56 protein-coding genes and 1 tRNA gene (2 of these 57 only partly in view) are annotated in these 54,200 nt (G+C 71.0%); 34 read left to right on the top strand and 23 right to left on the bottom strand.

Features of this window, described 5'->3' with window-relative positions:
• From fliP to KTR66_RS01370, 3 genes are all read left to right on the top strand, one after another.
• A protein-coding gene (gene fliP / locus KTR66_RS01380) for a flagellar type III secretion system pore protein FliP (protein WP_213609581.1) crosses the window boundary here: on the top strand, positions 1-677 show its 3' portion. Its footprint begins 46 nt before the window's first position; the window shows 677 of its 723 coding nt (coding positions 47-723); the start codon falls outside the window, past its left edge; it ends in the stop codon at positions 675-677.
• A 92-nt stretch (positions 678-769) separates the two neighbouring features.
• Positions 770-1,123 carry a hypothetical protein gene (locus KTR66_RS01375; RefSeq protein WP_213609579.1) on the top strand — a complete coding sequence of 118 codons (354 nt, stop codon included), beginning with the start codon at positions 770-772 and terminating at the stop codon, positions 1,121-1,123.
• A 34-nt stretch (positions 1,124-1,157) separates the two neighbouring features.
• Positions 1,158-1,589 (top strand): hypothetical protein, encoded by a 432-nt coding sequence (locus KTR66_RS01370; RefSeq protein WP_213609577.1) that lies wholly within the window; start codon positions 1,158-1,160, stop codon positions 1,587-1,589.
• Positions 1,590-1,689: 100 nt separating this feature from the next.
• Here the strand turns inward: KTR66_RS01370 and KTR66_RS01365 are convergent, their stop codons facing one another.
• The 4 genes from KTR66_RS01365 to KTR66_RS01350 all read right to left on the bottom strand — a co-directional run bounded on the left by KTR66_RS01365 (position 1,690) and on the right by KTR66_RS01350 (position 5,208).
• Positions 1,690-2,145, bottom strand: a complete 456-nt coding sequence (locus KTR66_RS01365) for a hypothetical protein (protein ID WP_213609575.1) — start codon at positions 2,143-2,145, stop codon at positions 1,690-1,692.
• Positions 2,142-3,614, bottom strand: a complete 1,473-nt coding sequence (locus tag KTR66_RS01360; RefSeq protein WP_213609573.1) for a patatin-like phospholipase family protein — start codon at positions 3,612-3,614, stop codon at positions 2,142-2,144. The genes KTR66_RS01365 and KTR66_RS01360 overlap by 4 nt, the downstream gene beginning before the upstream one ends.
• Positions 3,614-4,105: a hypothetical protein gene (locus KTR66_RS01355; protein WP_213609571.1), complete on the bottom strand. Its 492-nt coding sequence runs from the start codon at positions 4,103-4,105 to the stop codon at positions 3,614-3,616. The genes KTR66_RS01360 and KTR66_RS01355 overlap by 1 nt, the downstream gene beginning before the upstream one ends.
• An 86-nt stretch (positions 4,106-4,191) precedes the next feature.
• The gene (locus KTR66_RS01350) at positions 4,192-5,208 is read right to left on the bottom strand and encodes a substrate-binding domain-containing protein (protein WP_213609569.1); all 1,017 of its coding nucleotides are present in this window, start codon (positions 5,206-5,208) and stop codon (positions 4,192-4,194) included.
• 132 nt (positions 5,209-5,340) lie between these two features.
• Between KTR66_RS01350 and KTR66_RS01345 the strand changes: the two genes are divergently transcribed.
• The 11 genes from KTR66_RS01345 (at position 5,341) to KTR66_RS01295 (ending at position 17,437) form a co-directional block, all read left to right on the top strand.
• The gene (locus KTR66_RS01345) at positions 5,341-6,141 is read left to right on the top strand and encodes an ABC transporter permease (protein WP_213609567.1); all 801 of its coding nucleotides are present in this window, start codon (positions 5,341-5,343) and stop codon (positions 6,139-6,141) included.
• Positions 6,141-6,953 carry an ABC transporter permease gene (locus KTR66_RS01340; RefSeq protein ID WP_213609565.1) on the top strand — a complete coding sequence of 271 codons (813 nt, stop codon included), beginning with the start codon at positions 6,141-6,143 and terminating at the stop codon, positions 6,951-6,953. The genes KTR66_RS01345 and KTR66_RS01340 overlap by 1 nt, the downstream gene beginning before the upstream one ends.
• A gap of 10 nt (positions 6,954-6,963) precedes the next feature.
• Positions 6,964-7,764, top strand: a complete 801-nt coding sequence (locus tag KTR66_RS01335) for an ABC transporter ATP-binding protein (protein WP_213609563.1) — start codon at positions 6,964-6,966, stop codon at positions 7,762-7,764.
• A gap of 25 nt (positions 7,765-7,789) precedes the next feature.
• Positions 7,790-8,836 carry an ABC transporter substrate-binding protein gene (locus KTR66_RS01330; protein ID WP_213609561.1) on the top strand — a complete coding sequence of 349 codons (1,047 nt, stop codon included), beginning with the start codon at positions 7,790-7,792 and terminating at the stop codon, positions 8,834-8,836.
• 50 nt (positions 8,837-8,886) lie between these two features.
• A complete protein-coding gene (hisD, locus tag KTR66_RS01325; RefSeq protein ID WP_213609559.1) occupies positions 8,887-10,200 on the top strand; it encodes a histidinol dehydrogenase in 1,314 nt (437 codons plus the stop codon).
• Positions 10,200-11,396, top strand: coding sequence for a DegT/DnrJ/EryC1/StrS aminotransferase family protein (locus KTR66_RS01320; protein WP_213609557.1), 1,197 nt, complete (start codon positions 10,200-10,202; stop codon positions 11,394-11,396). The genes hisD and KTR66_RS01320 overlap by 1 nt, the downstream gene beginning before the upstream one ends.
• A 2-nt stretch (positions 11,397-11,398) precedes the next feature.
• Complete coding sequence (locus KTR66_RS01315) at positions 11,399-12,988, top strand: amidohydrolase family protein (RefSeq protein WP_213609555.1); 1,590 nt, start codon at positions 11,399-11,401, stop codon at positions 12,986-12,988.
• Positions 12,989-12,991: 3 nt separating this feature from the next.
• Positions 12,992-14,566, top strand: a complete 1,575-nt coding sequence (locus KTR66_RS01310; RefSeq protein ID WP_213609553.1) for an ABC transporter substrate-binding protein — start codon at positions 12,992-12,994, stop codon at positions 14,564-14,566.
• Positions 14,563-15,309, top strand: coding sequence for an SDR family oxidoreductase (locus tag KTR66_RS01305; RefSeq protein ID WP_213609551.1), 747 nt, complete (start codon positions 14,563-14,565; stop codon positions 15,307-15,309). The genes KTR66_RS01310 and KTR66_RS01305 overlap by 4 nt, the downstream gene beginning before the upstream one ends.
• Positions 15,306-16,295 carry a zinc-binding dehydrogenase gene (locus KTR66_RS01300; RefSeq protein ID WP_213609549.1) on the top strand — a complete coding sequence of 330 codons (990 nt, stop codon included), beginning with the start codon at positions 15,306-15,308 and terminating at the stop codon, positions 16,293-16,295. Before KTR66_RS01305 ends, KTR66_RS01300 begins: the two co-directional genes overlap by 4 nt.
• Positions 16,296-16,360: 65 nt before the next feature.
• Positions 16,361-17,437 carry a sulfatase-like hydrolase/transferase gene (locus KTR66_RS01295; RefSeq protein ID WP_213609910.1) on the top strand — a complete coding sequence of 359 codons (1,077 nt, stop codon included), beginning with the start codon at positions 16,361-16,363 and terminating at the stop codon, positions 17,435-17,437.
• Positions 17,438-17,445: 8 nt separating this feature from the next.
• On the opposite strand, the gene KTR66_RS01290 is transcribed toward KTR66_RS01295, so the two are convergent.
• The gene (locus tag KTR66_RS01290; protein WP_213609547.1) at positions 17,446-19,539 is read right to left on the bottom strand and encodes a ComEC/Rec2 family competence protein; all 2,094 of its coding nucleotides are present in this window, start codon (positions 19,537-19,539) and stop codon (positions 17,446-17,448) included.
• A 121-nt stretch (positions 19,540-19,660) separates the two neighbouring features.
• Between KTR66_RS01290 and gltX the strand changes: the two genes are divergently transcribed.
• Both gltX and KTR66_RS01280 read left to right on the top strand, forming a co-directional pair.
• Positions 19,661-21,055 carry a glutamate--tRNA ligase gene (gene gltX / locus KTR66_RS01285; protein WP_213609545.1) on the top strand — a complete coding sequence of 465 codons (1,395 nt, stop codon included), beginning with the start codon at positions 19,661-19,663 and terminating at the stop codon, positions 21,053-21,055.
• Positions 21,056-21,187: 132 nt separating this feature from the next.
• Positions 21,188-21,463 carry a hypothetical protein gene (locus KTR66_RS01280; protein WP_213609543.1) on the top strand — a complete coding sequence of 92 codons (276 nt, stop codon included), beginning with the start codon at positions 21,188-21,190 and terminating at the stop codon, positions 21,461-21,463.
• Positions 21,464-21,566: 103 nt separating this feature from the next.
• On the opposite strand, the gene KTR66_RS01275 is transcribed toward KTR66_RS01280, so the two are convergent.
• On the bottom strand, positions 21,567-22,553 hold the full coding sequence (locus tag KTR66_RS01275) for an MBL fold metallo-hydrolase (RefSeq protein WP_213609541.1): 987 nt from the start codon (positions 22,551-22,553) through the stop codon (positions 21,567-21,569).
• A 169-nt stretch (positions 22,554-22,722) separates the two neighbouring features.
• Here KTR66_RS01275 and infA point away from each other — a divergent pair, with 169 nt between their 5' ends.
• The 7 genes from infA (at position 22,723) to KTR66_RS01240 (ending at position 26,409) form a co-directional block, all read left to right on the top strand.
• The gene (gene infA, locus KTR66_RS01270) at positions 22,723-22,941 is read left to right on the top strand and encodes a translation initiation factor IF-1 (protein ID WP_007003972.1); all 219 of its coding nucleotides are present in this window, start codon (positions 22,723-22,725) and stop codon (positions 22,939-22,941) included.
• Complete coding sequence (locus tag KTR66_RS01265) at positions 22,901-23,542, top strand: nucleoside triphosphate pyrophosphatase (protein WP_213609539.1); 642 nt, start codon at positions 22,901-22,903, stop codon at positions 23,540-23,542. The genes infA and KTR66_RS01265 overlap by 41 nt, the downstream gene beginning before the upstream one ends.
• Positions 23,539-24,612, top strand: a complete 1,074-nt coding sequence (locus tag KTR66_RS01260) for a ribonuclease E/G (RefSeq protein WP_213609537.1) — start codon at positions 23,539-23,541, stop codon at positions 24,610-24,612. Before KTR66_RS01265 ends, KTR66_RS01260 begins: the two co-directional genes overlap by 4 nt.
• A complete protein-coding gene (locus tag KTR66_RS01255) occupies positions 24,605-24,781 on the top strand; it encodes a DNA gyrase inhibitor YacG (RefSeq protein WP_213609535.1) in 177 nt (58 codons plus the stop codon). Before KTR66_RS01260 ends, KTR66_RS01255 begins: the two co-directional genes overlap by 8 nt.
• A 51-nt stretch (positions 24,782-24,832) precedes the next feature.
• A tRNA-Phe gene (locus KTR66_RS01250) sits at positions 24,833-24,908 on the top strand.
• 41 nt (positions 24,909-24,949) lie between these two features.
• Complete coding sequence (locus KTR66_RS01245; protein ID WP_213609533.1) at positions 24,950-25,741, top strand: transporter substrate-binding domain-containing protein; 792 nt, start codon at positions 24,950-24,952, stop codon at positions 25,739-25,741.
• A 95-nt stretch (positions 25,742-25,836) separates the two neighbouring features.
• Positions 25,837-26,409, top strand: a complete 573-nt coding sequence (locus KTR66_RS01240; RefSeq protein ID WP_213609531.1) for a hypothetical protein — start codon at positions 25,837-25,839, stop codon at positions 26,407-26,409.
• A gap of 6 nt (positions 26,410-26,415) precedes the next feature.
• Here the strand turns inward: KTR66_RS01240 and KTR66_RS01235 are convergent, their stop codons facing one another.
• The 5 genes from KTR66_RS01235 to KTR66_RS01215 form a co-directional block, all read right to left on the bottom strand.
• On the bottom strand, positions 26,416-27,714 hold the full coding sequence (locus tag KTR66_RS01235) for a TRAP transporter large permease (protein ID WP_213609529.1): 1,299 nt from the start codon (positions 27,712-27,714) through the stop codon (positions 26,416-26,418).
• 5 nt (positions 27,715-27,719) lie between these two features.
• Positions 27,720-28,259 carry a TRAP transporter small permease gene (locus KTR66_RS01230; protein WP_213609527.1) on the bottom strand — a complete coding sequence of 180 codons (540 nt, stop codon included), beginning with the start codon at positions 28,257-28,259 and terminating at the stop codon, positions 27,720-27,722.
• Entirely contained in the window at positions 28,256-29,239 is a 984-nt protein-coding gene (locus KTR66_RS01225; RefSeq protein ID WP_213609525.1) for a TRAP transporter substrate-binding protein, read from the bottom strand. Before KTR66_RS01225 ends, KTR66_RS01230 begins: the two co-directional genes overlap by 4 nt.
• A gap of 81 nt (positions 29,240-29,320) precedes the next feature.
• On the bottom strand, positions 29,321-30,019 hold the full coding sequence (locus KTR66_RS01220) for a GntR family transcriptional regulator (RefSeq protein WP_213609523.1): 699 nt from the start codon (positions 30,017-30,019) through the stop codon (positions 29,321-29,323).
• Between the two features lie 38 nt (positions 30,020-30,057).
• Complete coding sequence (locus KTR66_RS01215) at positions 30,058-30,669, bottom strand: histidine phosphatase family protein (RefSeq protein WP_213609521.1); 612 nt, start codon at positions 30,667-30,669, stop codon at positions 30,058-30,060.
• A 122-nt stretch (positions 30,670-30,791) separates the two neighbouring features.
• Here KTR66_RS01215 and KTR66_RS01210 point away from each other — a divergent pair, with 122 nt between their 5' ends.
• The 4 genes from KTR66_RS01210 to KTR66_RS01195 all read left to right on the top strand — a co-directional run bounded on the left by KTR66_RS01210 (position 30,792) and on the right by KTR66_RS01195 (position 34,756).
• A complete protein-coding gene (locus tag KTR66_RS01210) occupies positions 30,792-31,751 on the top strand; it encodes a tripartite tricarboxylate transporter substrate binding protein (protein WP_249731756.1) in 960 nt (319 codons plus the stop codon).
• 41 nt (positions 31,752-31,792) lie between these two features.
• Positions 31,793-32,758 (top strand): tripartite tricarboxylate transporter substrate binding protein, encoded by a 966-nt coding sequence (locus tag KTR66_RS01205; RefSeq protein ID WP_213609517.1) that lies wholly within the window; start codon positions 31,793-31,795, stop codon positions 32,756-32,758.
• 81 nt (positions 32,759-32,839) lie between these two features.
• Positions 32,840-33,814 (top strand): tripartite tricarboxylate transporter substrate binding protein, encoded by a 975-nt coding sequence (locus tag KTR66_RS01200; protein ID WP_213609515.1) that lies wholly within the window; start codon positions 32,840-32,842, stop codon positions 33,812-33,814.
• 18 nt (positions 33,815-33,832) lie between these two features.
• Positions 33,833-34,756 carry an isoaspartyl peptidase/L-asparaginase family protein gene (locus KTR66_RS01195; protein WP_213609513.1) on the top strand — a complete coding sequence of 308 codons (924 nt, stop codon included), beginning with the start codon at positions 33,833-33,835 and terminating at the stop codon, positions 34,754-34,756.
• A 96-nt stretch (positions 34,757-34,852) separates the two neighbouring features.
• On the opposite strand, the gene KTR66_RS01190 is transcribed toward KTR66_RS01195, so the two are convergent.
• The gene (locus KTR66_RS01190) at positions 34,853-35,293 is read right to left on the bottom strand and encodes a nucleoside deaminase (protein ID WP_213609511.1); all 441 of its coding nucleotides are present in this window, start codon (positions 35,291-35,293) and stop codon (positions 34,853-34,855) included.
• Between the two features lie 80 nt (positions 35,294-35,373).
• Between KTR66_RS01190 and KTR66_RS01185 the strand changes: the two genes are divergently transcribed.
• The 5 genes from KTR66_RS01185 to KTR66_RS01165 all read left to right on the top strand — a co-directional run bounded on the left by KTR66_RS01185 (position 35,374) and on the right by KTR66_RS01165 (position 39,411).
• Positions 35,374-36,087, top strand: coding sequence for a gamma-glutamyl-gamma-aminobutyrate hydrolase family protein (locus KTR66_RS01185; RefSeq protein ID WP_213609509.1), 714 nt, complete (start codon positions 35,374-35,376; stop codon positions 36,085-36,087).
• 149 nt (positions 36,088-36,236) lie between these two features.
• Entirely contained in the window at positions 36,237-37,010 is a 774-nt protein-coding gene (locus tag KTR66_RS01180) for a pseudouridine synthase (protein WP_249731778.1), read from the top strand.
• A gap of 154 nt (positions 37,011-37,164) precedes the next feature.
• Positions 37,165-37,710 carry a 16S rRNA (guanine(966)-N(2))-methyltransferase RsmD gene (gene rsmD, locus KTR66_RS01175; protein WP_213609505.1) on the top strand — a complete coding sequence of 182 codons (546 nt, stop codon included), beginning with the start codon at positions 37,165-37,167 and terminating at the stop codon, positions 37,708-37,710.
• 7 nt (positions 37,711-37,717) lie between these two features.
• Complete coding sequence (locus KTR66_RS01170; RefSeq protein ID WP_213609503.1) at positions 37,718-38,794, top strand: glycosyltransferase family 4 protein; 1,077 nt, start codon at positions 37,718-37,720, stop codon at positions 38,792-38,794.
• Entirely contained in the window at positions 38,785-39,411 is a 627-nt protein-coding gene (locus tag KTR66_RS01165) for a hypothetical protein (protein WP_213609501.1), read from the top strand. The genes KTR66_RS01170 and KTR66_RS01165 overlap by 10 nt, the downstream gene beginning before the upstream one ends.
• Here the strand turns inward: KTR66_RS01165 and mutL are convergent.
• From mutL to ileS, 7 genes are all read right to left on the bottom strand, one after another.
• Positions 39,360-41,102 (bottom strand): DNA mismatch repair endonuclease MutL, encoded by a 1,743-nt coding sequence (gene mutL, locus KTR66_RS01160; RefSeq protein ID WP_213609499.1) that lies wholly within the window; start codon positions 41,100-41,102, stop codon positions 39,360-39,362. The genes KTR66_RS01165 and mutL overlap by 52 nt on opposite strands.
• Before the next feature lie 13 nt (positions 41,103-41,115).
• Complete coding sequence (gene pgi, locus KTR66_RS01155) at positions 41,116-42,741, bottom strand: glucose-6-phosphate isomerase (RefSeq protein ID WP_213609497.1); 1,626 nt, start codon at positions 42,739-42,741, stop codon at positions 41,116-41,118.
• A gap of 30 nt (positions 42,742-42,771) precedes the next feature.
• A complete protein-coding gene (locus tag KTR66_RS25160) occupies positions 42,772-44,052 on the bottom strand; it encodes a pitrilysin family protein (RefSeq protein WP_213609495.1) in 1,281 nt (426 codons plus the stop codon).
• A complete protein-coding gene (locus KTR66_RS01145) occupies positions 44,049-45,434 on the bottom strand; it encodes a pitrilysin family protein (protein ID WP_213609493.1) in 1,386 nt (461 codons plus the stop codon). Before KTR66_RS01145 ends, KTR66_RS25160 begins: the two co-directional genes overlap by 4 nt.
• 94 nt (positions 45,435-45,528) lie before the next feature.
• Positions 45,529-46,089, bottom strand: coding sequence for a DUF3035 domain-containing protein (locus tag KTR66_RS01140; protein ID WP_213609491.1), 561 nt, complete (start codon positions 46,087-46,089; stop codon positions 45,529-45,531).
• A complete protein-coding gene (lspA, locus tag KTR66_RS01135) occupies positions 46,086-46,589 on the bottom strand; it encodes a signal peptidase II (RefSeq protein ID WP_213609489.1) in 504 nt (167 codons plus the stop codon). The genes KTR66_RS01140 and lspA overlap by 4 nt, the downstream gene beginning before the upstream one ends.
• Positions 46,589-49,432, bottom strand: coding sequence for an isoleucine--tRNA ligase (gene ileS, locus KTR66_RS01130; protein ID WP_213609487.1), 2,844 nt, complete (start codon positions 49,430-49,432; stop codon positions 46,589-46,591). The genes lspA and ileS overlap by 1 nt, the downstream gene beginning before the upstream one ends.
• A 236-nt stretch (positions 49,433-49,668) precedes the next feature.
• On the opposite strand from ileS, the gene KTR66_RS01125 reads away from it, so the two are divergent.
• Complete coding sequence (locus tag KTR66_RS01125; RefSeq protein WP_213609485.1) at positions 49,669-50,604, top strand: SMP-30/gluconolactonase/LRE family protein; 936 nt, start codon at positions 49,669-49,671, stop codon at positions 50,602-50,604.
• Positions 50,605-50,816: 212 nt separating this feature from the next.
• Here the strand turns inward: KTR66_RS01125 and ribF are convergent, their stop codons facing one another.
• The 4 genes from ribF to KTR66_RS01105 form a co-directional block, all read right to left on the bottom strand.
• Positions 50,817-51,749, bottom strand: coding sequence for a riboflavin biosynthesis protein RibF (gene ribF, locus KTR66_RS01120; RefSeq protein ID WP_213609483.1), 933 nt, complete (start codon positions 51,747-51,749; stop codon positions 50,817-50,819).
• A complete protein-coding gene (locus KTR66_RS01115; protein WP_371818966.1) occupies positions 51,746-52,354 on the bottom strand; it encodes a TIGR00730 family Rossman fold protein in 609 nt (202 codons plus the stop codon). The genes ribF and KTR66_RS01115 overlap by 4 nt, the downstream gene beginning before the upstream one ends.
• Positions 52,347-52,766, bottom strand: coding sequence for a MaoC family dehydratase (locus tag KTR66_RS01110; RefSeq protein ID WP_213609481.1), 420 nt, complete (start codon positions 52,764-52,766; stop codon positions 52,347-52,349). The genes KTR66_RS01115 and KTR66_RS01110 overlap by 8 nt, the downstream gene beginning before the upstream one ends.
• Before the next feature lie 84 nt (positions 52,767-52,850).
• Positions 52,851-53,327: a hypothetical protein gene (locus tag KTR66_RS01105; RefSeq protein ID WP_213609480.1), complete on the bottom strand. Its 477-nt coding sequence runs from the start codon at positions 53,325-53,327 to the stop codon at positions 52,851-52,853.
• A 69-nt stretch (positions 53,328-53,396) separates the two neighbouring features.
• Between KTR66_RS01105 and KTR66_RS01100 the strand changes: the two genes are divergently transcribed.
• Positions 53,397-54,200: the 5' portion of a hypothetical protein gene (locus KTR66_RS01100; RefSeq protein ID WP_249731755.1), read on the top strand. Its footprint extends 501 nt past the window's final position; 804 of the gene's 1,305 nt are visible here — the first part of the coding sequence; its start codon is at positions 53,397-53,399; the stop codon falls past the right edge of the window.

Here is a 54,200-nt window from a genome sequence, read left to right as displayed (position 1 = left end):
CGCTGGCGCAATCCGTCTCGCTCGACCTCGGCGGCGGCCAGCCCGGCGCCACCGCGCGCCTCGTCCAGCTCACCGCGCTGATCGGGCTGCTCTCGCTCGCCCCCTCCATCCTGGTGATGGCGACCGCCTTCACGCGCATCGTGATCGTGCTGGCCCTGCTGCGCACCGCCATCGGCGCGCAGGGCGTACCGCCCAACCCGGTGCTGATCGGCCTCGCCCTCTTCCTTTCCTTCTTCGTCATGCAGCCGGTGCTGGACCAGGCCTGGACCCAGGGCGTGGTGCCGATGAACGAAGGGCGCCTCACGGAGCTCGAGGGGCTGGCCGCCATGGCGGAACCCTTCCGCAAGTTCATGGCCGCCAATGTGCGCGAAAGCGATCTGAACCTCTTCACGCAGCTCGCCCGCCTGCCCGCGACCACGCCGGACGCGGCGCCCTTCCGCACGCTGATGCCGGCCTTCCTGGTCACCGAACTCAAGCGCGCCTTCGAGATCGGCTTCCTGCTGTTTCTTCCCTTCCTGGTCATCGACATGGTGATCGCCTCCATCCTCATGTCCCTCGGCATGATGATGCTGCCGCCCTCGGTGGTGGCGCTGCCCTTCAAGCTGATCTTCTTCGTGCTCGTGGATGGCTGGGCGCTGCTCTCTTCCAGCCTGGTGCAGGGCTTCGTGCTGCCTTGAGCAATCGTCATGCGGATGCCGCTTGCAGGGCACGAAGCGCATGACCTAGCCTTGAAGCAAGATTTGCACACCAAGGTTGAGGAGATCACTCGGTGAAGATTCTGGGCATGGCGTTGTCGGCGTTGTTGGTGGCCTCCATCAGTGGGGGCGCGATGGCGCAGACATCCCCGCCGCTGACCGAGCAGAGCCTGGAGCGCGGCTTGGTCAATCTCGGCCTGATGGCCGGCCATGCCTTCCAATGCATGCCCGAGGCCGAGCGCCCCGCCGCCCAGTCGGCGCTGCTCGCCTTCAACAGCATCCTGATCGCACAGATGGGATCGAACGCCGCCTTCCGCTTCGCCACCTCCTTCGGCGCCGGCTCCTCGCATGAGGTGGACCGCGCCTTCTGCGAGCGCAGCCTGGCGGATTGGCGCCGGCATGTGCAGGAACACCGGCTCGACCGCTGAGCCCCGACGGTCACCCATCACCCGGAGAATCCCGATGCGAATCATCCCCTTCGCGGCCGGTGCCCTGGCACTCGGCATGATCTCCCTGCCGGCCGATGCGGGGCCGCGGCGCGGCCCGCACGTGGCCACGACCGGCCCGCTGCCAGGGCTTGAGCTCGTCTATTGGCGCGCGGGCGGCGTCACGCCCGGCGGCACCGCCTGGCACGCCGGCGGCGCCGGGGGCTATCGCTGGGGCGGTGCCTATCATTATGGCGGTGGCTATCACGGCTATGTCGCGGGGTATCACCCCTATCCGGCCGCGGCCTGGCGCGCGCCGGTGCCCGTCGCGCCCTATTACGCGCATCCCGTGGGCGGCTTCGCAGCGGGGGCGCTGGTGGGTGCGGCCGCCGGTGCCGCCGTCGGCACGGCCGCAGCCAGTGTGGCGAACTACAGCCAGCCGCCGACCGTCATCAACAACTACTACTGAAGCTCGGTCGCCGCGCCGCGTGAAGCTCGGTCGCCGCGCCGCGTGAAGCTCGGTCGCCGCGCCGCGGCAGGGGGCCACTTCCCCCGCCGCGGCCGCGGCCTCAGTCGCCGGCCCTGGGCCAGGCACGCTGGATCATGCCGAAGAGGAAGGCACCTGAAAGGGTGAACATCATGATCCCGTTCAAAGCCTCCAGCGCGCCCAGCACCTGCCAATGTTCCGGCAGGGAGATCTGCGTATGGCCGAAGGAGGTCAGCGCGTTCAGCGAATAGAGGATCGCCTCGCGCGAATCCGTCAGCGCCCCGAGCCAGAGATAGGCCAGCGCCCAGACGATCGCCTGCACGACATGCAGGGTGGTGATCAGCGTGACCGTCAGCCCCATGAAGGTGGCGAAGCCCAGGAGACGCGCCGGCGCCTGGGCCGGCCCCAACTCGTAGAAATCGCCCAGCAACAGCCGGATGAGGCCGAGCCCCAGCACATGGATCACCACCGTGACGGCGATGAGCGGCACGCCCCAGACCCAGGCATGCTCGAAGAAGCCGACCTCGTTCAGGTTCATCCGCCGCGCGCCCGCCGCGCCACCGGACGCGCCGCCGGCGGCGCCGCGCCGCCCGCCGCCGCCGCGATGGCGAGGATCGCCGGATGCTGGCGCACCAGTTGCTCGCCGTACTGCACCAGCGCGTCCACATCGGCGTCCGGGATGGTGAGGCCGGTGGGGATGGATTCCAGCCGCGCGCGCCAGACCGGATCGTCGATGCCCGAAAGCGCCACATGCACGAACTGGCCCTGCACGTCGCCGCAGGGCCGGCCCGCGATCGTGGGCGCCGCTTGGCAGCGAACCTCGCGGAAGGCAGCGGCGAGGTGTTGGGACATCTCGGCGGCAAGGCCCAGCGTCTCGAAGTTGTAGGCGTCGATCTGCGTGCCGGAGACGGCGTTCAGCACCTGCCCGATGCCGCTGACCACGCGCTGCCGGCTGAGCGAGCGATCAGGCGCGGCCTCGCCATCCACGGAGAGGATCAGGATACGCCGCGTGCGCAGCGCGATCTCGCGGAAGACGGGGCTGTTCTGCGTGGTGACGGTGATGGAATCGAGCAGGCCGCGCAGCGCCAGATTGTCCGCGATGCCGCCATCCATCAGGTGGATCCAGCGCGTCTGTTCCGCATTGGCGTAACGATCCGCCTCGCGCGCGATGGCGGCGCGGCGAGAGGCGACGGAGGCGGGCTCGGCCCAGGCATGGGGCGGCGTATTGGGCGGGCGCTGGCCGCCGCAGCGCGCCGCGTGGTTCTGCAGCGTGATCGGGCTGAACAGGATGGGAAAGCCGTTGCTCGCCGCCACCGCGCGGGCGACGGGAAAGCTGTTCAGATCCGAGCAGAGCAGGCCGAAGGTGCCGTTGGTGAAGGGAAAGGTCGTCTCATTCACCACATCGGTCGCGTTGATGGAGACCATGGGCGCGCCCTGGCGCTGCAGGTCGGCGAAGGTGGCGCCGCGGAACATCAACTGGTCGTAGACGCGCGCCATGTAGTCATTGGTGCCGACCAGCGGGTTCACCAGCCAGTCCCAGTTCCAGGGCAGCAGATAGGTGCCCCAGATGTAGCTGTTGATGTCCTGCGTCAGGAAATCCTGGCGGAAGGTCTCGAAATGCCGGGCGCGGTAGAGGCCGTAATGCGCGGCCGGGAAGCTCCCGCCCGAGACGCCGGCGAGGTAGTCCACGTCATCCAGCAGGGTCCAGCCGGCCTCGCCGGGCGGGCGCACGGGAATGGCGCGCAGGCCGCGCAGCGCGCCATGCCCGAAGGCGGAGGACCGCTTGCCGCCACCCGAGAAGGTGACGAAGACCAGGAGGTCGCTCCGCGCCGCGGGGCGCGCCGCCGTCGGCTCCTGCGTGAGCGTGCCCGCCAGGCCGTAATTGGCCGCGTAGTCGGGCTCGCCCGCGGCGTTCATCGGCAGCGGCTGGTTCATCGGCACGGTCAGGCTTTCGCAGCCCGCGAGAAGTCCGAGGCCGAGCAGCAGCCCCGCGAGGCGCCGGCGCATCAGCGGCCGAGCCGCGCGACCATGCCGCCCTGGGCCACGCTCAGCACCATGCCCTCGCGCGGGGGCTGCAGGAGGATGAGCACGAGGTTGTCGTTGCCGAGGCTGAGCCCGCCGGTCAGCGCGGCGGAGGCGCCACCGGCATCCACGATGTTGTAGGTGCCCGGGAAGTCGGGGCCGCCGCGCGGCAGTCCATAGACCTGCCCGCGCAGATCCACCCGCGCGCCGCCGCCCTGCACGGAGAGGCCCGTGACCGTCACCGGCAGGTTCTGGCCGTTGGTGGCGAGGATGCCGGTGGCGCTGGGTTGGCCGCGGCGCAGCGTCAGACGCAGGTTGCCGTCCACCGGCGTGCCGGGCGAGAGCGTGAAGAGAGAGCCGGGCGCGGCCACCATGTCGGGCGCCGGGGCGGGCTGCGGCGGCGGGCCGGCGCAGGCGGCGAGGGCGAGTGCCGGCAGCAGCCCAGCCAGGGCGCGGCGGGGGGCGCGAAAGGTCATGGGATTCTTCCTCAACGAGACGATGATGCGTGATGCATCCTGGGCGGCCGGCCCGTCGCTGTAAATCACCGCGGGATGAATGTGCCTCAGCCGGCGGCGTCCGCCGGCGGGGCGGAGGAGCGGCGGGTCACGAGTTCGACCGGGAGTTCCACGCGCGTCGGATACGACTGCCGCCGCAGCCGTGCCAGCACCAGCGCCGCCGCCTCGGCGCCGATGCGCGCGGTGGGAACATGCACGGTGGTGAGCGGCGGCGAGAGATGCGCCGCCATCTCCAGGTTGTCGATGCCGACGACGGAGAGTTGCTCGGGTACCGCGATGCCGCGCGACTGCGCCTCGACCAGGCAACCCACGGCCAGCTGGTCGATGCCGCAGATGACGGCGGTCGGCGGCTCGGCCAGGGAGAGCAGCGCGGCGCAGCCGGTGCGCCCGCCGGCCAGGCTGAACTCCTGCTCGACCACGCGCCATTCGGGCAGCTCAAGCCCATGCGCGGCCACGGCATCGCGCACGCCCTGAAGGCGCAGGCGCTGGCGGTCATTGTGCCGCGTGAGGCCACAGACCACGCCAAGCCGCTTATGGCCCAGTCCGATGAGATGCTCGGCGGCGATGCGCCCGGCCTCGTGATTGTCCACCACCACCGCGTCGAAGCCCGGCGCCTCGCACCAGGTGAGGACGACGGGGATCTCCGCCGCCTCCAGCAACTCCCACGCCTCGGGCGCGCGCTGGGCGCCGACCAGGATCACGCCATCCACCCCGCGCGCGAGAAGGCCGCGCAGCACGGCGAGCTCCGTCTCGGGCTGGTAGTCGGAGGAGGCCACGAGAAGATGATGCCCCGCGCCGTTCAACACGCCCTGCATGGCCTGCAACGCGCGGGAGAAGATCGGGTTGTCGAGCGTGGGGACGATGGCAGCGACACCGCTGCCGCTCGCGCCACGTGGCGCGTCGAGCGCACGCGCGCCGCCCAGCCGGAGGATCGCGGCGCGCACGCGGGCCAGCGTCTCAGGGGCCACGATGTCGGGCTGCGCCAGGCTGCGCGAGGCGGTGGCGAGCGAGACGCCGGCCTCGGCCGCGATGTCCAGCAGGCGCGGTCGGGGGCGCGGCTTCATGCGTTGATCCTGACGTTTCTGAAAAAATTTTCAAGCACGAAATGGGTGGCGAAAGTCCTATTTCGTTTGACTCACGCGAAAGCGGGTGAAAGCATCCTGAAAATTCTTTCGTGCAACCACGAGAGCTGGAGGATGTCCTTGGCCGCAGGCAATGCCTTGCTGCGCCCGTCCCGTGCCGTCCTCGTCGGGACGGCCACGGTGCTCGCCGTGCTCGGCCTGTGGTGGCTCGCCACCTCGGGGCTGCGCCTGCTCAATCCGCTGCGCCTGCCCGCGCCCTCCGAGGTCTGGGCCGCCTTCCAGCAGATCAATGGCCGCGGCTATGCGGGTGCGACCCTCATCGAGCACGCGCTGCACAGCCTGGGCCTCGTGGCCCGCGGCTTCGCGGTGGCCGTCATCACCGGCGTGCCGCTCGGCCTGCTGATGGGCTGGAGCCGCCGGGCCGAGGCGTTGGTCAACCCGATCTTCCTGCTGCTGCGCCCCATCCCGGCGCTGGCCTGGATTCCGCTCGCCATCGTCTGGTTCGGCCTGGGCGATACGGGCAAGGTCTTCGTCATCTGGCTGACGGCCTTCGTGCCCTCCGTCATCAACGCCTTCACCGGCGTGCGCCAGGTGGACACCATCCTGATCGCGGCCGCGCGCACCCAGGGCGCCTCCACCGCGCAGGTGCTGCGGCATGTGGTGATCCCGGGTGCGATGCCGATGATCTTCACCGGGCTGCGCCTCTCGCTCCAGGCCTCCTGGACCACGCTGGTCGCGGCCGAGCTGGTGGGTGCCTTCTTCGGCCTGGGCCGCGTGCTGAACATCGCGGGGCAGGACATCTATCCAGGCATGATCCTGGTGGGCATGGCGGCCGTCGCCGTCTGCGGCGCGGGCACCACCTGGCTGCTCGGCCTGCTGGAACGCCGCGTCCTCAACTGGCGGCCCGCGGTCTGATGGCAAAGCGCAATTTCCTGGGGCCGCATGGCACCGTGCTCAGCCTTGGCGAGTTCTGGCTGCTCACCATCGCGGGCTTCGCGCTCTTCTTCGGCGCCTGGAGCCTGCTCGCCTGGTCGGGCTGGCTGCCGCCCAACCTGCTGCCCTCGCCGCGCGCCGTCTGGGCCACGCTGGTCCGGCTCTGGGACAACCCCTTCGCGGGCCATGTCTATGCCGACCATATGCTGGCGAGCCTCGGCCGCTTCCTGATGGGCTGGGCCATCGCGGTCGCCATCGGCATCCCGCTCGGCCTGCTGATGGGCTGGTACCGGCTGCTGGATGAGATCGTGACCCCCCTCTTCGACAGCATCCGCTTCGTGGCGCCGCTGGCCTGGGTCCCGCTCGCGGCGCTCTGGTTCGGCACCGGCATCGGCGGCCCGCTGCTCATCATCTTCGTCGGCTCCTTCGCGCCCTGCGTCATCAGCGCCTATCGCGGCGCGCGGCTGGTGGAACCCCGCCTCGTCGAGGCCGCGCAGACGCTGGGCGCCAGCGGCCGGCAGGTGATCCAGCATGTGCTGGTGCCGGGTGCGATGCCCTCCATCATCTCGGGCCTGCGCGTCTCGGCCGGGCTCGGCTGGCAGTCGCTGGTGGGCTCCGAGCTGATCGTGGTGGGCGCCGGCCTCGGCTACCTCATGGTGCAGGGCCAGGGGAACCTCGCCACCGATGTGGTGATCGCGGGGATGATCGGGATCGGGGTGGTGGGCTTCGCCATCGATGTCGCGCTGCGTGGCGTCGAGGCGTGGTTCCGCAGGCGTTGGGGCCAGACGGCATGAGTGATCCGGCATGAGTGAGATCGTCTTCAAGGCGGTGACCAAGACCTTCCGCCTGCCGCGCGGCGGCGAGTTCCTGGCGATCGACACCACCGATCTGCGCATCGAGGAAAAGGAATTCGTCGCCATCGTGGGCCCCTCGGGCTGCGGCAAGACGACGCTGATGCGCATGGCGGCGGGGCTGGAATTCCCCTCCTCCGGCAGTGTCGAGGTCGGCGGCAAGAGGGTCGTGGGGCCGGGGCCGGAGCGCGCCGTGGTCTTCCAGCAATTCGCGCTGATGCCCTGGAAGACGGTGCGCGAAAACATCGGCTTCGGCCTGATGTGCCGCGGCGCCCCCAAGGCCGAGGCCGATGCCGCGATCGGCCGCTATATCGAGCTGATGGGCCTCTCCGGCCATGAGGACAGCTTCCCGCACCAGCTCTCGGGCGGCATGCAGCAGCGCGTGGCCATCGCCCGCGCCTATGTGATGAACCCCGCCGCCCTGCTCATGGACGAGCCCTTCGGCGCGCTGGACGCACAGACGCGCATCGTCATGCAGGAGGAGCTGGTGCGGCTCGCCCGCCGCAACCCGCGCACCGTCATCTTCATCACCCATGCCGTGGATGAGGCGATCTACCTGGCCGACCGCGTGGTGGTGATGGGCCGCAAGCCGGGCCGCATCATCGAGACGATCGACATCAAGCCGCTGCGCGCCGAGGGCGGCTGGGAGGAGATGCCGATCGAGGAGGTGATGGACACGCCGGCCTTCACCCACATGCGCAGCCGGATCTGGAAGCTGCTCAAGGCGCGCGAACAGGCCGCCGCCGATCACTGAACCCAACCAGCAGGAGGAGACCCATATGCTTCGCAGGACATTCACCGGCGGCCTTCTCGCGGCCGGGCTCGCCTTGGGCGCGATGCCGGCCACGGCGCAACAGACGACGCGGCTGAACATCTCGATGCAGCCCGCGCTCTATTCGATGGTACCGCTGCACCTCGCCACCGAGCAGGGCTGGTGGCGGCAGATGGGCATCGAGCCCAATTTCTCCTCCTTCCCCGCCGGCCCGCCGCAGATCGCGGCCGCCGCGGCCGGCACCTGGGATGTGGGCATCACCGGCTCGGCGCCGGGCGTGCTGGGCGCCGCGCGCTTCAACATCCGCACCATCGCCATCTCGAATGATGAGAGTGCCACCAATGTGCTGATGGCGCGCCGCGACCAGGTGGAGGCGATCCGCGCCAACCCGGCCAGCCTGCGCGGCCAGCGCGTGCTGATCACGGTGAACACCACGGTGGATTATGTGCTGCAGAACTGCCTGCGGCGCTGGAACATCCCGCGCGACGCGCTGCAGGTGGTGAACCTGAACCAGGCGCAGATCCTCTCCGCCTTCTCCACCGGCGAGGGTCGCCTCGCGGGCCTCTGGGCGCCCAATATCTACACGGCGGAGGAGCGGATGAACGCCGTGCCGCTGTGCAGCGGCAGCGATGCGGATGCCATCGTGCCCGGCAACATCATCGTCCGCGACGAGTTCCTGACCCGCAACCCGGACATGGTGGCGCGCTACCTGGCCGTCATCCTGCGCGGGATCGCCTGGATGAAGGCCAACCCGGACCAGACCATCCAGGTGATGAACCGCTTCTACACGGCCGGCGGCGTGACCGTGACGGAAGCCGCACTCCGCGCCGAGGTGGCGCGGCGGCCGATCTTCGGGCTGGAGGAGCAGCTGCGCCTGATGTCCCGCGCCAATGGGCCGTCGCAGGCGGATCGCTGGTACCAGGGCCTGGGCGAGTTCCTGCAGCAGGTGGGGACCGTGCCGCAGGCGCCGCCCACCTCCGCCTACCTCACCGATGCCGTGCTGCGCCGCATCGCCGAGAACCCGCAGCTGCGCGCCTTCGCGCTCAACCAGTAACCAACCGGCGCGGGCTTCGGCCCGCGCCCCCCATTTCCAGGACAGCATCCATGGCCATCACCCATCTCAAGCGCGCGAGCCGCACGCCGGAGGACACGACCTCCGAGGCGCGCGGCGTGGTCGAGGCCATGCTGGCCGATATCGCGGCCGGCGGCGAAGCCGCGGTGCGCGCCCATGCCGCGCGGCTGGATGGCTGGACCGGCGAGATCATCGTGACCGGCGAGGAGATTGATCGCCGCCTGGCGAACATCCCCGCCGGCATCCGCGAGGATATCGACTTCGCGGTGGATCGCGTCCGCCGCTTCGCCCTCGCCCAGCGCGCGAGCGTGCAGGATTTCTCGGTCGAGCTCTCGCCCGGCGTGGTCGTGGGGCAGAAGCTCGTGCCGATGCAGGTGGCGGGCTGCTATGTGCCGGCGGGGCGCTACGCCCACATCGCCTCGGCCTATATGTCCGTTGCCACGGCCAAGGCGGCGGGCGTGCCGACCGTCATCGCCTGTTCCGGCCCGCGCGGGGCCGAGGGCGTGCATCCCCTCGTGCTCTATGCGCTGCGCGCGGCGGGTGCGGATATCGTGATGACGCTGGGTGGCGTGCAGGCCATCGCGGCCCTTGCGCATGGCCTCTTCACCGGCAAGCCGGCCGATATCGTGGTGGGACCGGGCAACAAATTCGTGGCGGAGGCCAAGCGCCAGCTCTACGGCAAGGTCGGCATCGATGTCTTCGCCGGGCCTTCCGAGGTCGCGGTCATCGCGGATGACACGGCGGACCCCGAGATCGTTGCCGTGGATCTGGTGGCGCAGATGGAGCACGGGCATGAAAGCCCGGGCTGGCTGATCTCGACCGACCGCGCGTTGGCGGAAGCCGTCATGGCGCATATCCCGCACCTGATCGAGGCGCTGCCCCCCACCGCGCGCGACGCAGCGGGTGCGGCCTGGCGCGATTTCGGCGAGGTGGTGGTCTGCGACACGCGGGAGGAGGCGGTGCAGGTCTCCGACGCCTATTGCTGCGAGCATCTCCAGGTGCAGGCGCGTGACCTCGACTGGTGGCGCGAGAATCTCTGCAATTACGGCTCGCTCTTCCTGGGGGAGGAAACCACGGTGGCCTACGGGGATAAGGCGAGCGGCCCCAACCACATCCTGCCCACCAAGGCCGCCGGGCGCTATTCGGCGGGCCTTTCGGTGCACAAATTCCTCAAGCCGCTCTCCTGGCAGAAGATGACGCGCGAAGGCTCGCGCGAGGTGGCGCTGGCCACCGCCCGCATCTCCCGCGCCGAGGGGATGGAGGCGCATGCGCGCTCGGCCGATGTGCGCCTCGCGCGCTATTTTCCCGGCGCCAACTTCGATCTGGGCGAGCCGGTGAAAAGCTGATGTTGCGCCTGGACCGCGACCTCTCCTCGCCGCCCGCCATCCCCGAAGCGGGCATCGCGGCCGCGCTCGGCGTGCTGCGCGCGGGCTGGCTGCATCGCTATGGCGAGACCATGGGCGATGCCTCCGAGGCCTCGCTGCTGGAAGCCGAATTCGCAGCCCTGCTCGGCACGAGATACGCGGTGGCGGTGAATTCCTGCGGCAGTTCGATGTTCCTGGCACTCCGCTGCACCGGCGTGCAGCCGGGCGACCCTGTGCTGATGAATGCCTTCACCCTCGCCCCCGTCCCCGGCGCCGTGGCGCATGCGGGGGCGGAGCCGGTGCTCGTCGAGATCACGCCCGATCTGGTGATCGACCTTGACGATCTGGCGCGCAAGGCAGAGGCCTCGGGCGCACGTCACCTGCTGCTCTCGCACATGCGCGGCCACATCGCCGACATGCCGCGCCTGATGGCGCTCTGTGACCGGATGGGCGTCACCGTCATCGAGGATTGCGCCCACACCATGGGGGCGAATTGGGCCGGCAAGCCCACCGGCACCTTCGGCCGCGTCGGCTGTTTCAGCCTGCAGGCCTACAAGCACGTCAATGGCGGCGAGGGCGGGTTGCTCGCGACGGATGACGAAGACGTCGCCGCGCGCGCCATCCTGCATTCGGGCAGCTACATGCTCTATGGCCAGCACCGCGCGCGGCCCGATGAGGCGGTGTTTGCCCGCTGGCGGGATGTCACGCCCAATTTCTCGCTGCGCATGTCCAACCTCGTCGCCGCCGCCGCGCGGCCGCAGCTCGCCCTGCTGGCCGAGCGGGCGCGGGTCTGGAACGACCGCTACGGCCGCCTCGCCGCCGCCCTGGCGAAGCTGCCCGGCCTGCGCCTGCCCCATCGCCCGCAGGAAGAGGAATTCGTGCAATCCTCCATCCAATTCGCGGTCACCGGGCTGGATGACGCGGGCTTCGAGGGCTTCCTCGCCGGGTGCAAGGCACGCGGCGTGTTCCTGAAGTGGTTCGGCGCACGCGAGGCGCAGGGCTATACCAGCGTCTCCGCCCAGTGGCGCTACCTGCGCGACCCGCACACCCCGCCCGAGACCGCCCGCGTGCTGGAACGCCTCTGCGACATGCGCATCCCGCTGACGCTCACCGAAGCGGAATGCAGCGTGATCGTCACCATCATCGGCGAGGAACTCGCCGCAGCCAGGAAAGCCTGACCATGTTCGACGTGCTGATCACAGGGGGCGAAATCCTGGACGGCACGGGTGCGGCCGCCTACCGCGCCGATCTCGGCGTGAAGGACGGCCGGATCGCCGCCATCGGGCTCGATCTCGGCGCGGCGGCCGAGGTGCTGGATGCCACGGGCTGCATGGTCGCACCGGGCTTCATCGACATCCACACCCATAGCGATTTCGTGCTGCTGGTGGATGGCAGCGCGGACAGCCAGGTCTGCCAGGGCGTGACACTCGAGGTGATCGGCCAATGCGGCTTCTCCTGCGCGCCCTTCACCGGCGAGATGAAGCCGAGCCAGCTCATCGGCTTCCATGATGCGGGCATCGAGGTCACCTGGCGCAGCTTCGGCGATTACCTGGACCGGCTGGACGCGCAGCCCCTCGGCGTGAATGTCGCAGCCATGGTCGGCCATGGCGCGATCCGCCAGGCCATCAAATGCGACAGCGTCTCCCCCACCACGCCGGATGAGATGAAGGCGATGGTGCGCCTGGCCGAACAGGCCTTCGAGGCGGGGGCGATCGGCTTTTCCACCGGCCTCGAATACTTCCCCGGCAATATCGCGCCGATGGAGGAGGTGGTGGAGCTCTGCCAGTGCTGCGCCCGGCACAACCGCCTCTACGCCACCCATGTCCGCAACCGCGATGTGCATTACGACCTGGGCTTCACCGAAGCTGTCGCGACCGCCCGCCAATCCGGCGCGCGCCTGCAGATCTCCCATATCCAGCCGAAATACGGCGCGCCGCGCCGCGCCATGGCGCATACGCTGGAGCTGCTGGACCGCGCCCGGCGGGAGGATGTGGACGTCGCCTTCGACATCATCCCGCATGACTGGAACCACACCTCCGTCGTCTCCTCCCTGCCCGCCTGGGCGCGGGATGGCGGGCCGCAGGGCGTGCTCCAGCGCCTGCGGGACCCCGCGCAGCGCGAGGCGATGAAGCACAACCCGCGCCCCATGTGGCGCCTCGTCGCCGAACGCCGCTTCGACGAGATCCGCCTGCTGCGCTCCGAGGCGCATCCCGAGCTGGTGGGCATGTCCTTCAGCGAGATCGGCCGCCGCCGCAACACCGAGCCGATGGACGCGGCGCTCGACCTGCTGGAGGCCGAGGGCGAGGGGCTGAACAATGTGATGTGGACCTCGCGCGGCTTCGACGACGCCGATGTGCGCCTCTGCCTCGAACAGGCCGAATGCGCCGTGATGTCCGACACCAAGGCGCTGACGCCGCGCGGCCCGCTGGCCGAGACCATCGGCTCGCTCAGCGGCTATGGCTGGGTGGCGCGGCTGCTCGGCCATTATGTGCGGGACGAGCGCGTGATCCCCCTGCCCGAGGCGGTCCGCCGCATCACCTCGCTCCCCGCCGAGCGCCTGGGCCTGCGGGACCGTGGCCGGCTGCATGGCGGCGCCATCGCCGACATCGTGGTCTTCGACCCCGCCCGCGTGCGGGATGCCAGCAGCGTGCGCGAGCCGCGCCGCCACCCCGAAGGATTCCAGCATGTCCTGCTCGGCGGCGTCGCCACGCTGCGCGACGGGCAGCGCACAGCGGCCAATCCCGGCCAGGTCATTCGCAGTGGAGGCTAGATCATGTCCCTCACCCGCCGCACGGCGCTGCTCGCCGCCGCCGCCACACCGGCTCTGGCGCAGGCCCCGGCTGGCCCCACGCTCACCATCGGCATTGGCGCGCCCGTCACCTCGATCGACCCGCACTTCTTCAACGCCTCCTTCAACAGCGCCATCGCGTCGCACATCTTCGACCGGCTGACCGAGCGCACGGCGGATGCGCGCCTCGTCCCCGGCCTCGCGGAGAGCTGGCGCCTCGTCGCCCCCACAATCTGGGAATTCAAGCTGCGCGCCGGCGTGCAATGGCATGATGGCCGGCCCTTCACCGCGGAGGACGTGGCCTTCACCATCGAGCGCGCGCCCAATGTGCCCAGCGCCCCGGGCGGCTTCGCCCTCTATCTGCGCTCCATCCAGCGCGTCGAGATCCTCGATCCGCTGACGCTGCGGCTGCACACCGAACGCCCGCACCCGACCATGCCGAGCGACATGAGCTTCATCGCCATCATCGCCCGCCACGCGGCGAGCGGTGCCGCGACCGAGGATTTCAACAGCGGAAAGGCCGCCATCGGCACCGGCCCCTATCGCTTCGTCTCCTTCCGCGCGGGCGACCGCATCGAGCTCGTGCGCAACGACGCCTATTGGCGCGGGCCGCAACCCTGGGCGCGCGTCAGCACGCGCATGATCACCAATGACAGCGCGCGCCTCGCCGCGCTGCTGGCGGGCGATGTGGACGTGATCGACCAGGTCCCCTCGGCCGATCTCAGCCGCCTGCGCCGGGATGCGCGCGTCACCATCGCCGAGGCGCCGAGCCTGCGGCTGATCTTCCTGGCGCCGGATTTCTCGCGCCGCGAGAATCCGGTCTTCGTCGCCGACAATGAAGGCCGCCCGCTGCCGACCAACCCCTTGCAGGATGTGCGGGTGCGCCGCGCGCTCTCCATCGCGATCGACCGCGAGGGGCTGGCCACGCGCGTCATGGAGGGCACGGCGCGCCCGGCCGGCCAATGGCTGCCGCCGGGCATCTTCTCCTACAACCCCGAGGTGCCGCCGCCGGCCCATGACCCCGAGGCCGCGCGCCGCCTGCTGGCCGAGGCGGGCTTCCCGCAGGGCTTCCGCCTGACCCTGCACACCCCCAATGACCGCTATCCGAATGACAGCCGCACCTGCCAGGCCGTGGCGCAGATGTGGACGCGCGTGGGCATCCGCACCGAGGTGGTGGCCTTGCCCTGGGCCGCCTTCCCCGCCCGCGCGGCGCGGCAGGAATTCGCCATGCATCTGATCGGCTGGGGTTCCTCGGCCGCGGATTCCTTCGGCGCCCTGATGGGTGTCGTCGGCACCTTCAGCCGCGAACGGCGCCTGGGCACCTTCAACCACCACCGCTACAGCAACCCCGCCATGGATGCGCTGGTCGAGCGCGCGCTGACCACGACGGATGACGCCCAGCGCGAGGCGATGCTGCGCGAGGCGGTACGCATGGCGGCGGATGATGTGGCGGTGATCCCGCTCTACAACCTGGTCAATGTCTGGGCCATCAAGCCAGGGCTTCGCATCGACGCGCGGATGGATGAACGCACGCTGGCGATGGGCGTGCGCCCCGCGTGAGCCGCCTCGCCCCCCTCTTCGCGCTGGAAGGCCGCACGGCCTTCGTGACTGGCGGCAATTCCGGCATCGGCCTCGCCATCGCCCGCGCGCTGGGCCTCGCTGGCGCGCGGCTCATCCTCTCCGCGCGGCGTGAGGCGGAGCTGGCGCTGGCCGTCGCCGAACTCACCGCCGAGGGCATCGCGGCCGAGGCGCTGCCGCTCGACCTCACCGCCACCGATTTCAGCGCGGTGACGGCCTCGCCCGACATCCTGGTGAACGCGGCCGGCGTGAACCTGCGCCAGCCCTTCCAGCAGGTGACGGCCGAGGCCTTCGACCTGCACATGGCACTCCACCTGCGCGCGCCCTTCCTGCTCACGCAGCGCTTTGCGCCCAGCATGGCCGCGCGCGGCTGGGGGCGCATCCTGAACATCGGCTCGCTGCAATCCTTCCGCGCCTTTCCCGACAGCGCGCCCTATGGCGCGGGCAAGGGCGGCGTCGCGCAGCTCACCCGCGCCATCGCCGAGGCCTGGTCCCGCCAGGGCATCACCTGCAACGCCATCGCGCCCGGCTTCTTCCCGACGCCGCTCACGGCACCCGTCTTCAACGACACGGCGCGCGCGGCATCGCTCGCCGAGCGCACCTGCATCGGCCGCAACGGGCGGCTTGAGGATCTGCACGGCACCGCCGTCTTCCTCTGCTCCGACGCCAGCGCCTATGTCACCGGCCAGGTTTTGGCGGTGGATGGAGGATTCCTCGCCAAATGAAAGCACTCGTCCAGACCGCCCCCAACACGCTCGTCTATCGTGAGGAGCCGCAGCCCGAGCCCCGCGCGGGCGAGGCGCTGGTGCGCGTGGAGGCGGTGGGCATCTGCGGCTCCGACATGCACGCCATCCATGGGCATGATTCGCGCCGCCCCACGCCCATCATCCTGGGCCATGAGGCCGCCGGCCGCGTGCTGGACGGGCCGCTGGCGGGCCAGCGCGTCGCCGTGAATCCGCTCTGGGTGCCCGCGGATTGCGCCTTCGCGCGGGAAGGCCGCCCGCATCTCTCGCCGCGGCGCGAGATCCTCTCCATGCCGCCGCGCCCCGGCGCCTTCGCCGAATGGGTGCGCGCGCCGGTCGAAAACCTCTGCGTGATCCCCGAGGAGATGCCGGCCCAGCACGCGGCGCTGGCCGAACCCATCGCGGTGGCCTACCACGCCGTGCATCACGGCGCGCGGCTGCTGGGCCGGCCATTGCCGGGCGCGCGCTGCCTGGTGCTGGGCGGGGGCGCCATCGGGCTCGCCTGCGCGCTGGTGCTGCGCCAGGCCGGCGCCGGCGAGGTCTGGCTCATCGAGCCCAACCCCGCGCGGCGCGAGACGGCGTTGCGCGCGGGCATCACACTGGCCCGCGCGCCCGAGGACGGCCCCGAGGATGGCAGCGCGGACCTCATCCTCGATGCGGTGGGCCATGCCACGACCCGCGCCGCCGCCAGCCGGATCGCGCGGCCGGGCGGCGTCATCGTGCATGCGGGCCTGCTGCCGGGGACCGATGGCCTGGATGTGCGGCGGATCACGCTGCAGGAGATCACGCTGACCGGCACCTATTGCTACACGCCGGCCGAATTCCGCAGCGTGGTCGCGCTGCTCATCGGCGGCCGCTTCGGCGCGCTGGACTGGCTGGAGATGCGCCCGCTCGCCGAAGGGGCGCAGGCCGTGGCCGATATCGATGCGGGCCGGGTCGCCGCCGCGAAACTGGTCCTCATCCCATGACGGAGCGTCCCATGCGCAAGCCCAACATCGTCCTCGTCATGGCCGATTAGCTCACCGCCGGCGCGCTGCCGGCCTATGGCAGTACCGTCGCCAAGACGCCGCACATCAATGCGCTGGCCGCGCGCGGCACGGTCTTCGGCAACACCTATTGCAACTTCCCGACCTGCGCGCCCTCGCGCGCCTCCATGCTGACGGGCCAGCGCGCCACCAGCATCGGCGCCTTCGACAATGGCGCGGATTTCCCCTCCTCCACGCCCACGCTCATGCATCACCTGCGCATGGAGGGGTATCGCACCATCCTCGCCGGCAAGATGCATTTCGTGGGGCCGGACCAGCTGCATGGCTATGAGGAGCGCATCACCACCGACATCTATCCGTCAGACTTCACCTGGACGCCCGACTGGTCCTCCAACCCGCCCGTCTCCGGCGCGCGGATGAGCCTGCTGGGCGTCGTGGAGGCGGGGCTCTGCACGCGCAGCCTGCAGCTCGACCATGACGAGGAGGTGGCCTTCGCCGCCAACCGCAAGCTGTTCGACCTGGCGCGGGACGAGGACAAGCGTCCCTTCTTCCTCACCGTCTCCTTCACGCACCCGCACAATCCCTTCGTGACCACGCAGGAACACTGGGACCGCTACGACCCGTCCGAGATCGACATGCCGGCCGTGGGCCCGATCCCCTATGAGGAACAGGATGGCCGCAGCCAGCGCCACTACCTGCTGACGCGCTGCGACGAGCACGACATCACGCAGGACCGGCTGCGCGATGCCCGCCACGCCTATGACGCGATGACGAGCTACATCGACGACAAGCTCGGCCAGCTCATGGCGACGCTGAAGGCGGCCGGCCTCGATGAGAACACCATCGTGATCTTCACGGCCGATCACGGCGAGATGCTGGGCGAGCGCGGCATGTGGTTCAAGATGTGCCTCTTCGAGGGCTCGGTCCGCGTGCCCGCGCCGACCCTCGCCCAACTCAGCACCGCACTGGTGGAGGTGACATCACGCCCCGCGCTGCGCACCGCCCTCGCCGAGCAGGGAGTGGAGGTACAGGCCACCGGGCCCGCGACGCTGGCCCGGCTGATGCAGTGCGACACGGAGCGCTGGGGCGCGCTGGCCCGCGCGGTGGGTGCGAAGCTGGACTGAGGGGCGGCTCACTCCGTCTCGGCCAGCGGCTCCTGCCCCACGCCGCGTGGGCGGGGGCGCGGCGGCACCCAGCGGCGATCGCCGCGCCATTCGCGGTCCGAGATCAGGCGCGGCGGGTCGAGCCAGACCGCATGCGCGCCATCCCGCCAGACCGAGAAGCGATCCACCACCAGACTCCCCGGGCATTCGCCGCGGATCGGCTCGGGCGAGAGGATCACGGGCGCCGTGCCACAGGCCGGGTGCGGGCCGCGCCGGAAATCGGGCGCCGGGCGCTGGCCGCGCGGTGGCGGCGCGGGGCGCAGCAGCAGCACGGCCGGCGCGCCCGACGCATCGCGCAGCAGGCAGGACGACGCCGTGCAGCCGATGCGCCCATCGGCCAGTTCGCCCTCCGGCGGCAGGGGCGTGCCCGCCTCATCCCCGAAGCCGCGCAGCCAGGCCTCGCCGGTGAATCGTGCCGCGCCGGGGCGCCGCTCCATGAAGACCTCGCCGCCTGCCTGGAAGGCGAAGAGGCGCCCATCGGCAGAAGCGAGCGCCGCGGGCAGGCTCGCGAAGCCCCAGCCGGCGAAGCCCAGCGCCATCGGCACCAGGCCCAGCAACCGCCACCGCTGGCGCCAGAGGCAGAGCCAGCAGAAGCCCAGGGCGATGATGGTGAGCGAGGCCGCCGGCAAGGGCGCCAGCGCCAAGGCGGCCCCCGGCCAGGCCGCCACCGCCCGCGCCACCGCGAGAATGCCCGCGATGCCCCAGCCCATGAGGGCCAGCGCCGGCGCCTCGCCGCCGAAGGGCATCAGCAGCAGCGCCAGCATGCCGGCCGGCATCACCAGGAAGCTCGTCAGCGGCACCGCCAGCGCATTGGCCGCGACGCCATAGACCTGCACCCGGCCGAAATGGTGCAGGCCGAAGGGCGTGGTGGCCAGGCCGGCCAGCACCGAGGTCAGCAGCGTGCCGGCCAGCAGCAGCCCGGCGCGCTGCCAGAGCGGCCGCGGCGCCGTGCCGCCCATCAGCCAGGGCCGCGCCGCCTCGAAACCCGCGATCAGCGCCAGCACGGCGGCGAAGCTCATCTGGAAGGAGGGGCCGAGGATTGCCGCCGGCTGCACCAGCAGCACCGCCAGCGCCGCGAAGGCCAGGACGCGCGGGCTGAGCGCGCGCCGGCCAGCCAGCAGGGCCAGCGTCACCAGCGCCGCCATGGCGAAGCTGCGCTGCATGGGCACCTGGCTGCCGGTCAGCACCATGTAGAAGCCGCCCGCCGCCAGCGCCGCCAAAGCCGCCCAGGGCTTGGTGCCGAAGCGCAGCGCGAAGCCCGGCCAGAGCGCCAGCCCGCCCCGCACCACGGCAAACACGAGGCCCATCACGATCGCGATATGCAGCCCCGAGACCGAGAGCAGATGCGCGAGCCCCGAATCCCGCATGGCCTGCATCGCCTCGGGCGGGATGCCGCTCTGCCCGCCCGTCAGCAGCGCGGCCGCCACCGCGCCGCCCGGCCCGGGCAGCGCCGCCATCACCCGCGCCTCGATCCGCGCGCGCAAGCCGGCCAGCGGCGGCGCGGTGCCACCTTGCGCGGTGATCTCCAACGGCCCGAGCGCAAAGCCGGAACCCCCCAGCCCCTCGAAGAAGGCCGCCCGCTGGAAATCCCAGGCGCCCGGATAGGCGGGCGGCGCGGGCGGGCGCAGCAGGGCGCGCAGGCTCACCGCATCGCCCGGCTCCGGCCGCGCCGGGTCATTGCCGCGGAGCCGCACGCGGATCAGGCGCGCCGTGGGCGCCATCCCCTCGGCCCAGCGCGCGCCCCCCAGGGTCAGGCGCAGGCCGCCCGGCAGCGGGTCCACCTCCACCACCGTGCCGGTGAGCTGCACCGCGCCCCTCGGCATCTCCAGCACCGGCGCGGCGCGCCCCGCATGCCAGGCCGCCAGCGCGAAGCCCGCCGCCACCGCCGCCAGCAACGCGAGCCCCCAGGCCAGGAGCGGCCGCGAGGCCCGGAGCCAAAGCGCCAACGCCCCGGGCCCCACCCCCGCCAGCCCCCACCAGAGCGGCGGCTCGAAACGGGGCGCGAAATACAGCAGCACCCCCGCGCCGAGGGCCACCGGCAACCAGAGCGCGAGCCGACCCACCTCGCCTTCCAGCCGGCGGATTACCCAGAATCGGGTCGCGGCGGGTTGAGTCGCGGCATCCATGCACAACCAGGGGAACACCACCCCTCACCCGCCGTCCAGCGCCGTGATATGAGGGCGCATGACCGTTCGCACCCGCTTCGCCCCCTCGCCCACCGGCTATCTGCATATCGGTGGCGCCCGCACCGCGCTGTTCAACGCGCTTTTCGCCCGCCGGCATGGCGGCGCCTATCTGCTGCGCATCGAGGACACGGACCGCGCCCGCAGCACGCAGGAGGCGGTGGACCAGATCCTGGAATCGCTCGCCTGGCTCGGCCTCTCCCCGGATGAGCCGCCCGTCTTCCAGTCCCAGCGCGAGGCCCGCCACGCCGAGGTGGCGCATGAACTCCTCGCCGCCGGCAAGGCCTACCGCGCCTACGAAACCCCCGAGGAACTGGTCGCGATGCGCGAGCGCGCCATCGCCGAAAAGCGCCCGCCCCGCTATGACGGCACCTGGCGCGACCGCGAGCCCGGGCCCAACGAGGCCGGCAAGCCCTTCGCCATCCGCCTCAAGGCGCCGCGCGACGGCGAGACGGTGGTGGAGGACGAGGTGCAGGGCCGCGTCACCGTCGCCAATACCGAGCTGGATGACATGATCATCCTCCGCTCCGACGGCACGCCCACCTACCTGCATGCCGTGGTGGTGGACGACCATGACATGGGCATCACCCACGTCATCCGCGGCGATGACCACCTGACCAACACCTTCCGCCAATGCATGGTCTATGACGCGATGGGCTGGCACCGCCCGCGCTTCGGCCACATCCCGCTGATCCATGGCGCGGATGGCGCCAAGCTCAGCAAGCGGCACGGCGCCGTCTCCGTGCTCGATTTCCGCGACCAGGGCCTGCTGCCGGAGGCCGTCTGCAACTACCTGCTGCGCCTGGGCTGGGGCCATGGCGATGAGGAGATCATCCCCCGCGCCCGCGCCGAGCAGATCTTCGACCTGAAGGATGTCGGCCGCGCCGCCTCCCGCATGGACTACAAGAAGCTCGAACATGTGAACGGCGTCTATCTGCGCCAGGCCGACCCCGCTTCGCTGCTGCCCGATGTGCTGCACCGGCTGCAGGTGAAGGGCGAACTCTTCGGCACGGAGAAGATCGCGCGGCTCCAGGTGCTGCTGCCGGCACTTCAGGAGCGCGCGAAGAACCTGGCCGAACTCGCCGCCTCCGCCGCCTTCGCCGTCACCGACGGCGCGCCGGAGGCCGATGCGAAATCCGCGGCCCTGCTGACGCCGGACGCCAAGGCGCGCCTGGCCGACCTCGCCGAATTCCTCTCGGCCGCGCCCTGGGAAAAGGCCGACCTGGAACACTGGCTGCGCGACTATGCCGAGGTGAAGGGCATCAAGCTGAAGGATGTGGCCCAACCGCTGCGCGTGGCGCTGACCGGCAGCACCATGTCGCCGCCCATCGACCTGACGCTCTTCGCGCTGGGGCGGGATGAGGCGCTGGCGCGGATTCTGAGCGCGGCCGCCTAAGGGGCTCCGCCCCTTAGCAACCCCGGCAAGAACCTCAGGTTCTTGCATCTCCGATGTTTTAGGAAAATTATCTTCCTTACTGCCTTACCATCTTGCTATCTTTCCGATGCCCCCAACGGAGCTTTCGGACAAATGGCCCATATCACCGTCAAGGTCACATCCAAGAACCAGCTCACACTCCCCAAGCGCATCATGGAACAGCTGGACTACCCCAGCCACTTCAAGCTCAACGTGGTGAAAGGCGCGCTCTGGCTCTTCCCCGCCCGGCTGGTCTCGTTGGAATTGCAGGCGAAGACCGCGGGAATCCCGCTCGATGTCCTCCGCCTCGCGCAGCGTCTGGTCGCGGAAGGCAAGGGGGCCGAACCCACCCCGACCGAAGCGACGACACCGCCTCAACCGGGTGGGTAAAGCCGTATTGGTCGCATATTCCTAGGATCAAAGTCAAGAAGTCTGGGGCGCCGCCCCAGGCCCCGCCGGGGAGCCACGGGCTCCCCGGACCCCTGCGGCACCTTCACATCCCCGCCTCCAACGTAAACAGCTTCCCCACCGCCGCCGGCACCACGCGCGCGCCCATCTCCCGCTCCAGCGCATTCACCGCCCGCCAGCCCGTGCAATGCGCCGGGATCACCAGCGGCAAATCGAAGCCCGCGATATCGGCCACCGTCTCCGGGATGATCTTCTCGTTCTCGCCCGAGAGGTGAAACCCGCCCATCACGGCAAACAGCTTCTCCCCCGGAAAGGCCGCACGCGCCGCATGCAGCACGTTCACCACGCCCGCATGCGAGCAGGCCGAGAACACCACGATGCCCTTGTCAGCCAGCCGCACCGCCAGGAAGCGCTCATCCATCAGCGCCTCATCCGGGACCCAAGGGCTGCCCTCCGCATCGCGCGCCACCTGGCCCGGCAGGCCACGCTCATAGGGGGTCACGCGCGGGATTTCGGCACTGACGTAGAACAGGTCATCCAGCAGGGTCCGGGCCTCGGCCGTCACCACCGGCTCCGCCCCCATCTCCGCCCATCCTGCGGGGGTGGGGATGTAGTCCATCGGCAGCACGCCCCCATCGCCCTGGCGCATCCCCCGCTCGCGGAACATGCCCGGATGCAGATAGAGCGGCACGCGCCGGCCCGGCGTCGCGGCCTGGATCATGGCCAACGCCTGCGGCAGCCCGCCCGCATGGTCCCAATGGCCATGGCTCAGCATCACCGCCTCGATCGCCGCGAAATCCACGCCAAGCCGCACGGCATTCCGCTCGAAGGTCATGTCCACCGGCCCGCCATCGAACAGCATGGTCCTGGCACCCTTCGGCCCATGCGCGGTCACCAGCAGCGAAAGCCCATGGCTCGCGCAGCACAGCGCGCCGCCCGTGGTCCGCTTCATCCCCCGCCGCAGCAATTGCTGCGTCTCCCGCGTCACGAAGCGCGGCGTGCTGGAGAGCATGTCCAGCACATTGTCCACCAGCACCTGGATCTCGATCCGCTCGGCCGCCACCAGCGCCATGGCGCGTTCCCCCCTTGTTTGCGCCAGCTTGAACCGGGCGCGCCGCGCGCGTCCATCCCGCCAAAGCTTGACGTTGCTTCATTCCGGGCGCATTCAGCGGCCACCAGCGCCGGGGTTTGCCCGCGGCGCACGCGCATGCGCCCCGGACCAAGCCCACCAAAGGAATCGAATGTCGAAAGAGGATATGATCGAGTTCAGCGGCCAGGTCGTTGAACTCCTGCCCAACGCGATGTTCCGCGTGAAGCTGGACAATGAGCACATGGTGCTCGCCCACACCTCGGGGAAGATGCGCAAGAACCGCATCCGCGTCCTCGCGGGAGACCGGGTGAATGTCGAGATGACGCCCTATGACCTCACCAAGGGCCGCATCACCTTCCGCTTCAAGTAAGCCGGACCTCCTCGTGACAGTCCCAGGCGAGCGGCCACCGCTGGTCCTCGCTTCCGCCAGCCCGCGCCGGATCGAGCTGCTGGCGCGCATCGGCATCGTGCCCGACCGCGTGGCCCCCACCGACATTGACGAGGAGCCCAAGCGCGCGGAACTGCCCCGCCAGCTCGCGCTCCGCCTCGCCCGCGCCAAGGCGGAGGCGGCGGACGCCCCCGGCGCGCTGGTCCTCGCCGCCGATACGGTGGTGGGTGTCGGCCGCCGCATCCTGGGCAAGCCGGCCGACGCCGCCGAGGCACGGCGCTTCCTCGAACTCCTCTCGGGCCGTCGGCACCAGGTGCACACCGGCGTCGCACTCCGCCACCCCGATGGCCGCGTGACGCATCGCCTCGTCACCACCATCCTCGCCTTCCAGCGCCTGACGGACCAGCAGATGGCGGCCTATGTCGAGGGGGCCGAATGGCAGGGCAAGGCGGGCGGCTATGCCATCCAGGGTGCGGCCGAGATGTTCGTCCGCTTCCTCTCCGGCAGCCATTCCAACGTCGTGGGCCTGCCCCTCTTCGAGACGGCGCAGTTGCTCCGCGGCTGCGGCTGGCTGCGCCCATGAGGCAGATCCGCCTCTCCCGCTCGCCCGGCGAGCGGCGGGTGGCGCTGCTCAATGACGGCGCCCTCATCGCCTATCGCTGCGAACGCCCCGCGCGGCCCGATGGCGTGGGCGACATCCTGCGCGGACGGATCACCGCCGCCATGCCGGCGCTGGCCGGCGCCTTCGTGGCGCTGCCCCCCCCTTGGGGTGATGGCGAGACCGGCTTCCTCCCCGAAAGCGAGTGCGAGGGCCGGAAACTCCCGCCCGAGGGCACCATCCTCACGCTGCGCGTGACGCGCGCCGGCCAGGGCGGCAAGGGCCCGCGCCTTTCCGCCCGCACGCCGCAATCGCCCGGCGGGCTGGCCCTCATCGCCCGCGGCCCCGACGCCGCGCTGCGCTGGGCCACCACCCACCCCGAGGCGCGCATCGTCACCGACGACCCGGCCGAGGCGGCGCGCCTCAGGGCCGCGCTCGGCCACGCCCGCGTGCTGCTCCAGCCCGAGGCCTTCGATTCCGAACTGGAAGAGGAGGTCGCCCGCCTCGCCGAACCCGTCTGGGAGCTGGCCGGCGGCGGCCGGCTGATCATCTCGCCCTTGCCCGCGCTCACCGCCGTGGATGTGGATTCCGGCGGCGCCGACCCGCGCGAGGTGAATGCCCGCGCCATCGCCGAATTCGCCCGCCAGCTTCGCCTCCGGGACCTGGCCGGCCCCATCCTGCTCGACCTCGCCGGCCTCTCGGTGAAGCAGCGCGCGGCGCTGGAGCCGGAATTGCGCAGCGCCTGCGGGCCCGATGGGCTGACACAGCTGCTGGGCCTCGGCCCGCTCGGGCTGTTCGAGCTTCGGCGCGCCCGCATCCACCCGCCGCTGCACGAGGTGCTGGCCGATCGCGCGCTGGCTGAGAGCCTCGCCTTGCTGCGCCAGGCCATGCGCGAATCGGCCGCCAGCCCCAGCCGGCGCCTCGCACTCGAAGCGCCACCCCGCGTCATCCTCGCCCTGAACGCCCTGCCTGAGGCGTTGGCCGAGTTCACCGCGCGCGCCGGCCACCCCCTCACGCTCCGCCCCGCCGCCAGCCCCGCGATCACCGATGCCTGAGCCCCGCTGCCCCATCTGCCGCCGCCTCCTGCCGCCGCGCGAGCCCGGCCAACGCCATGCCCGGCCCTTCTGCTCCGAGCGCTGCCGGCAGGTGGATCTCGGCCGCTGGCTGACGGAGAGCTACAGCGTCCCCGCCGTGGACCCCGAGGACCAGGAAGAAGAACGCTGACCCCGGCTGGACAGGCCCCGCCCGCTTCGCTATCACCCGCCCACCAAGCGCGCCCGGGTAGCTCAGTTGGTAGAGCATGCGACTGAAAATCGCAGTGTCGGTGGTTCGATTCCGCCCCCGGGCACCATTGCCCCCCAGCATCGCTCCACGCTCGCCGGAAGGGTCGGCATGATCTCCCGCCGCGCCACGCTCGTCCTGCCCGCCTTGCTCGCCCTGCCCGCCCATGCGCAGGACACGGTGGCCATCGCCCGGCAGATCGCGCCCACCGGCACGCTGCGCGCGGTGATCAACCTCGGCAATCCGCTTCTGGCCAGCCGCCGCCCGCGCGAGACCGAGGCGCATGGCGTCTCGGTGGACATCGTGCGCGAGCTCGCCCGTCGCCTCGCCTTGCCGCTGGAGGTGATCCCGGTCCCCTCGGCCAACCGCAGCGTGGAGCTGCTCCGCGGCGGGGATGGCGATATCGGCTTCTTCGCCGTGGATGCGAGCCGCGGCCAGGGCATGGACCTCACGCCGCCCTTCCTCGAGGTGGAGGGCGTCTTCCTGGTGCGCGAGCATTCGCCGATCATCGAGAATGAACAGGTGGATGAACGCGGCATCCGCATCGCGGTCGGCTTCAACAGCGTCTATGACATCTATCTGCGCCGCGAGATCCGCGACGCGACGCTGGTGCGCGTGGCCACCTCGCCCCGTGTGGTGGAGGAGTTCCTGCGGCAGAACATCGACGTGGCCGCCGGCGTACGCCAGCAGCTGGAGGCGGACGCGGCGCGCTTCGGCGGCCTGCGCGTGCTGCCGGGGCGCTTCCACGCCGTACAATACGCCATGGGCCTGGCCGACGGGCGCAATCCGGCGGCGGTGGCCTTTCTCGCGGCCTTCCTGGCGGAGCTCACGCGCTCGGGCTTCGTCGCGCAGTCCATGGCACGCCACGGCGTGCGCCTCGCCTCGGTCGTCATGCCGGATTGAGCATGGCCGGATCGGGCGCGCCTTGCGCCAAATCATAACGCGAGACCGCCACGCCACGCGATATCCTGCCCTCCGGACCACCAGGAGGAACCACCATGTCCGAAAGCATTCTCGCAAGCCGCCGCGCCGGGTTGGAGGAGGCCTTCTTCGCCCGCCACAATGAGGAGCTGCGCCAGCGCATGCTCCAGGCCGATGCCGAGAAGTTCCGCAAGGACGCATTGACCGCCGCCACCGGCATCGTGGATGACGCGGTGCTCGCGCGCCTCATGGCGCTGCAGATCGGCACCGGCACACTGGCGGCCCTCACCCTCGTCCCCATGGTGCTGGTCGCCTGGGCCGATGGCAGCATCTCCGCCGAGGAACGCCGCGCGATCCTGGCCGGGGCGCAGCAGGCGGGGCTGCAGCAGGGCGGCCCGGCGCTGGAACTGCTGGAGGCCTGGCTGCACACCCGCCCCGCCCCCGCCCTCTTCCAGGCCTGGAAGGACTACGTCGCGGCCCTCACCCACACCCTGACCTCGCCCGAGCGGCAGTCGCTCGAAGCCAGCGTCCTGGCCCAGGCGCACAAGGTGGCGTCCGCCACCGGCAGCTTCCTCGGCCTCACCTCCCCCATCTCGGAGACCGAGAACAAGCTGCTGCGCGAATTGGCGCACAGCTTCCACACGGCCTGACGCGGCTCAGCCGCCATATCCCAGCAGCAGCCGCGGCAAGGTGAGGGACACCGCGGGCCAATAGGTGGTGAGCGCCAGCGCCACCAGGATGGCGCCCCAGAAGGGCCAGATGGTCCGCATCACCTCCTCGATGCGGATCTGGCCTATGGCGCAGCCGACAAACAGCACCGCCCCCACGGGCGGTGTGGTGAGGCCGAGGCCCAGGTTCATCATCATCACCATGCCGAACTGCACCGGGTCCATCCCGATGGCGACGACGACGGGCAGGAAGATCGGCGTGGTGATGAGGATCAGCGCCGCCATGTCCATCACGCAGCCCATCAGCAGCAGGCAGAGGTTGATCAGCAGCAGGATGACGATCGGGGTGCCGCTGATGGCGAGCATGCCCTCCGTCAGCAATTCGGGCAGGCGATACATCGCCAGCAGCCAGGCGAAGGCGGTCGCCGTGCCCACCAGCAGGAAGACCACCGCCGTGGTGCGCACGCTGGTCCGCACGGCCACCACGAAATCCTTCCAGGGCAGCGCGCGATAGACCAGCAGCGTCACCAAGAGCGCCCAGATGGTGCCGAAGGCCGCACTCTCGGTGACCGTGAAGACGCCCGAGAGCACGCCGCCCAGGATGATGACCGCGGTCAGCAGCCCCGGCAGCGCATCCACGAAGGCCCAGAGCAGATGCCGGAAGCCCTTCCAGCCATCCGCCGGATAGCCGCGCCGCACCGCCATCACATAGGCGGCGAGCGCCAGCAGCAGGCACATCATGATCCCCGGCACGATGCCCGCGATGAACAGCGCCGAGACCGAGATGCCGCCGCCAGCGGCCAAGCTGTAGAGGATCATGTTGTGGCTGGGCGGGATCAGGATGCCCGCGATGCTGCTCGTCACCGTGAGCGACACCGCGTAATCCGTGCCATAGCCCTTGGCCTTCATGGCCGGGATCAGGATGGTGCCGGTCGCCGAGGTATCCGCCACCGCCGAGCCGGAAATGCCGCCGAACAGCATGGAGGTGGAGACATCCACCATGCCAAGCCCGCCCCGCATCCATCCCACCGCGGCCGAGGCGAGTGCGACCAGCCGCCGCGCGATGCCGCCATGCAGCATGATCTCGCCCGCAAAGATGAAGAAGGGGATGGCCAGCAGCGAGAAGATGCTCATGCCCGAGGCCATCTGCTGGAAGGCGACGGCGGGGTTCAGCCCTTCATAGAGAAAGCCCGCCACGGCCGCGACGCCCAGGCAGAAGGCCACCGGCACGCCGGCCATGAGGCAGCCCGCGAAGACCGCGAAGATCAGGAAAAGTCCGGGTTCCACGCGCGCTACTCCAGGAAGGCCGCGGCCACGCCGCGCTTCTCCGGCGCTTCGGGGGCGAAGATGTCCAGCAGCACCTGCTCGATGGCAAAGAGCACCATGAGGCAGCCGCCCACCATCATCGGCGCATAGGTCCAGCCCTGGCTGATGCCGAGCAGCGGAATCTTGAAGGGCCCCACCATCTCGACGAGCTCCCAGGACCACCAGGCCATGCCGGCGCCGAAGGCCCCCATCAGCCCATCGCAGCCCAGCGCCACCCAGCGCTGCGCGCCCTGCGGCAGCGCCTCGCGGACGCCCAGCACCGAGAGGTGGAAGCGCTCCCGCACGCCGACGGCGGCGACCGGCATGGCGATGGAGAGGATGGCGAGTGTCGCCACCCGCTCGATCCAGGTCGGCGTGTCGTTCAGCACGTAGCGGCCGAAGACGAGCCAGCCCATCATCCCCACCAGCACCACCAGCGCCACGCCGGCGACGGCCACCGTCACCGCCGAAAGCGCGCCCAGCGCCCGCGAAAACAGCGCGAGCGCCGGCGGCAGCGGGGCACTCACCGCATCTCGCGGATGCTGCGGACGAGGCCGCTCAGCGCGGGTGTGGCCGCATATTTCGCATAGACCGGCTCCATCAGCGCGGCCCAGGGCGAACGGTCACTGATCTCGATGACCGTCACCCCCGCCGCCACCACACGCTGGCGGCTGACGGTCTCGCGCTCGGCCCAGAGTCGGCGCTGCAACGCCGCGGATTCGCGCGCCGCCTCGCGCATCATGGTCCGGTCCGCCTCGCTCATCCGCTGCCAGCGCTGGCGGGAGACGGCCAGCACCTCCGGCACGTTGGAATGCTCCGTCGTGCTGTAGAAGCGCGCCACCTCGAAATGCCGCGTGCTCTCATAGCTCGGCCAGTTGTTCTCGGCGCCATCGATCACGCCCGATTGCAGGCTGGTGAAGACCTCGCCGAAGGGCAGCGGCGTCGGGTTCGCCCCCAACGCGCGCATGAGATCGATCCAGAGGTCGGAGGTCTGCACGCGGATCTTCATGCCGCGCAGATCGGCGGGCTGCCGCACCGGCCGCGTCGTGTAGAGGCTGCGCGCGCCCGCATCATACCAGGCGAGCGCCACGATCCCGATCGCCTCCAGCTCGCGCGCGATGGCCTCGCCCGCCACGCCGTCAATCGCGCGCTGCATATGGCCCACATCGCGGAACAGGAAGGGCAGCGTGACCACGTTGGTGGAGGCCGCGAGGTTGTTGAAGGGCGAGAGGTTGAAGTTCCCGAAATCAATGGTGCCGAGGCGCATCTGCTGGATCGCCTCGTCCTGCTGGCCCAACTGCGCCGAATGGAAGGTGCGCATGCGGATGCGGTTGTTGCTGCGCTCGCCCACCATGCGGGTGAAGGCATCCATGCCCTGCCCGTTCGGGTAGTCGGCCGCATGGATGTTCCAGCCGCGCCATTCCTGGGCGGCGGCCGGCAGGGCCGGGATGGCGAGCAGGGCGCAGGCGGCGACGATGCGCCCGAACAGGTTGCGTCGGGGGGACATGGACTTCTCCTCAAGCCGGGTGCTGAAGCACCTCTAACTGCAATAGCAGTTGCGAAGCTTGACCCAGCGGGAGGCCCCGCGTCAACGCGACTTTTTCGCCGCCCCCGGCAGGACGCCATTGGTGACCAGCGAGCGCAGCACATGCTGGCGCATCCGCGCCTCGGCCAGGCCCGGGTCCCGCCGCCGGAAGGCCGCGACGATGGATCTGTGCTCGGCCAGCGATTTCGGCAGGTCCCGTGGGGTGCTGCCGACCGCGCGATGCGTCCCCGCCTGGTCATAGGCGCGCAGCGAGGCGAGCGAGCGCGCGAGGAAGCCATTGCCCGCGGCCGCATGGATCAGCGCGTGATATTCCTCATTGGCCGCATCCAGCGCCGCGTGATCGGCGGCGAGGGTCGCCGCCTCCATGCGCCGCAGCAGGGCGGTCAGCGCCGCAAGCCCCGCCCCGTCCAGCCGCTCGGCGGCGAGCGCCGCCGCCACCCCTTCCAGCGCGGCGCGGATGCGCCCCAGCTCGGCCAATTGCCCGGGCCCCACCTCGGCCACCACGGTCCCGCTGCGCGGCAGGGTGACGACCAGCCCCTCGCGCTCCAGCCGGCGCAGCGCCTCGCGCACCGGCTGCGCCGAGATGCCGAGGCGCGCGGCCAGCCCGCGCTCGGAGATCTTGCTGCCCGCCGCCAGCGCGCCGCGGATGATGGCGTCCCGCAGCTGCCGGAACGCCTGCTCGCCCAGGGAGAGCGTTTCATCCTCGGCCGGATTCAGGGTGAAGGGGGAAGGCGCCGCCATGCGCCACCCATAATGCGCCGGGGGGGCCGGCGGAAGCGCTACAGCCGGGCGAGCGCGATCAGCTGCTCGGCCCGGAAGAAGCCCAGGAACTCCCAGTCGCCGCCGCGCGGCCGGAACACGCCGGCCGAACCCTCCGGAAACTCCTGCTGCGCGAGGCCGCGCCCCAGGATCATCCCGAGCGGCACGATATGCCCGACCATGACGCGGTTGCCGCCCGCGATCGGCTGCGCCAGCCGGCGGGAGACGGCGCGCGCGTCATCCATCGCGCTGCCGGGGGTGTAGTCATCGGCGATCAGGTCGCGCTCCACGCGCACCCGCGCCCGGCCGAAGGCGAGTTCCGCCGTGTCCTGCGCGCGGAACACCTCGCTCGTCAGCACCTCCTGCACCGGGATCTCCAGCACGCGGAAGGCCTGGCCCAGGCGCATCGCCTGCTGCCGCCCCGCCTCGCTGAGGTTGCGCTGCCCCGCGCGGTCGCCGCGCCGCCCTGTATCCACCTGGCTGCGATCGGTGATGCCGTGGCGGAAATAGAGGTTCAGCCCCCCCGCGCGCAGCAGCGGCAGCAGCGTCTCATCGGGGATGAAGGCGAAGCCCTGCGCCCGTGCAGCCAGCGGCGCGGCGAGCAGGGCGGCGGCCAGGGCGCGACGCTGCATGACAATCTCTCCATTTCGGGCTGGTCGCCGCTTAGCCGCGCCCCCGCCGCCCGGCAAGCCGTTTTGGTGGACCGGCACCTCCCGCGCCTGCCATGCTGCGTGCAACCACAACAGGAAACGCCATGCTCTCTCGCCGCGCCGCCATCGTCGCCCCCTTCGCCCTCGCCGCCCCCGCGCTGGCGCAACAGGGATTCCCCAACCGCCCCATCCGCCTCGTCATCCCCTGGCTGCCCGGCGGCTCGGCCGATACGCATCTGCGCGTCCTGGCGGATCTCGCCGGCCGCAACCTCGGCCAATCGGTGATCGTGGAGAACCGCCCCGGCGCCTCGGGCACGCTCGGCCCCGCCATGATCGCGCAGGAGCCACGCGGCGATGGCCACCTGATCGGCCAGATGCCGGTGACCATCTTCCGCATCCCCGCCATGTCCCGCCGCCCGACCTTCGACCCGATGACAGATTTCAGCTGGGTCATCCATCTGACGGGCTATGTCTTCGGCGTCGTCGTCCGCAGCGACAGCCGCTACCGCACATGGGAGGAGTTCCTCGACTACGCGAAGGCCAATCCCGGCCGCGTCAGCTACGGCACGCCCGGCGTCGGCTCCTCGCTGCACATCACCATGGAGCGCATCGCGGCCGAGCGCGGCATCGAGTTCCTGCATGTGCCCTTCCGCGGCGGCGCGGATACGACGCAGGCGCTGCTGCAGGGCTCCGTCGAATGCGTCGCCGACAGCACGGGCTGGGCGCCCATGGTGCAGGAGGGGCGCTTCCGCCTCCTCATCGTCTGGAGTGCCGAGCGCGCCAAGCGCTTCCCCGAGGTGCGCACGCTGCGCGAAGTGGGCATCGACATCGTCTCCGACAGCCCCTTCGGCCTGGCCGGGCCCAAGGGCATGGACCCGGGCGTTGTCCGCGCCCTGCATGACGCGATCAAGCCCGCCCTCTTCGACCCGCAGCATGTGGCGACGCTGGAGCGCTTCGACATGCCGGTCCGCTACATGGACCCCGAGGCCTATGCGGATTTCGCAAGGCGGCTCAACGCGGAAGAGAGTGCTGCGGTGCGCCGGCTGGGCTTGCGGATGGACTGAACGGGGGCGATAGACGGGCGCAACAACAGCCGAGGAAAGCCATGCCCGTCATCTCCCGCCGCAACGCGCTCATCCTGCCCGCCGCGACCCTGGCGGCCCCGGCCTACGCCCAGCAGAACTTCCCCAACCGGCCGATCCGCATGATCGTACCCTGGGGCGCGGGCGGCACCACCGATGTGCAGATGCGCGCCTATTGCGAGGCCGCCTCCCGCCGTCTCGGCCAGCCCATCGTGGTGGAGAACCGCGCGGGTGCGGGCGGCGTGCTCGGCGCCCAGGCCCTGCTGACCGCGGCGCCGGATGGCTACACGCTGAGCCAGATGCCCATCAGCGTCTTCCGCCAGCCGCTGCTGAACAGCCGCGCCCTCTTCGACCCGCTGACCGACTTCACCTATGTCATCCACGTCACCGGCTATCTCTTCGGCATCGTGGTCCGCAATGACGCGCCCTGGCAGAACCTGGCCGACCTCATCGCCGCCGCGCGCCGCGAGCCGGGCAAGCTCAACTACGGCACGCCCGGTGTGGGCACCTCGCTGCATCTGACGATGGAGCAGATCGCGCAGATGCAGCGCATCGAATGGACGCATATCCCCTTCCGCGGCGTCGCCGAGAATCTGCAAAATCTGCTGGGCGGCCAGATCCAGATCACGGCCGACAGCTCGGGCTGGGTGCCGATGGCCGAAGAGGGCCGCGTGCGCGTGCTGGCGACCTGGGGCGAGCAGCGCGCCAAGCGCTTCCCCAATGTGCCGACGCTGAAGGAAAGCGGCATCGACATCGTCTCGATCAGCCCGTACGGACTTGCAGGCCCGAAAAATATGGATCCCGGCGTGGTGCGCGTGCTGCATGACGCCTTCCGCGACGCGCTGGACGACCCCTCGCATGTCGCGGTGCTGGATCGCTTCGACATGCAGCCCAACTACAAGAACAGCGCCGACTACACCGCCTTCGTCCGCCAGACGATGGAGGAGGAGCGGCGGCTGATCCAGCAGCTCGGCCTTCGGCTGAGCTGATCTTTTTCGCAGCTGCGAAGCGGCCGGTTGCGCCGCCTCGCCCAAAACACGCAGGCTTCCTCCAAACGGAGGAAGCGCCCCATGCATCTCACGCGCCGCGCCACGCTGGCAGCCTCTCTCGCCGCCCCCGGCCTCGCGCTCGCGCAATCCCGCTTCCCGGACAAGCCGCTGCGCGTCTTCGTGCCCTGGACGCCGGGTGGCGCCACCGACATCCAGATGCGCATGGTCTGCGAGGTCGCCTCCCGCCATCTGGGCCAGCCCGTCATCGTCGAGAACAAGCCCGGCGCCTCGGGCACGCTGGGCGCGCAGACGCTCGCGCGCGAGGCGCGGCCCGATGGCTATACGCTGAGCCAGATGCCCAATGGCGTGTTCCGCATGCCGGCGATGATGCGCGCCCAGAACATGACGCCGCCCTTCGACCCCATGCAGGACTTCACCTGGGTGCTGCGCATGGTGGGCTATATGGGCGGCGTGGTCGTGCGGCCCGATGCGCCCTGGCGGACGATGCGCGCCCTGCTGGACGATGCCCGCGCCAATCCGGGCAAATTCTTCTACGGCACGCCGGGTGCGAACACGACCGATGTGGGGATGACGCGCCTGGCCCGCATGCTCAACATCGAATGGACCGCCGTGCCCTTCCGCGGCGCCGCGCCCAATCTGCAGAATCTGCTCGCCGGGCAGATCCATTTCTCCGCCGAGACCTCGGCCTGGGCGGACATGGCGCTCGAAGGCCGCGTGCGGCCACTCGCCCTCTGGATGTCCCAGCGCGCCGCGCGCTTCCCGGACGTGCCCACCTTCCGCGAACTGGGCCATGACGTGGTGGCCGAGAGCGCCTATGGCATCGCGGCCCCGCGCGGCACGCCGCCCGCCATCGTCAACATCCTGCACGACGCCTTCAAGGCGGCGGTGCATGACCCGCAGCACCTGGCCGTGCTGGCCCGCTTCGACATGCCGGTGCGTTACCTGGACAGCGAGGCCTATGCGAATGACGTGATCCAGGTGAACGCGCAGGAGATCGAGACGGTGCGCGAGCTGGGGCTGCGCCCCGGCGGCTGAACGAGCTAGGCTCCAGGCATGCAAGACACCTGGACCCTCGCCATCCACGGCGGCGCCGGCACCATCCGGCGCGAGGAACTCACCCCCGAGAAGGAGGCCGCCTATCGCGCGGGCCTCGACGCCGCGCTGCGGGCGGGCGGCGCCGTGCTGGAAGCCGGCGGCAGCGCGGAGGAGGCGGTGCTGGCCGCCGCGATCAGCCTCGAGGATTGCCCCCTCTTCAATGCCGGGCGCGGCAGCACCTTCACCGCGGCCGGCACCATCGAGATGGATGCCGCGCTGATGACGAGTGGCGGTGACGCGGGCGCCGTGACGGGCGTGACCCGCATCCGCAACCCCATCCTCGCCGCGCGGGCGGTGATGCGCGCCACGCCGCATGTTCTGCTGGCGGGTGCGGCGGCGGATGACTTCGCCGCCGCGCAGGGCCTGGCGATGGAGGACCCCGCCTATTTCCGCACCGAGCACCGCCACGCGCAGCTCCTCGCCGCCCAGGCCGCGCAGGTGGTGGCGCTGGACCATGATGTCGCGACCACGATGGGCACGATCGGCGCCGTCGCGCGCGACCGGCACGGCGCGCTGGCGGCGGCGACCTCGACGGGTGGCATGACCAACAAGCGCGCCGGCCGCGTGGGCGACACGCCCATCCTCGGCGCCGGCACCTGGGCCGATCGGCACGTCGCCATCTCCTGCACCGGCACGGGCGAGGCCTTCATGCGCGCCGCCGCCGCGCATGAGGTCTCGGCGCTGATGCGCCTCGCCGGCAGGACGCTCGCAGAAGCAGCGGAGGAGGTGGCGCTCAGCCGCGTGCCCGAAGCCGGCGGACGCGGCGGGCTGATCGCGGTGGATGCGGCGGGGAATGCCGCCCTGCCCTTCGGCACCGAGGGCATGTATCGCGGCGTCTGGCGCGCGGGCGAAGCGCCGCGCGTGGCGATCCACGCGGATTAGAGCATGATGCGTTGAGGCGGAATCGCCGAAACGCTGAATCATTCTCTCAGCAAAGCCTAGAGCGAGCGAAGTGAACGCATGTGAACGCAGCATGCTCTAGCGCCGCGCGGCGAAGAATTCCCGGAGCAGCGCCGCCGCCTCGCTCTCGCGCACGCCGCCCACCACTTCGGGCGCGTGGTTGCACTGGGCATGCGCGAAGACGCGCGCGCCATGCTCCACCCCGCCGCCCTTGGGGTCATAGGCGCCGAACACCACGCGCGAGACGCGAAACAGCGATGCCGATTGGGCGCACATCGCGCAGGGCTCCAGCGTCACCCACAGCGTCGCATCCGCCAGATGCTTCTCGCCCCGCAGCGCGGCCGCTTCGCGCAGCGCCAGCATCTCGGCATGGGCGGAGGGGTCGCGCCATTCCTCCACGCGATTGCCGGCGCGCGCCAGCACGGCGCCGCGCGCATCCGTGACGACGGCGCCCACCGGCACCTCGCCGCGCGCAGCGGCCGCGCGCGCCTCCTCCAGCGCGATTTCCATGGGTGTCATGCGCGGCCTTCTGCCCGAGCCGGCCGGCTTCACGCAAACGCCATCTTGTGCTGGCGGCGTGGCGCTGCTTCACAGGGGCCATGACAAGACGCCCCGTGATCGGATTGACGCTGGATGCCGAACCGGCGGGCGGCTGGTCCAAGCTGCCCTGGTATGCGCTCCGGCAGAACTATTTCTCCGCCGTGATCGCGGCGGGCGGGCTGCCGGTGGCCCTGCCGCATGCGCCCGAACTCGCCGCCGAATATCTCGATGCGGTGGACGGGCTGCTCGTCACCGGGGGCGCCTTCGACGTGGACCCCGCCTTGTGGGGCGGCGGTGCCCCTCATCCCAAGGTCACGCTCAAGCCCGGCCGCACCGATTTCGAGCTCGCCGCCACACGTCGCGCGCTGGCGAAGGACCAGCCCGTGCTTGGCATTTGCGGCGGGCAGCAATTGCTGGCGGTGGCACTCGGCGCGACCCTCATCCAGCACATCCCCGACGAGCACCCGAGCGAGATCCCGCACGAACAGCCCAACCCGCGCACCGAGCCGGGGCATGAGGTGATGATCGCGCCCGACACGCTGCTCGCCCGCATCACCGGCCGCGCGCGCATGGCGGTGAACTCCGCGCATCACCAGGCGGTGAAGAGCGTGGGCGATGGCCTGGTGGTGAACGCCACCGCGCCCGACGGCCTGATCGAGGGCATCGAGGCACCCGCGCATCGCTTCGCCCTCGGCGTGCAATGGCACCCCGAATACAGCGTGGACCCGGCCGACCCGCTGATCCTGCGCGCCTTCGTGGAGGCGTGCCGGTGAGCCCGCCCGATGGTCGGAGGGCGAAGCCCGGAGAGCTGAATCGGCCGGGCGGCGAAACCCCGCCCGATGGTCGGAGGGCGAAGCCCGGAGAGCTGAATCGGCCGGGCGGCGAAGCCCCGCCCGATGGTCGGAGGGAGAAGCCCGGAGAGCTGAATCGGCCGGGCGGCGAAGCCGACGAGTCCCAACGCGGCGAGCGCATCGCCAAATGGCTGGCGCGCGCCGGCGTCGCGAGCCGCCGCGATGCGGAAAAGATCATCGCCGAGGGCCGCGTGAAGCTGGGCGGCAAGCTCGTCACGCAGCCCGCCACCTTCGTGCAGCCGGATGACATCGTGACCGTCGATGGCCGCGCGGTGAATGAGCCGGAGCGCACGCGCCTCTTCCGCTTCCACAAGCCGGCGGGCCTCGTCACCACGCATCGCGACCCCGAAGGCCGCCCCACCGTCTTCGAGCGCCTGCCCGAAGGCCTGCCGCGCCTGATCTCCGTCGGCCGCCTCGACCTCAACAGCGAGGGCCTGCTGCTGCTGACCAATGACGGCGCCCTCTCGCGCCGGCTGGAGCTGCCCTCGAACGCCTGGGTGCGGCGCTATCGCGTGCGCGTCTTTGGCGATTTCGATCCGCGCGCGCTGGAGGTGCTGGCGAAGGGTGTCACGATCGAGGGCGTGCGCTACGCGCCGATCGAGGCCGGCGTGGACAGCCGCAAGGGCGACAATGCCTGGCTCACCGTCTCCCTCCAGGAGGGCAAGAACCGCGAGATCCGCCGCGTGCTCGCCTGGATGGGGCTGGAAGTCTCGCGCCTCATCCGCATCGCCTATGGCCCCTTCCAGCTCGGCACGCTGGAGCGCGGCGCGGTGGATGAGGTGAACCCGAAGGTGCTGCGCGAGCAGCTGGGATTGGCGGCGCCAAGCAGGCGGGGCAAGGGTTGATGGCGGGCGCACCGCGGAGCAGCGGGCGTGCCACTCCGCCCCACGCAGACGCAGCGACACGCTGCGAGAATCCGCGCCGAATAGGCGCGGCGGAATGCTTCAGCATTCCGAAGCCAAGCCGGCGGAGCCGGCGCCCGGCGCCTGAGGGCCTGACATGAGAATCATCTCCGGCCGCTGGAAGGGCAAGCGCCTCATCGCCCCCGCCGGCGAGACCGTGCGCCCCACCTCCGACCGCGCGCGGCAATCCCTGTTCGACATGCTCTGGCACGCGCCCTGGGCGGGCCGCGAGATGGTGGAGGGTGCCGAGGTGCTCGACGCCTTCGCCGGCACCGGCGCGCTGGGACTGGAGGCGCTCTCGCGAGGCGCCACCGCCGCCACCTTCATCGAGAAGGACCGCGCGGCGCTGGCCGCACTCCGCGCCAATATCGCGAACTGCAAGACGGACGCACAGGTCATCGCGGGCGATGCGACGAAGCCCCCCCGCGCGGTGAAACCCGCGACGCTCATCTTCCTCGACCCGCCCTATGGCGCGAACCTCCTCGCCCCCGCGCTGGCGGCGCTGGACGCGGCGGGCTGGGTCGCCCCCGGCGCGCTGATCTGCACCGAGCTGGCCGAGCGCGACCCGCTGCCCGAAACGCGCTTCACGCCCCTCGATGACCGCCGCCACGGCAAGGCGCGGCTGCTGATCCTGCAAGGCTGAGCGCCCGATGCGCGGCCAGCCCGGGCGCATCCTGGTCGTCATCCCCTCCCCCGTCTTCGGCGGCGCCGAAGCGCAGACGCTCCAGATCGCGCGCGGCCTGATCGCCATGGGCGCCAAGGTCGCCATCGCGGCCGAGCCCGACGTGCTGGCCGCGGCCGGCCCGGCGCTGGGCACCGCACGCCCGATCCCCGCCGCCCTCCGCCCGCCCGAGGGGATGCCGCGCGCGGCCGCGCTGGACTGGCAGCGCCGCGCCCTGGCCGGCTGCCTCGCCACCGCCCGGCCCGAGGCGGCGCTGGTCTGCTGCCCGCTGCCCACGGAGGGCTTCGGCGCCCTCCAGGCGCTGGCCGAGGCGCACATCCCGAGCCTGGCGGTCGCGCATCTGGTGCGGCTGGACTGGCACCTGGACGAGGTCGAGCGCGCCGCGCTGCCCGGCCTCCGCGCCGACTGGGCGGCCGTCTCGGAGGTCTCCGCCCGGCGGCTCGAGGCGCTCTTCGGCTGGCCGCCCTGCCGCGTCGCCGCGGTGCCCAACGGCATCCCGCCCCTGCCGCCCGCGGCGCCCGCCCGCGCCACACTCGGCCTGCCGGAGGGCGTGCCGCTGCTGGCGCAGGTCGGCCGGCTCGACATCCGCAAGGGCGCGCAACTCGCCCCCGCCATCGGCGCGCGGCTGCGCCCGGGCCAGGTGGTGCTGGCCGGCGACGGCCCGCTGCGCGCGCGCCTTGCGGAGGCCAGCCATGTCCATGTGCTGGGCCCCTGTGACGACATCCCCACCCTGCTGGCCAGCGTGGATGCCTTCCTCCTCGCCTCCGAGCATGAGGGCTGCCCGCTCTCGGTGCTGGAGGCGGCGCGCGCCGGCTGTCCCATCCTTGCCACCCGCGCCGCGCTGGAAGCCTGGCCCGCGGCCGAGGAGATGGCCTGGATCGTGCTGCGGGACCCCGACCACATCGCCGCCCGCTTCGCCGAGGCCCGGCGCGACCCCGCGGCCACCGCCCGCCGCGTCGCCCGCGCGCGTGCCGTGGCCGCCGCCTGGGACGAAGCGGCGATGATCCGCCGCACCGCCTTCTTGCTGGCCGCCGCATGCGCCTGATCCAGCAAAGACAGGCCGGCAGCACGCGCCTCTGGCTGGGCGATGCCCCCCAGCCCCTGCACCTGCCCCCCGCGGGCAACCTGCTCGCCCTGCACCTGCCCCGCGCGGCGCCCGCCTCGGCGCTGGTGGTGGAGACGCAGTCAGGCCTTGCACGCCTGATGGCCCCCGCCGCCGGATGGGTGGTGCTGGAACTGCCGGGGCCACCGCTGGCGGTGCGGGCCGAGGGCGCGCCCTTCCAGCTCTCCGGCGCCTTGGGCGAAGGCCCCGCCTTCCCCGCCTGCCGCCTCTGGCAGGCCGAGCCGGGCCTGATCCCCGAAAATCACTGGCGACGCGCCCGCATCCTGGGCCAGGGCGCGGTGCTGGCGCTGGCGGCTGGCCCCGCCCGCCCCTGCGTGACCCTCCGCGCGGGCGAGGTGGCGCGCATCGCCCTGCCGCCGCTCGATCTCCCGGGCCCGGTCGAGCCGGTTCTGACCGCGCTGCGCGGCCCGCTGCCGCTCGCCGGGCTGGAGGGCCTCACCCTCACGCTGCGCGCCGGTGCCGCCTGCGAGGTGCTGTGGGAGGGGGTTCAGCTCCGCCCGAAGAGCCTGGCGAATTCCGCGGCGCCGAGCCTGAGATAGGTCGGCCGTCCATGGCTGCAGGTGGCCGCGCGCGGCGTGCGCTCCATCGCGCGCAGCAGCGCGTCCATCTCGGCCGGTGTCAGCCGCCGCCCGGCGCGGATGCTGCCATGGCAGGCCAGCCGCGCGATGGCGGCGTCGAGGCGCAGCGCCAGCGCCGTCCCCTCGCCCGATTCCGTGAGTTCCTCCGCGAGGTCGCGCAGCAGCGGCGCGGGGTCGGGCGCGCCCAGCAGCGCGGGCAAGGCACGGACGATCACGGCGCCCGGCCCGAACCCCTCCAGCTCCAGCCCGAGCTGCGCGAGCTCCGGCGCGGCCTCGGCCAGGGCGGCGGCGCCCGGCATTTCCACCACGGCGGGCAGCAGCAGCGGCTGGGATCGCACGGCGCCCGCGCGCATCTCCTCCGCCAGGCGCTCATGCGTCAGCCGCTCATGCGCCGCATGCTGGTCCACCAGGATGAGCGCGCCATCCGGGGCTTCGGCCAGGATGTAGGTCTCCAGCACCTGCGCGAGCGCCCGGCCCAAGGGGTGCTCCGCCGGGACGGGCGCGGCCTGCATCGGCGCGGCAGGCGCGGGCGGGGCGAAGGCCAGTGGCAGCGGCGCCTCGGCGAAGCCGCCGGAGCCATAGGCCGGCCGCGTGGGCGGCGCCGTGAAGCTCAACCGCGCCGGCCCGGCATAGCCGAGAGTCGGCCCCGCAGGCCCCGCCACCTCGCCCACGCCATGCCCCAGCGCGCGCCTGAGCGCCGAGATCACCGCACCGCGCACGCCCGCCGCATCGCGGAAGCGCAGCTCGGTCTTCATCGGGTGGACGTTCACATCCACCTCCGAGGCGGGCAGGTCGAGGAAGATCGCCGCCACCGGGTGCCGCCCCGGCGCCATCACCTCGCGATAGGCGACGCGCAGCGCGGCCCGCAGCAGGGGGTCGCGCACCGGGCGGCGATTGACCACCAGATGCTGCTCCATCGCCGTCGCCCGCGTGAAGGCCGGCCCGCCGGCCAGGCCCGAAAGCTCCAGCACCCCCGGCGCGCCGCCCGAAATCGGCAGGGCGGCGGCGGCGAATTCCTCGCCCAGCAGGTCACGGATGCGCCCCTCGCGCGTGGTGGGAGCGAGGCTCAGCACGGCGCGGCCATCGAGGTTCGCCTCGAAGCCCACCTCGGGCCAGGCGAGTGCCAGGCGCCGCAGCGCATCCATCGCCGCCTCGCCCTCGCCGCGCGGGGTGCGCAGGAATTTCCGCCGCGCCGGGGTGGCGAAGAACAGGTCATTCACCTCGACGCGCGTGCCCGGCGCGCCGGAGGCCGGGGCGACCGCCGAAACCCGCCCGCCTTCCACCGTGATGCGATGCGCCTCGCCCTCCCGCGGGCGGGAGGTGATGGAGAGCCGCGCCACCGCGCCGATGGAGGGCAGCGCCTCACCCCGGAAGCCCAGCGTGCCGATGGCGAAGAGCATCGCCTCCTCCGGCAGCTTGGAGGTGGCGTGGCGTTCGACGGAAAGCGCCAGATCCTCCGGCCCCATGCCGCTGCCGTCATCCTCGACCAGGACGCGGCCAATGCCGCCCTGTTCGAGACTGACGCGGATCTGGCGCGCACCGGCATCCAGCGCGTTCTCCACCAGCTCCTTCACCACGGCGGCCGGGCGCTCCACCACCTCGCCGGCGGCGATGCGGTTCGCGGTCGTCTCGGGGAGGCGGCGAATCACCATCCCCTGGTTTAGCTCATCCCGCCTGGAGTTTCAGCACCTCGGCCAGCAGCCCGCGCGTCGAGCTGTCATGTGCGTCGGACGGCACGCGCTGCTCCAATTCCTTCACCAGCGGCGTGGCCAGCACCTTGCCCAGCTCCACCCCCCATTGGTCGAAGGGGTTGATCTGCCACAGCGCGCCCAGCACGAAGACCTTGTGCTCATAGAGCGCGATCAGCGCCCCGAGCGAGGCGGGGTCGAGGCTCGGCAGCACGATCGTCACCGAGGGCCGGTCGCCCGGGAAGATGCGGTGCGGCAGCAGCCGCGCGATGGTCGCCGCATCGGCGCCGGCGGCGCGCATATCGGCCTCCACGCCGGCCGCATCGCGCCCCATCAGCAGCGCCTCGGCCTGGGCGAGACCGTTCGCGAGCAGGATGCGGTGGTTCTCGGCATGGCTGTGGTCGGGCTTGGCGACCAGGATGAAATCCACCGGCACCGGCTTCGGCCCCTGATGCACGAGCTGCATGAAGCTGTGCTGCGCGGAGGTCCCCGGCTCGCCGAACACCACCGGCCCCGTGGCGCGCGAGACGATGCTGCCATCGAGATGCACCCGCTTGCCCAGGCTTTCCATCTCGAGCTGCTGCAGATGCGCGGGCAGGCGGCGCAGCCGCTCATCATAGGGCAGGACGGCGCGGCGGTTGAGGTTGAGCCCGTTCACATGCCAGGCCTCGGTCAGCGCCAGCAGCACGGGCAGGTTCGCCCCCAGCGGCGCCGAGAGGAAATGCCGGTCCATCGCGGCGGCACCGTCCAGCAGCGCGCGGAAGCGGTCCCAGCCCAGCGAGAGCGCCAGCGAGAGCCCGATGGAAGACCAGAGCGAAAAACGCCCGCCCACCCAGTCATTGAAGGGGAACACACGGTCCGGCGCGATGCCGAATTCCGCCGTCGCCTTCATGTTGGTGGAGAGGGCGACGAAATGCGCCGTCGCCCCCGCCTTGCCCACGCTCGCTTCCATCCAGCGCTTCACCAGATGGGCGTTCGCCATCGTCTCCTGCGTGGTGAAGGTCTTGGACGCCACCAGCACCAGCGTGCGCCGCGCATCCAGCTGCGGCAGCACCGTCTCCCAGCCATGGCCATCCACATTGCCGAGATGGATGGGCCGCATCGGGTCGCCCGCGCGCCAGAGCGCGCGCCCCACCATGACGGGGCCGAGATCGCTGCCGCCGATGCCGATGTTCAGCACCGTGTCGAAGCGCTGGTTGGTCGCGCCCCGGATCTCGCCGCGATGCACGGCTTCCGTGAAGACGCGCATCGCCTCCAGCGTCTCGGCCGCCTCGGCCGAGGGGCCGGGCGCGCCGGGCAGCGCCTGCCGCAAGGCCATGTGCAGGGCGGCGCGGCGCTCCGTCTCGTTCACCAGGGCGCCATGCGCCATCTCGTCGCGCCGCCGCTCCACCCCCGCCACGCGCGCGAGGTCGAGCAGCGCGGCCCGCACCTCGTCCGAGATGGCGGTCTTGGAGATGTCGAGCAGCAGCCCGGCGCCGCGGGCATGGAAGCGGGCGAAGCGATCAGGCTCGGCGGCGAAGAGCGGACGGATCGCCGAGGCGCCGGGCGCCGCCCCCAGCTCCGTGATCCTCGCCCAAGCCGCCTGCAGGGAATCGCCCGTCATGTCCTGACCCATTTCGCCAAGACACTGAGACTACAGCCCTTGCGGCTGCCCCGCCACTGCCAGCACCAGGCCATCCGGCTTCAGGATGCGGCGCGCCACGGCCGCCACATTCTCGCGGTTCAGCGCGGCCAGCCGCGCCGGCCGCCCGGCCAGCCAGTCGAGCGGCCGCCCCGCCTGGCGCAGCCCCAGCAGCAGCGAGGCGGTGCGCCGGCTGTCGGTGAATTGCAGCGGCAGGGAGCCGCCCAGGAAATCCACCGCCTCGGTCAGTTCCTCCACCGTCGGGCCATTTGCGGCCATCTCGGCCCAGGCCCCCCGCACCAGGCCCCAGACCTCGCCCACCTTGGCGTTCTCGGTCGCGACATTGCCGATGACGATGCCGCGCCCAAAGAGCAGGTCGAGCCCCGCGCCGATGCCATAGGTCAGGCCCCGCTCCTCGCGCACCGAGCGCATGAGCCGGCTGGTGAAGCCGCCGCCCGCGAGGATGCGCAGCGCCACCTGGAAGCCCTCCCAGCCCGGATCATTCGGCAGAAGCCCGTCCTGGCCGAAGACCAGCGTGGATTGCGGCGCCGCCTTCTCCCGCGCCGCGATGCCGAAGGGCGCGAGCGGCGGCAGGGCGGGCACCGCCTCCGGCGCGCCGGCCGGCAGGTCGGCGAAGAGTTCCGCCATGATGGCTCGGAGTTGCGTGGCGTTGATGGCGCCCGAGGCCGCGATCATCACGCCGCCCTGGCGGAGCTGTGCCGCCAGCGCCGCGCGGATCTCGGCCTCGGTGATCGCCGTCAGGCTCTCCGGCGTGGAAAGCCGCCCGGCCGGGAAGCCCGGATAGGCGGATTCCCAGAAGGCGCGGCGGGCGATGCCGGCCGGCGTCTCCAGCTGCTGGCGCGCGCCCAGCACGGCCCGCGCGCGCACGCGCCCGATCGCGGCCGCATCCAGCCGCGGCCGCGCCATGGCGAGGCGTGCCAAGCGCACCGCCTCCGGCAGGGCCGTGGTCAGCGCGCGGAAGCTGCCGTCGAAACTGTCCCGCCCGCCCGAGAAGGAGAGGCCGATGCCCGAATCGCGCAGCGCATCGGCGAAGGCGATGTTGTCGTAGTCGCCCGCGCCCTCGCTCAGCATGGCGGCGGCGAAGGCGGAGAGCCCCTCGCGCCCCACCGGATCGCGCGCGGCACCCCCGGGCCAGGCCCAGGCGATCGAGACGACCGGCACCGAATGATCTTCCACCAGCCAGGCGGAGATCCCGCCCTGCTCGACCAGCTGGATGGGGACGGAAAAGCCGTGGCGGGGGGGGAGCGTGACCCCGAAAATCGTCGTGCTCATGCGGGCAGCAGCCAGGCGGTCGTGGCGATCCGGGGCTGGGCCAGGACCGCGCGCGCGGCCTCGTTCACCTGCGCCTGGGTCACCGCTTCCATCCGCGCGGGCCATTGCTCCACCGCCTCGATGGGCAGGCCGATGGCGAGCGCGCCGCCCAGCATGCGGGGTGCCGCGCCCAGCCCGTCGAGTGCGAGCAGCGCGCCGGCGGTCTGCTGGCGGATCGCGCGGCGCGTCTCGGCCTCGGTCGCCCCGGATTGCACCAGCTCGCTCACGGTGGCGCCCACGATCTCCTCGATGCGCGCCTGGGTCACGCCCGGCCGCGGCGTCACCGCCACATAAAGCGCGCCGACACCGACCACATCCCCATCATAGCCCGCACTGGCGCTCACCGCGTGCCCGGCCTCGACCAGCGCGCGATGCAGGCGCGAGCCGGGCCCACCGCCCAGCACATGCGCCATCACCTCCAGCGGATCGGCCTTGCCCGTCTCGCCCCAGGTGGCCGAGGGTGCCGCGAAGGCCTGCAGGAAGGAGGCCTCCCGCACCGCCGGGTCCCGCGTGACGAGCCGCGCCTCGGGGGCCGCGGCGGGCGGGGCGGCACGGTCGCGCGCGCGGCGCGGGCGCGTCGGCACGGGGCCGTAGAATTCCTCCGCCCAGCGGCGCAGATCGGCCTCGCGCACATCCCCCGCCACCACCAGGGTGCAATTGGCGGCGGCGTAATGGACGCGGTGGAAATCCACCATGTCCTGCCGGGTGATGGCGCGGATCTCGTTCTCCCAGCCGATCAGCGGGCGGCCCCGCCAATGCTGCGGCCCCCACATCGCGGCGTCGAAGGCCTCGCGGAAGCGGCCGCGCGGCACGGCATCGGTGCGCTGGCTGCGCTCCTCCAGCACCACATTGCGCTCGGATTCCGTCTCCGCCTCGGGGATCAGGGGGTTGGCCAGCCGGTCCGCCTCCATCCGCATCATCAGCGGCAGGCGCGAGGCTTCGACGATCTGGAAATAGGCCGTCACGTCGCGGCTGGTGAAGGCATTGTCCTGCCCGCCCTCGCGCGCCACGGTCCGGCTGAAGGCGCCCGAGGGGATATGCGGGCTGCCCTTGAACATCATGTGCTCGAGGAAATGCGCGACGCCGGATTTGCCTTCCGGGTCCTCGCCCGCGCCGGCCGAGACATAGAGGTAATGCGCCGCCACCGGCGCGCGGCGATTCTCCGCCAGCACCACGGTCAAGCCATTGGCCAGTTTCCAGCTCTTGGCGCCGAACAGGGGTGGATGCGCCCGGCGCGGCTCGGGTTGGGCTAGCGCGGGGGCGGCGAGCGGCGGGGCCAGTGTGGCGGCGGCTGTGGCGGCGGCGGCGCCCTTCAGGGCGGTTCGGCGGGTCAGGTGCTCCATGCCCCCAATGTGGGGGCACCGGGCGGTTCGCGCCAGCGCCGGCCGGTGCTTTCCATGTTGCGGCCCGTCACGCTGTGTAACCGGGCCGCCGCCATCACCAGAATTTCAGCGCGTCATACCAGGGCCGGCGCTGCGGCTGGATGATCGGCGTCGCCCCTTCCGAGAGGTCGCGGCCCAGCGCCGCATTCTCGCGCAGGCGCTGCGACTCGCGCGCCGCATCCACCGGAATGCCGGGCGCGGGCGGCGCGGGCCGCCAGAACAGCGCGCGGTCCACGATGTTCCGATCCACGCGCTCGAGGCGCATGCTCTCCTCATCCACGCGGTCGCGGATATTGTCGGGCACCGGCGTGCCGGTGGAGGAGAGCAGCGCGCGCTCGCCCGAGGATTGCGGCGCCCGGGCGGCGGCAAGGCCCGCACCCGGCACCAGCGTGGATTCCGCCTGCTCGCGGGTGCTGAGTTCCTGCGGGCGGGAGGCACCTGGGCGCGGCGTGGGCAGGCTTCCCAGGCTCGGCGGCATGGAGAGCGGCGCGCGGGTCGTCACCTGGAATTCGTCCGGCGCGTCGCGCGTCAGGCCGAAGGTGCGCGCGGTATCACCGCAGCCTGCCAGCAGCAGGGGGGCGAGAAGCAGAAGAGGGGCCGGATTCGTCTTCATCATGGAGCCTCTTTGCGCTTGCTTTCCGGCCGGATCAAGGCGTCCGCCACCAGGGCCAGGACGCCGCAGACAATCGCCGCATCCGCCACGTTGAACACATACCAGTGCCAGCCCCAGGCGTGAACATCCACGAAATCCACCACCGCGCCAAAGCGCATGCGGTCGATCACATTGCCGATGGCGCCGCCGATGACGGCGCCCAGCGCATAGGTCACCATCCGCGTCTCGGAGCGCGCGAGCCAGCGCAGCAGGAAGCCCGCCACGACGAGCGCGAGGCCCGCCAGGATCAAATGGTTCCAGGCCCCCTCGCCCGAGAACAGCCCGAAGGTGACGCCGCGATTCCAGACCATCGTCAGGTCGAGACCGACCGGCCCCAGCTCCAGCAGCGGGATGTTCCGCCGCTCGGGCAGCATCACCACCTCCAGGATCCAGTACTTGCTCGCCTGGTCGGCGAGGAGCAGCAGGGCCGCGAAGATCAGGCCGGTGCGGAGCGTCGGCGCCATCAGCCCTCCACCACCGCTTCGCAGCGCCGGCAGAGCGTGGGATGCGCGGCGGAAGCGCCGACCTCGGGCAGGACGCGCCAGCAGCGCTCGCATTTGGCGCCGGGGGCAGCGAAGACCTCGATAGGTTCACGTTCCAAGCCGGAGAAGACGCCCGCTGATACTTGCGAGACAATCAGGACCTCTTCCCAAGTCTGCGGGTCAAGCAAATGGGCGGTTCCCTCAGGCTCCCACAGCTTAACCTTTGCTTGGAGAGACGACCCGATCAGGGCATTACGCCGCTTTTCTTCAAGCAGAACCGTGACGTCGCGCCGCTTATCACGCACTTGCACCCATTTTGCGGCCAGCGCCTCATCCCGCCACTCCGCCGGCAGCGCCGGAAAATCCTGCATATGGATGCTCTCGGCGTCATCTCCGAAGCGGCTGAGCCAGGCCTCCTCCGCCGTGAAGACCAGCACGGGGGCGAGCCAGGCGCAGAGGCAGCGATGCAGATGGTCCAGCACCGTGCGCGCGGCGCGGCGGCGCGGGCTGTCCTTCGCGTCGCAGTAGAGGCTGTCCTTGCGGATGTCGAAATAGAAGGCGCTGAGATCCGTCGCGCAGAAGGCATGGATCTCGGGCACCACGCCGTTCCAGTCGTAATCCTTCGCCGCCTTGCGGATGCGGGCATCCAGCTCCGTCAGGCGGTGCAGCACCCAGCGTTCGAGTTCCGGCATCTCGGCCACCGGCACGCGCTCGCTCTCCTCGAAGCCCGCCAGGTTGCCGAGCAGCCAGCGCAGCGTGTTGCGCAGGCGGCGATAAAGCTCCGCCTGCTGCTCCAGGATGTTCTTGCCGATGCGCAGATCCTCGGCCGTATCCGAGTTCATGACCCAGAGGCGCAGGATGTCCGCGCCATACTTGGTCATCACCTCCTGCGGGGCGGTGACATTGCCGAGCGACTTCGACATCTTCCGCCCGCTCTCATCCAGCACGAAGCCATGCGTCAGGATGGCCTTGAAGGGCGCGACGCCCCGCGTGCCGACGGATTCCAGCAGCGAGGACTGGAACCAGCCGCGATGCTGGTCCGAGCCTTCCAGATAGAGATCCGCCGGGAAGGGCAGGTTGCGCGGCGGCAGGACGAAGGCGTGCGTGCTGCCGCTCTCGAACCAGACATCCACGATGTCCATCACCTGCTCGTAATCGTCGGGATTCCGCTCATTTCCGAGGAAGCGCGCTGCGGCATCCGGCTGGTACCAGGCATCCGCGCCCTCGGTGCGGAAGGCATCCACGATGCGCTGCATCACGCTCGCATCGCGCAGCACCTCGCCCGTGCGCTTCTCGACGAAGACGGCAATCGGCACGCCCCAGGCGCGCTGGCGGCTGATGCACCAGTCGGGCCGCCCGGCCACCATGGCGCCGATGCGGTTGCGGCCGATATCGGGCACGAAATGCGTGGCCGCGATCGCGTCGAGCGACTTCTGGCGGATGGCGTTGCCATCATCCATCGCGATGAACCATTGCGGCGTGGCGCGATAGATCACCGGCTTCTTCGAACGCCAGCTATGCGGATAGCTGTGGTTGAGCTTGCCCTTGGCCGCCAGCGTGCCGAGCGCCGTCAGCGCCGCATAGACCGGCTCATGCGCGCGAAACACGTGCACGCCCTCGAAGCCCGGCGCCTGGATGGTGTAGGTGCCGTCATCGCCCACGCATTCCGGGATCTCGATGCGGCTCTCCGGATGCGCGCGGTTATGCGCCACGACGAGGGCGAAATCCTCCTCGCCATGGCTGGGCGCGATATGGACGATGCCGGTGCCCGCATCATCCGTCACATAGTCGCCCGCCAGCATCAGCGCGTCGTGATTGTAGGCGCCCGCATGCCCACGCAGCGGCGCGGCACAGGCCGCACCTTCAAACGCGGTGCCCGGGAAGGTCGTCACCAGCGTATGCGTGGCGATCCCGGCTTCCGTGCAGAATTGCGGCAGCAGCGCGAGCGCCACCAGAAGCCGCGCCCCCGGCTTCACCAGCGCGCCTTCCGCGACGCTGTCCACATGCAGCAGCGCGTATTGGATCTCCGGCCCATAGGCCAGCGCGCGGTTGCCCGGGATGGTCCAGGGCGTCGTCGTCCAGATCACGACGTCGCTGCCCACCAGCTCGGGCATGGCCGGCGCCCGCAGCACGCGGAACAGCGCGTGCAGCGTGGGCGAGACATGGTCCATGTACTCGATCTCGGCCTCGGCCAGCGCCGTCTTCTCGACCGGGCTCCACATCACCGGACGCAGCCCGCGATAGAGCGAGCCATTCATCAGGAAGCGGCCGATCTCCTCGACGATCACGGATTCCGCCGGGAAATCCATGGTGGCGTACCGGTTCGCCCAATCGCCCGCGACGCCCAGGCGCTGGAACTCCTCCGACTGCACGGCGAGCCACTTCTTCGCATAGGCCCGGCATTCGGCGCGGAACTCGAGGACCGGCACCTGGTCCTTGTCGAGCTTCTTCGCGCGGTATTCCTCCTCGACCTTCCATTCGATCGGCAGGCCGTGGCAGTCCCAGCCCGGCACATAATCGGCATCGGTGCCCGACATCTGCGCCGCGCGGTTGATCACATCCTTCAGGATCTTGTTCAGCGCGTGGCCGATATGCAGCGGGCCATTGGCGTAGGGCGGGCCGTCATGCAGCACGAAGGGCGGGCGGCCCTTGGACTTCTCGCGCAGCCGCTTCCAGCTCTCGGCGGCGGCCCATTTGGCCAGCAGCTTCGGCTCGCGGTTCGGCAAATCCGCCTTCATGGGGAAGCCGGTCTGCGGCAGGAAGACCGTCTTGCGGTAGTCGCGAGCCCCATTGTTGGAGTTGGGCGTCTCGGGGGCGTCGTTCATGCGGGTCTCGGGGCGCGCGGAGCGCGGAAAAGGAGGGGCGTGCGGGGCTGGTCCCGGCCTTCAGGCGAAGGCCGGGCGCCGAATTCGGCACCGGCAGGGGTGTGTCACGCGCATCCCTTGCGTATGGGGAGTTCCAGGCCTTCCGGTCAAGGGCGGCGCGCCTCACAGGCTTGTCACTTGGCGCCTGACCTTCACACATGGGAGGCTTCGGGCCGAAGCTGCAAGGGGCCTTCCCCATGATCATCCCGCGCCGCGCCGCCCTGGCGCTTCCGCCCGGTCTGGCGTTGACCTCCCTGGCCCAGGCCCAGCAGCCGGCCCATCGCGTGGTGGCGCTCTACCCCTCCGGCCATTTCCTCGAGAACCTGATGCTGCGCCCCGACGGCGCCGTGCTCTTCACCAGCTATTTCGCGCGCGAGGTCGGCATCTGGTCGGAAGCGGCGGGCCAGGCCGTCTTCGCCCGCATCGAGGGCCATCCCGTCTCGCTCGCCCATGGCACCGAGGGCCCGGTGCTGGCGCTGCATGGCGTGCCCTTCACCGAGGGCGCGCGGCTCGCGGGCAGCGGCGCCGTGCTGCAGCTCAGCCGCGACGGGCGGCCCGGACGCCGCATCCCCCTGCCCGAAGCGGGCTTCCTCAACGGCATGGCCCGGCTGTCGGACAATATCTACCTGATCGCCGACAGCGGGCTTGGCCGGATCTGGCGGCTCGACCTCACCGCGGGCACGGCGACCCCCTGGCTCGCCGTGCCCGACATGGCGCCGGACCCCGGCCGCCCAGGCCTGCCCGGCGTGAACGGCCTGCAGATCGCGGGCAACGCGCTCTACTTCTCCAATTCGGCGCGGCCGGGCATCTGGCGCGTCATGCTCGGCACGGATGGCGCCCCCGCCGGCGCGGCACAGCGCGTGGCGACCCTGCCGGGTGTGGATGATTTCGTGGTCCTGCCCAGCGGCGGCTTCCTCGCCGCCACCCATGGCGATGTGGTGCTGCGCGTGGCCGCGAACGGCGCCGTGACGCCCCTGATCGAGACGCCCGACATCGCGGGCTGCACCGCCGTCGCCCTCGCCCCGCGCCCGGGCGGCGGGCTGCTGCTCTATATCTCCGCCTCGGGCGGGCTGCTGGAGCGGCGCGGGCTTCCCGCGCATCTGGTCCGCGTGGAACTGCCGAACGGGCTTTAGCAGGCTGCTGAAAAACTCCGCTGTGGGACCGAGGGGCCAGCCCCTCGGACACCCCGGCAAGAACCTCAGCTTCTTGCATCTCCGATAAGTATTTGATTTAATTTAACAATTGAAGATCCAAGAAACTGGTGAAAACCAAGCAGGTTTTCACCTTGGCGGGAGAGTACGAGAGGGCGGAGCCCTTTCGTCTTTTGGCCTTTTTCAGCAGCCTGCTAGGCGCCGAGCAGCCTCCGCGCCGTCGCCGCATCCGCCTGGATCTGCGCCACGAGCGCCGGGAAGTCCGGGAATTTCCGCTCCTCCCGGATGAAGGCGATGAGCGCCACGCTCAATTCCTGCCCGTAGAGATCCTCGGCCAGATCAAACAGGTGGGCCTCAAGCCGCGAGATGGGGTCGCCCCCCAGCGTCGGCCGCCGGCCGAGATTGGCCACACCGGGCACCACCCGCCCATCGGGCAGGGTCGCCCGCACCGCATAGACGCCCCGCGCCGGCTCCAGATGCCGGCCGAGCGGGATATTGGCCGTGGGGAAGCCGATGGTCCGCCCCCGCGCATCGCCATGCGTCACGGGGCCGACAATGGCGAAGGGCCGCCCCAGCAGCGCCGCCGCGCGCTCGGGATAGCCATCCTGCAGGAGGCGCCGGATGCGGGTGGAGCTGATCGTCCCCTCCCCATCCGCCACATGCGGCACGATGGAAAGCCCGATGCCCAGCTCCTCCGCGATCTGCCGGAGGAAGCCCACATCGCCCCCGCGCCGGTGGCCGAAGGCGAAATCCGGCCCGCAGGCCAGGTGCCGCGCATCCAGGCCATGATGCAGAACCTGCTCCACGAAATCGCGCGCCGACATGGCGGCCATCTCCGGCCCGAAGGGCAGCGCCACCACCAGGCGCGCGCCCGCGGCCCCCAGCGCGGAAGCCTTGGCCGGCAGCAGCGTCAGCCGGAAGGGTGGATCATCGGGCCGGAAATGCTCGCGCGGATGCGGCTCGAAGGTCAGCGCGCCGAGTGCGAGGTCCGGCCGTGCCTGATGCGCCGCGGCCAGCACCGCCGCATGGCCCTGATGCACGCCATCGAGATTGCCGAGTGCCAGCGTCGCCCCCCGCGCTTCCGGCGGCACGGCGCGCCAATCGGTGACGATCACGGGGGCGCTCATGTCTCTTTCTGCGTCATCCAGCGGGTCACGCTGGGCGGCGTCCAGCCCGCCAGCGCATCCAGCGCCGCCTCGGGCGTGCTGGCGCGCATCGCAAGGCCCGCATGCTGCGGCCGCACGAAGCCCGCCCCCGTCATCCGCTCCAGCAGCGCGAAGAAGGGCGCCCAGTAATCATCCACGTCGAGGTAGACGAGGCCCTTGCCATGGATGCCGAGCTGCGCCCAGGACTGGATCTCGACACTCTCCTCCAGCGTGCCGATGCCGCCGGGCAGCACGACGAAGCCATCCGAGAGGTCATTCATCAGCGCCTTGCGGACATGCATCGACGGCACGACGCGCAGCTCGGTGACGCCGCCATGGCCGAGCTCGCGGTCCATCAGCGCCTCGGGGATCACGCCGATCACCTCGCCGCCCGCCTTCAGCGCCGCATCGGCCACGATGCCCATGAGCCCCACCTTGCCGCCGCCATAGACGAGGCCCAGGCCGCGGCCCGCGATGGCACGGCCGAGATCGGCGGCGAGGCGCGCATGCACGGGGTCATGCCCCGGCTGCGCGCCGCAGAACACACAGACCCGCTTGAGGTTCACGCCCGCCGAGGCCTCAGCCACGCGAAGGCACCATCACCGTGGCTTCGCCCTCCACCACCGGCTTGCCGCCGACGGTGCAGACGGTGTTGAGCGTGACGCGCTTCTTGGCCGGGTCGAGCGCGGTGACCGTCACCGTCGCCGTCACCGTCTCGCCGATCTTCACCGGCGCGCGGAACTTCAGGTTCTGCGCGAGATAGATGGTCCCGGGCCCGGGCAGCCGCGTGCCCAGCACGGTCGAGATCAGGCTGGCCGAGAGCATGCCATGCGCGATCCGCTCCTTGAACATGGAGGCGGCGGCGACTTCGGCATTGATGTGAACCGGGTTGGTGTCGCCGGAGACGCCGGCGAAGAGGAGGATATCGGCCTCGGTGATGGTCTTGCCGAAGCTGGCGCTCTGGCCGACCGAGAGGTCCTCGAAGAAATACCCGTCCATGCGATCACACCCTCATGTGTCAGGCGCTGGGTGTAACGCAAAGCGGCGGGCCGGGGAATGCGTCCCGGCCCGCGCGGCCATGGCTCAGGCCTCGGCCAGCTCGGCCTTGGGCTCGGCCGGCTGGCCCAGCGTCTCGATGCGCCAGACGGCGTAGCTCACCATCAGCGCGGCCGCGACGAGAACGAGGTTCGCGATGCCCGGGTTCACGAAGGGCGTGCGCTGGCCGGAAAGGCGGACGATGTCGGCCCTGACCGTGCCCCAGGCATAGAGCGCGGAGATGAAGGAGGAGATCGCCGGCAGGAAGACCATGACGACCGCGATCACCGCGATCAGCATGCGCCACTTGTGCAGCTGCGGCAGGAAGGCCGCGGCCAGCAGCAGCGTCAGCGCCACGAATTTCAGCTTGGTGAACCAGGGCAGCACGTCCCAGGTCGTCATGGTCAGCAGCGAATCACGCCCGGCCACCTGGATGACCGGCAGGAAGGTGGCGGCGATGGCAAGCCCGACCCCCAGGAAAAGAAGGGCGATCGCGATCTTGTCTTTTTCACCCTGGGCCGGCATGACCGTCTCCTATGTGTCCGTTTGATTGCTGAACAGTAATTTATGGATTCGTCCGAAGCAAGACTTTCCTTGCCCCGTTCCGTGATGCGGCCTTGGCGCGGCCCGCGGCCCTTGGGAGAATGGCGGATACTCAAGCGCTTCCTGCTGATTCTCCTGACGCTTTCACCCCTGCCCGCCGCCGCGCAGGACCTCACCGGCCATGGCGGGCCGGTGCGCGCCCTGGCCGTGCTGGGGCCCCGCCTCGCCTCGGCCGGCTTCGACCAGGCGGTCATCCTCTGGAACCCCGCGACGGGCCGGGCCGAGCGGGTGATCCGCTGGCACCAGGGCGCGGTGAACGCGCTGGTGGCCCTCCCCGATGGCCGCTTCGCCTCCGGCAGCGAGGATGCGCGGGTGGCCGTCTGGGGCGAGGACGAGGCACCGCTGCTGGTGCTGGAGGGCCATACGGAGCCGGTGAAGGGCCTGGCCCAGCGCCCGGGCTTCCTGGCCTCCGCCGCCTGGGACGGCACGGTCCGCCTTTGGGACCTCACCACCGGCACAGTCCGCGTGCTGGAGGGGCACCAGGGCAATGTGAACGCCGTCGCCTTCCAGGGCGAGGCGCTGTTCAGCGCCGGCCAGGACGGCACGATCCGCCGCTGGGAGGCGGATGGCTCCCCCACCACGATCGCCGAATTCGGCTTCCCGCAGAACGCCCTGCTGGCCCTGCCGGACGGCCAGCTCGCCACGGCCGGCGTGGATGGCACGGTGCATCTGGTCCAGCCCGGCGGGATGCCGCGCGCCCTGCATTCCGGCCCCCGCCCCGTGGTGGCGCTGGCGGCGAGCCCGGATGGACAAAACATTGCGGTGGCGACCATCGGCGGCGGCGTGGCGCTCTAT

The sequence above is a fragment of the Roseococcus sp. SDR genome (assembly GCF_019083995.1).
Lineage (GTDB): Bacteria > Pseudomonadota > Alphaproteobacteria > Acetobacterales > Acetobacteraceae > Roseococcus.
This window is presented reverse-complemented; position numbering and strand designations above follow the sequence as displayed.

Coding starts and splice junctions, on each gene's coding strand:
- KTR66_RS01370 (WP_213609577.1), top strand. CDS start 1,158: ATGCGAATCATCCCCTTCGCGGCCGGTGCCCTGGCACTCGGCATGATC.
- KTR66_RS01365 (WP_213609575.1), bottom strand. CDS start 2,145: ATGAACCTGAACGAGGTCGGCTTCTTCGAGCATGCCTGGGTCTGGGGC.
- KTR66_RS01360 (WP_213609573.1), bottom strand. CDS start 3,614: ATGCGCCGGCGCCTCGCGGGGCTGCTGCTCGGCCTCGGACTTCTCGCG.
- KTR66_RS01355 (WP_213609571.1), bottom strand. CDS start 4,105: ATGACCTTTCGCGCCCCCCGCCGCGCCCTGGCTGGGCTGCTGCCGGCA.
- KTR66_RS01350 (WP_213609569.1), bottom strand. CDS start 5,208: ATGAAGCCGCGCCCCCGACCGCGCCTGCTGGACATCGCGGCCGAGGCC.
- KTR66_RS01345 (WP_213609567.1), top strand. CDS start 5,341: ATGTCCTTGGCCGCAGGCAATGCCTTGCTGCGCCCGTCCCGTGCCGTC.
- KTR66_RS01340 (WP_213609565.1), top strand. CDS start 6,141: ATGGCAAAGCGCAATTTCCTGGGGCCGCATGGCACCGTGCTCAGCCTT.
- KTR66_RS01335 (WP_213609563.1), top strand. CDS start 6,964: ATGAGTGAGATCGTCTTCAAGGCGGTGACCAAGACCTTCCGCCTGCCG.
- KTR66_RS01330 (WP_213609561.1), top strand. CDS start 7,790: ATGCTTCGCAGGACATTCACCGGCGGCCTTCTCGCGGCCGGGCTCGCC.
- hisD (WP_213609559.1), top strand. CDS start 8,887: ATGGCCATCACCCATCTCAAGCGCGCGAGCCGCACGCCGGAGGACACG.
- KTR66_RS01320 (WP_213609557.1), top strand. CDS start 10,200: ATGTTGCGCCTGGACCGCGACCTCTCCTCGCCGCCCGCCATCCCCGAA.
- KTR66_RS01315 (WP_213609555.1), top strand. CDS start 11,399: ATGTTCGACGTGCTGATCACAGGGGGCGAAATCCTGGACGGCACGGGT.
- KTR66_RS01310 (WP_213609553.1), top strand. CDS start 12,992: ATGTCCCTCACCCGCCGCACGGCGCTGCTCGCCGCCGCCGCCACACCG.
- KTR66_RS01300 (WP_213609549.1), top strand. CDS start 15,306: ATGAAAGCACTCGTCCAGACCGCCCCCAACACGCTCGTCTATCGTGAG.
- gltX (WP_213609545.1), top strand. CDS start 19,661: ATGACCGTTCGCACCCGCTTCGCCCCCTCGCCCACCGGCTATCTGCAT.
- KTR66_RS01280 (WP_213609543.1), top strand. CDS start 21,188: ATGGCCCATATCACCGTCAAGGTCACATCCAAGAACCAGCTCACACTC.
- KTR66_RS01275 (WP_213609541.1), bottom strand. CDS start 22,553: ATGGCGCTGGTGGCGGCCGAGCGGATCGAGATCCAGGTGCTGGTGGAC.
- infA (WP_007003972.1), top strand. CDS start 22,723: ATGTCGAAAGAGGATATGATCGAGTTCAGCGGCCAGGTCGTTGAACTC.
- KTR66_RS01265 (WP_213609539.1), top strand. CDS start 22,901: ATGACCTCACCAAGGGCCGCATCACCTTCCGCTTCAAGTAAGCCGGAC.
- KTR66_RS01260 (WP_213609537.1), top strand. CDS start 23,539: ATGAGGCAGATCCGCCTCTCCCGCTCGCCCGGCGAGCGGCGGGTGGCG.
- KTR66_RS01255 (WP_213609535.1), top strand. CDS start 24,605: ATGCCTGAGCCCCGCTGCCCCATCTGCCGCCGCCTCCTGCCGCCGCGC.
- KTR66_RS01245 (WP_213609533.1), top strand. CDS start 24,950: ATGATCTCCCGCCGCGCCACGCTCGTCCTGCCCGCCTTGCTCGCCCTG.
- KTR66_RS01240 (WP_213609531.1), top strand. CDS start 25,837: ATGTCCGAAAGCATTCTCGCAAGCCGCCGCGCCGGGTTGGAGGAGGCC.
- KTR66_RS01225 (WP_213609525.1), bottom strand. CDS start 29,239: ATGTCCCCCCGACGCAACCTGTTCGGGCGCATCGTCGCCGCCTGCGCC.
- KTR66_RS01220 (WP_213609523.1), bottom strand. CDS start 30,019: ATGGCGGCGCCTTCCCCCTTCACCCTGAATCCGGCCGAGGATGAAACG.
- KTR66_RS01215 (WP_213609521.1), bottom strand. CDS start 30,669: ATGCAGCGTCGCGCCCTGGCCGCCGCCCTGCTCGCCGCGCCGCTGGCT.
- KTR66_RS01210 (WP_249731756.1), top strand. CDS start 30,792: ATGCTCTCTCGCCGCGCCGCCATCGTCGCCCCCTTCGCCCTCGCCGCC.
- KTR66_RS01205 (WP_213609517.1), top strand. CDS start 31,793: ATGCCCGTCATCTCCCGCCGCAACGCGCTCATCCTGCCCGCCGCGACC.
- KTR66_RS01200 (WP_213609515.1), top strand. CDS start 32,840: ATGCATCTCACGCGCCGCGCCACGCTGGCAGCCTCTCTCGCCGCCCCC.
- KTR66_RS01195 (WP_213609513.1), top strand. CDS start 33,833: ATGCAAGACACCTGGACCCTCGCCATCCACGGCGGCGCCGGCACCATC.
- KTR66_RS01190 (WP_213609511.1), bottom strand. CDS start 35,293: ATGACACCCATGGAAATCGCGCTGGAGGAGGCGCGCGCGGCCGCTGCG.
- KTR66_RS01185 (WP_213609509.1), top strand. CDS start 35,374: ATGACAAGACGCCCCGTGATCGGATTGACGCTGGATGCCGAACCGGCG.
- rsmD (WP_213609505.1), top strand. CDS start 37,165: ATGAGAATCATCTCCGGCCGCTGGAAGGGCAAGCGCCTCATCGCCCCC.
- KTR66_RS01170 (WP_213609503.1), top strand. CDS start 37,718: ATGCGCGGCCAGCCCGGGCGCATCCTGGTCGTCATCCCCTCCCCCGTC.
- KTR66_RS01165 (WP_213609501.1), top strand. CDS start 38,785: ATGCGCCTGATCCAGCAAAGACAGGCCGGCAGCACGCGCCTCTGGCTG.
- mutL (WP_213609499.1), bottom strand. CDS start 41,102: ATGGTGATTCGCCGCCTCCCCGAGACGACCGCGAACCGCATCGCCGCC.
- pgi (WP_213609497.1), bottom strand. CDS start 42,741: ATGACGGGCGATTCCCTGCAGGCGGCTTGGGCGAGGATCACGGAGCTG.
- KTR66_RS25160 (WP_213609495.1), bottom strand. CDS start 44,052: ATGAGCACGACGATTTTCGGGGTCACGCTCCCCCCCCGCCACGGCTTT.
- KTR66_RS01145 (WP_213609493.1), bottom strand. CDS start 45,434: ATGGAGCACCTGACCCGCCGAACCGCCCTGAAGGGCGCCGCCGCCGCC.
- KTR66_RS01140 (WP_213609491.1), bottom strand. CDS start 46,089: ATGATGAAGACGAATCCGGCCCCTCTTCTGCTTCTCGCCCCCCTGCTG.
- lspA (WP_213609489.1), bottom strand. CDS start 46,589: ATGGCGCCGACGCTCCGCACCGGCCTGATCTTCGCGGCCCTGCTGCTC.
- ileS (WP_213609487.1), bottom strand. CDS start 49,432: ATGAACGACGCCCCCGAGACGCCCAACTCCAACAATGGGGCTCGCGAC.
- KTR66_RS01125 (WP_213609485.1), top strand. CDS start 49,669: ATGATCATCCCGCGCCGCGCCGCCCTGGCGCTTCCGCCCGGTCTGGCG.
- ribF (WP_213609483.1), bottom strand. CDS start 51,749: ATGAGCGCCCCCGTGATCGTCACCGATTGGCGCGCCGTGCCGCCGGAA.
- KTR66_RS01110 (WP_213609481.1), bottom strand. CDS start 52,766: ATGGACGGGTATTTCTTCGAGGACCTCTCGGTCGGCCAGAGCGCCAGC.
- KTR66_RS01105 (WP_213609480.1), bottom strand. CDS start 53,327: ATGCCGGCCCAGGGTGAAAAAGACAAGATCGCGATCGCCCTTCTTTTC.